The 57125-nt window shown below is 38.5% G+C and carries 58 protein-coding genes (1 of these 58 running past the window's edge); 35 read left to right on the top strand and 23 right to left on the bottom strand.

Translation table 11 applies throughout. The features are described 5' to 3' along the window. Window positions 1-158: the end of a multidrug efflux transcriptional repressor AdeL gene (gene adeL / locus R5R67_RS07865; RefSeq protein WP_002040670.1), read on the top strand. It extends 874 nt beyond the left edge of the window; 158 of the gene's 1032 nt are visible here — the last part of the coding sequence; its start codon lies off the left edge, out of view; its stop codon occupies window positions 156-158. Window positions 159-233: 75 nt separating this feature from the next. Here the strand turns inward: adeL and abeS are convergent, their stop codons facing one another. The 4 genes from abeS to R5R67_RS07845 form a co-directional block, all read right to left on the bottom strand. Beyond that, a complete protein-coding gene (gene abeS, locus R5R67_RS07860) occupies window positions 234-563 on the bottom strand; it encodes a multidrug efflux SMR transporter AbeS (protein WP_000121131.1) in 330 nt (109 codons plus the stop codon). A gap of 236 nt (window positions 564-799) precedes the next feature. Then, window positions 800-1063 carry a YfhL family 4Fe-4S dicluster ferredoxin gene (locus R5R67_RS07855; protein ID WP_001196304.1) on the bottom strand — a complete coding sequence of 88 codons (264 nt, stop codon included), beginning with the start codon at window positions 1061-1063 and terminating at the stop codon, window positions 800-802. A gap of 2 nt (window positions 1064-1065) precedes the next feature. Then, entirely contained in the window at window positions 1066-2436 is a 1371-nt protein-coding gene (gene yegQ, locus R5R67_RS07850) for a tRNA 5-hydroxyuridine modification protein YegQ (protein ID WP_318754800.1), read from the bottom strand. A 56-nt stretch (window positions 2437-2492) separates the two neighbouring features. Further along, window positions 2493-3953, bottom strand: a complete 1461-nt coding sequence (locus tag R5R67_RS07845; RefSeq protein ID WP_000280062.1) for a PLP-dependent aminotransferase family protein — start codon at window positions 3951-3953, stop codon at window positions 2493-2495. Window positions 3954-4187: 234 nt separating this feature from the next. Between R5R67_RS07845 and R5R67_RS07840 the strand changes: the two genes are divergently transcribed. Beyond that, the gene (locus R5R67_RS07840; RefSeq protein ID WP_000117585.1) at window positions 4188-5057 is read left to right on the top strand and encodes a PhzF family phenazine biosynthesis protein; all 870 of its coding nucleotides are present in this window, start codon (window positions 4188-4190) and stop codon (window positions 5055-5057) included. 54 nt (window positions 5058-5111) lie between these two features. On the opposite strand, the gene R5R67_RS07835 is transcribed toward R5R67_RS07840, so the two are convergent. Then, entirely contained in the window at window positions 5112-5891 is a 780-nt protein-coding gene (locus R5R67_RS07835) for a ferredoxin--NADP reductase (protein ID WP_000718711.1), read from the bottom strand. 104 nt (window positions 5892-5995) lie between these two features. Here R5R67_RS07835 and tsaA point away from each other — a divergent pair, with 104 nt between their 5' ends. Then, window positions 5996-6724 (top strand): tRNA (N6-threonylcarbamoyladenosine(37)-N6)-methyltransferase TrmO, encoded by a 729-nt coding sequence (tsaA, locus tag R5R67_RS07830; protein WP_072688709.1) that lies wholly within the window; start codon window positions 5996-5998, stop codon window positions 6722-6724. A gap of 9 nt (window positions 6725-6733) precedes the next feature. Here tsaA and R5R67_RS07825 read toward each other — a convergent pair whose 3' ends face one another. Beyond that, complete coding sequence (locus tag R5R67_RS07825; RefSeq protein ID WP_001052948.1) at window positions 6734-8002, bottom strand: MgtC/SapB family protein; 1269 nt, start codon at window positions 8000-8002, stop codon at window positions 6734-6736. 287 nt (window positions 8003-8289) lie between these two features. Here R5R67_RS07825 and R5R67_RS07820 point away from each other — a divergent pair, with 287 nt between their 5' ends. The 4 genes from R5R67_RS07820 (at window position 8290) to R5R67_RS07805 (ending at window position 12613) form a co-directional block, all read left to right on the top strand. Continuing rightward, on the top strand, window positions 8290-10047 hold the full coding sequence (locus R5R67_RS07820; RefSeq protein ID WP_001020927.1) for a GspE/PulE family protein: 1758 nt from the start codon (window positions 8290-8292) through the stop codon (window positions 10045-10047). 81 nt (window positions 10048-10128) lie between these two features. Then, window positions 10129-10488 (top strand): NirD/YgiW/YdeI family stress tolerance protein, encoded by a 360-nt coding sequence (locus R5R67_RS07815; protein WP_000783090.1) that lies wholly within the window; start codon window positions 10129-10131, stop codon window positions 10486-10488. 107 nt (window positions 10489-10595) lie between these two features. Next, window positions 10596-11258 carry a response regulator transcription factor gene (locus tag R5R67_RS07810; protein ID WP_001221456.1) on the top strand — a complete coding sequence of 221 codons (663 nt, stop codon included), beginning with the start codon at window positions 10596-10598 and terminating at the stop codon, window positions 11256-11258. Beyond that, window positions 11255-12613, top strand: a complete 1359-nt coding sequence (locus R5R67_RS07805) for a sensor histidine kinase (protein ID WP_001257361.1) — start codon at window positions 11255-11257, stop codon at window positions 12611-12613. Before R5R67_RS07810 ends, R5R67_RS07805 begins: the two co-directional genes overlap by 4 nt. A 65-nt stretch (window positions 12614-12678) precedes the next feature. Here R5R67_RS07805 and hemP read toward each other — a convergent pair whose 3' ends face one another. After that, on the bottom strand, window positions 12679-12849 hold the full coding sequence (gene hemP / locus R5R67_RS07800) for a hemin uptake protein HemP (RefSeq protein ID WP_000993416.1): 171 nt from the start codon (window positions 12847-12849) through the stop codon (window positions 12679-12681). A 136-nt stretch (window positions 12850-12985) separates the two neighbouring features. On the opposite strand from hemP, the gene R5R67_RS07795 reads away from it, so the two are divergent. Continuing rightward, entirely contained in the window at window positions 12986-13885 is a 900-nt protein-coding gene (locus tag R5R67_RS07795) for an NUDIX domain-containing protein (protein ID WP_001125734.1), read from the top strand. Between the two features lie 21 nt (window positions 13886-13906). Here R5R67_RS07795 and R5R67_RS07790 read toward each other — a convergent pair whose 3' ends face one another. Beyond that, a complete protein-coding gene (locus R5R67_RS07790) occupies window positions 13907-14458 on the bottom strand; it encodes a tetratricopeptide repeat protein (RefSeq protein WP_000913441.1) in 552 nt (183 codons plus the stop codon). A 20-nt stretch (window positions 14459-14478) separates the two neighbouring features. Continuing rightward, entirely contained in the window at window positions 14479-16875 is a 2397-nt protein-coding gene (gene mrcB, locus R5R67_RS07785) for a penicillin-binding protein 1B (RefSeq protein WP_000667412.1), read from the bottom strand. 185 nt (window positions 16876-17060) lie between these two features. Here mrcB and R5R67_RS07780 point away from each other — a divergent pair, with 185 nt between their 5' ends. Both R5R67_RS07780 and R5R67_RS07775 read left to right on the top strand, forming a co-directional pair. After that, window positions 17061-17969, top strand: a complete 909-nt coding sequence (locus R5R67_RS07780) for an NAD(+) kinase (protein WP_001167242.1) — start codon at window positions 17061-17063, stop codon at window positions 17967-17969. Continuing rightward, complete coding sequence (locus tag R5R67_RS07775) at window positions 17966-18238, top strand: YeaC family protein (protein WP_001019667.1); 273 nt, start codon at window positions 17966-17968, stop codon at window positions 18236-18238. The genes R5R67_RS07780 and R5R67_RS07775 overlap by 4 nt, the downstream gene beginning before the upstream one ends. Window positions 18239-18439: 201 nt before the next feature. Here R5R67_RS07775 and R5R67_RS07770 read toward each other — a convergent pair whose 3' ends face one another. Then, window positions 18440-19453 carry a glycosyl transferase family protein gene (locus R5R67_RS07770; RefSeq protein ID WP_001093425.1) on the bottom strand — a complete coding sequence of 338 codons (1014 nt, stop codon included), beginning with the start codon at window positions 19451-19453 and terminating at the stop codon, window positions 18440-18442. 499 nt (window positions 19454-19952) lie between these two features. Here R5R67_RS07770 and R5R67_RS07765 point away from each other — a divergent pair, with 499 nt between their 5' ends. Both R5R67_RS07765 and R5R67_RS07760 read left to right on the top strand, forming a co-directional pair. After that, complete coding sequence (locus tag R5R67_RS07765; protein WP_001085436.1) at window positions 19953-21311, top strand: dicarboxylate/amino acid:cation symporter; 1359 nt, start codon at window positions 19953-19955, stop codon at window positions 21309-21311. A gap of 164 nt (window positions 21312-21475) precedes the next feature. Beyond that, window positions 21476-22621: an acyl-CoA dehydrogenase family protein gene (locus R5R67_RS07760; protein WP_318754799.1), complete on the top strand. Its 1146-nt coding sequence runs from the start codon at window positions 21476-21478 to the stop codon at window positions 22619-22621. A gap of 42 nt (window positions 22622-22663) precedes the next feature. On the opposite strand, the gene R5R67_RS07755 is transcribed toward R5R67_RS07760, so the two are convergent. Then, window positions 22664-23608 carry an alpha/beta hydrolase gene (locus tag R5R67_RS07755; protein WP_157832716.1) on the bottom strand — a complete coding sequence of 315 codons (945 nt, stop codon included), beginning with the start codon at window positions 23606-23608 and terminating at the stop codon, window positions 22664-22666. Between the two features lie 185 nt (window positions 23609-23793). Here R5R67_RS07755 and pheA point away from each other — a divergent pair, with 185 nt between their 5' ends. The 4 genes from pheA (at window position 23794) to R5R67_RS07735 (ending at window position 29400) form a co-directional block, all read left to right on the top strand. Next, complete coding sequence (gene pheA / locus R5R67_RS07750) at window positions 23794-24903, top strand: prephenate dehydratase (RefSeq protein ID WP_000606364.1); 1110 nt, start codon at window positions 23794-23796, stop codon at window positions 24901-24903. 108 nt (window positions 24904-25011) lie between these two features. Continuing rightward, window positions 25012-27258: a bifunctional prephenate dehydrogenase/3-phosphoshikimate 1-carboxyvinyltransferase gene (locus tag R5R67_RS07745; RefSeq protein WP_000082055.1), complete on the top strand. Its 2247-nt coding sequence runs from the start codon at window positions 25012-25014 to the stop codon at window positions 27256-27258. Window positions 27259-27385: 127 nt separating this feature from the next. Further along, window positions 27386-27769, top strand: a complete 384-nt coding sequence (locus R5R67_RS07740) for a hypothetical protein (protein WP_000735997.1) — start codon at window positions 27386-27388, stop codon at window positions 27767-27769. A gap of 170 nt (window positions 27770-27939) precedes the next feature. Further along, window positions 27940-29400, top strand: coding sequence for an aminoacyl-histidine dipeptidase (locus R5R67_RS07735; RefSeq protein ID WP_000195392.1), 1461 nt, complete (start codon window positions 27940-27942; stop codon window positions 29398-29400). Window positions 29401-29493: 93 nt separating this feature from the next. Here R5R67_RS07735 and R5R67_RS07730 read toward each other — a convergent pair whose 3' ends face one another. Both R5R67_RS07730 and R5R67_RS07725 read right to left on the bottom strand, forming a co-directional pair. Next, window positions 29494-30450, bottom strand: a complete 957-nt coding sequence (locus R5R67_RS07730) for a ribonuclease Z (RefSeq protein ID WP_000902242.1) — start codon at window positions 30448-30450, stop codon at window positions 29494-29496. A 197-nt stretch (window positions 30451-30647) separates the two neighbouring features. Further along, complete coding sequence (locus tag R5R67_RS07725) at window positions 30648-31280, bottom strand: alpha/beta hydrolase (protein ID WP_000003113.1); 633 nt, start codon at window positions 31278-31280, stop codon at window positions 30648-30650. Window positions 31281-31406: 126 nt separating this feature from the next. Between R5R67_RS07725 and yaaA the strand changes: the two genes are divergently transcribed. After that, complete coding sequence (gene yaaA / locus R5R67_RS07720; RefSeq protein ID WP_000880410.1) at window positions 31407-32180, top strand: peroxide stress protein YaaA; 774 nt, start codon at window positions 31407-31409, stop codon at window positions 32178-32180. A 19-nt stretch (window positions 32181-32199) separates the two neighbouring features. After that, window positions 32200-32823, top strand: a complete 624-nt coding sequence (locus R5R67_RS07715; protein WP_000908222.1) for a hypothetical protein — start codon at window positions 32200-32202, stop codon at window positions 32821-32823. 136 nt (window positions 32824-32959) lie between these two features. On the opposite strand, the gene R5R67_RS07710 is transcribed toward R5R67_RS07715, so the two are convergent. The 5 genes from R5R67_RS07710 to R5R67_RS07690 form a co-directional block, all read right to left on the bottom strand. Continuing rightward, window positions 32960-33745, bottom strand: coding sequence for a thiazole synthase (locus tag R5R67_RS07710; RefSeq protein ID WP_001154366.1), 786 nt, complete (start codon window positions 33743-33745; stop codon window positions 32960-32962). Window positions 33746-33758: 13 nt separating this feature from the next. Beyond that, window positions 33759-33956 carry a sulfur carrier protein ThiS gene (thiS, locus tag R5R67_RS07705; protein WP_001167819.1) on the bottom strand — a complete coding sequence of 66 codons (198 nt, stop codon included), beginning with the start codon at window positions 33954-33956 and terminating at the stop codon, window positions 33759-33761. A gap of 13 nt (window positions 33957-33969) precedes the next feature. After that, complete coding sequence (locus R5R67_RS07700; RefSeq protein WP_000264716.1) at window positions 33970-34335, bottom strand: DUF423 domain-containing protein; 366 nt, start codon at window positions 34333-34335, stop codon at window positions 33970-33972. A gap of 110 nt (window positions 34336-34445) precedes the next feature. Then, window positions 34446-35312, bottom strand: a complete 867-nt coding sequence (gene rpoH / locus R5R67_RS07695) for an RNA polymerase sigma factor RpoH (protein WP_001285359.1) — start codon at window positions 35310-35312, stop codon at window positions 34446-34448. A gap of 133 nt (window positions 35313-35445) precedes the next feature. Beyond that, the gene (locus R5R67_RS07690) at window positions 35446-35691 is read right to left on the bottom strand and encodes a sulfurtransferase TusA family protein (RefSeq protein ID WP_000108398.1); all 246 of its coding nucleotides are present in this window, start codon (window positions 35689-35691) and stop codon (window positions 35446-35448) included. Window positions 35692-36065: 374 nt separating this feature from the next. Between R5R67_RS07690 and R5R67_RS07680 the strand changes: the two genes are divergently transcribed. Together R5R67_RS07680 and rhlB are read left to right on the top strand one after the other, a co-directional pair. After that, window positions 36066-36278: a cold-shock protein gene (locus R5R67_RS07680; protein ID WP_000126912.1), complete on the top strand. Its 213-nt coding sequence runs from the start codon at window positions 36066-36068 to the stop codon at window positions 36276-36278. Window positions 36279-36381: 103 nt separating this feature from the next. Beyond that, window positions 36382-37533 (top strand): ATP-dependent RNA helicase RhlB, encoded by a 1152-nt coding sequence (gene rhlB, locus R5R67_RS07675; RefSeq protein WP_000200418.1) that lies wholly within the window; start codon window positions 36382-36384, stop codon window positions 37531-37533. 38 nt (window positions 37534-37571) lie between these two features. Here rhlB and R5R67_RS07670 read toward each other — a convergent pair whose 3' ends face one another. Further along, window positions 37572-37952: a hypothetical protein gene (locus tag R5R67_RS07670; RefSeq protein WP_000720482.1), complete on the bottom strand. Its 381-nt coding sequence runs from the start codon at window positions 37950-37952 to the stop codon at window positions 37572-37574. 203 nt (window positions 37953-38155) lie between these two features. On the opposite strand from R5R67_RS07670, the gene R5R67_RS07665 reads away from it, so the two are divergent. The 12 genes from R5R67_RS07665 to R5R67_RS07610 all read left to right on the top strand — a co-directional run bounded on the left by R5R67_RS07665 (window position 38156) and on the right by R5R67_RS07610 (window position 50517). Beyond that, complete coding sequence (locus tag R5R67_RS07665; RefSeq protein ID WP_000132180.1) at window positions 38156-38731, top strand: nitroreductase; 576 nt, start codon at window positions 38156-38158, stop codon at window positions 38729-38731. Between the two features lie 34 nt (window positions 38732-38765). Beyond that, the gene (locus R5R67_RS07660; protein WP_000807316.1) at window positions 38766-39839 is read left to right on the top strand and encodes an NAD(P)H-dependent glycerol-3-phosphate dehydrogenase; all 1074 of its coding nucleotides are present in this window, start codon (window positions 38766-38768) and stop codon (window positions 39837-39839) included. A 56-nt stretch (window positions 39840-39895) separates the two neighbouring features. Then, window positions 39896-40351, top strand: coding sequence for a SixA phosphatase family protein (locus R5R67_RS07655; protein WP_001177599.1), 456 nt, complete (start codon window positions 39896-39898; stop codon window positions 40349-40351). 22 nt (window positions 40352-40373) lie between these two features. Next, a complete protein-coding gene (gene gspL, locus R5R67_RS07650; RefSeq protein ID WP_001985386.1) occupies window positions 40374-41513 on the top strand; it encodes a type II secretion system protein GspL in 1140 nt (379 codons plus the stop codon). Next, window positions 41513-41992 (top strand): type II secretion system protein GspM, encoded by a 480-nt coding sequence (gene gspM, locus R5R67_RS07645; RefSeq protein ID WP_000782997.1) that lies wholly within the window; start codon window positions 41513-41515, stop codon window positions 41990-41992. Before gspL ends, gspM begins: the two co-directional genes overlap by 1 nt. Window positions 41993-42081: 89 nt before the next feature. Beyond that, window positions 42082-43086, top strand: a complete 1005-nt coding sequence (locus R5R67_RS07640; RefSeq protein WP_000966986.1) for a quinone-dependent dihydroorotate dehydrogenase — start codon at window positions 42082-42084, stop codon at window positions 43084-43086. Window positions 43087-43092: 6 nt separating this feature from the next. After that, a complete protein-coding gene (locus R5R67_RS07635) occupies window positions 43093-43680 on the top strand; it encodes a CvpA family protein (protein ID WP_001091966.1) in 588 nt (195 codons plus the stop codon). A gap of 25 nt (window positions 43681-43705) precedes the next feature. After that, window positions 43706-45247 carry an amidophosphoribosyltransferase gene (gene purF / locus R5R67_RS07630; RefSeq protein WP_000334670.1) on the top strand — a complete coding sequence of 514 codons (1542 nt, stop codon included), beginning with the start codon at window positions 43706-43708 and terminating at the stop codon, window positions 45245-45247. Between the two features lie 78 nt (window positions 45248-45325). Then, entirely contained in the window at window positions 45326-47215 is a 1890-nt protein-coding gene (locus tag R5R67_RS07625; protein WP_000665946.1) for a M48 family metalloprotease, read from the top strand. Window positions 47216-47315: 100 nt separating this feature from the next. After that, window positions 47316-47966 carry a hypothetical protein gene (locus R5R67_RS07620; protein WP_002040668.1) on the top strand — a complete coding sequence of 217 codons (651 nt, stop codon included), beginning with the start codon at window positions 47316-47318 and terminating at the stop codon, window positions 47964-47966. Window positions 47967-47977: 11 nt separating this feature from the next. Further along, complete coding sequence (locus R5R67_RS07615) at window positions 47978-48943, top strand: 2-hydroxyacid dehydrogenase (protein WP_000758315.1); 966 nt, start codon at window positions 47978-47980, stop codon at window positions 48941-48943. A gap of 146 nt (window positions 48944-49089) precedes the next feature. Next, on the top strand, window positions 49090-50517 hold the full coding sequence (locus R5R67_RS07610) for a M48 family metalloprotease (RefSeq protein WP_085943482.1): 1428 nt from the start codon (window positions 49090-49092) through the stop codon (window positions 50515-50517). A gap of 90 nt (window positions 50518-50607) precedes the next feature. Here R5R67_RS07610 and R5R67_RS07605 read toward each other — a convergent pair whose 3' ends face one another. Both R5R67_RS07605 and rpsU read right to left on the bottom strand, forming a co-directional pair. Next, on the bottom strand, window positions 50608-51054 hold the full coding sequence (locus tag R5R67_RS07605) for a GatB/YqeY domain-containing protein (protein WP_000209410.1): 447 nt from the start codon (window positions 51052-51054) through the stop codon (window positions 50608-50610). Between the two features lie 26 nt (window positions 51055-51080). Continuing rightward, window positions 51081-51296 carry a 30S ribosomal protein S21 gene (rpsU, locus tag R5R67_RS07600; protein WP_001136722.1) on the bottom strand — a complete coding sequence of 72 codons (216 nt, stop codon included), beginning with the start codon at window positions 51294-51296 and terminating at the stop codon, window positions 51081-51083. Between the two features lie 145 nt (window positions 51297-51441). On the opposite strand from rpsU, the gene tsaD reads away from it, so the two are divergent. Next, window positions 51442-52452, top strand: coding sequence for a tRNA (adenosine(37)-N6)-threonylcarbamoyltransferase complex transferase subunit TsaD (tsaD, locus tag R5R67_RS07595; protein ID WP_000636263.1), 1011 nt, complete (start codon window positions 51442-51444; stop codon window positions 52450-52452). 2 nt (window positions 52453-52454) lie between these two features. On the opposite strand, the gene R5R67_RS07590 is transcribed toward tsaD, so the two are convergent. Continuing rightward, window positions 52455-53558 (bottom strand): DUF6670 family protein, encoded by a 1104-nt coding sequence (locus tag R5R67_RS07590; protein ID WP_000744440.1) that lies wholly within the window; start codon window positions 53556-53558, stop codon window positions 52455-52457. Between the two features lie 103 nt (window positions 53559-53661). Further along, a complete protein-coding gene (locus tag R5R67_RS07585; RefSeq protein WP_000190819.1) occupies window positions 53662-54543 on the bottom strand; it encodes an ATP-binding protein in 882 nt (293 codons plus the stop codon). Window positions 54544-54721: 178 nt separating this feature from the next. On the opposite strand from R5R67_RS07585, the gene R5R67_RS07580 reads away from it, so the two are divergent. Together R5R67_RS07580 and R5R67_RS07575 are read left to right on the top strand one after the other, a co-directional pair. Continuing rightward, the gene (locus R5R67_RS07580) at window positions 54722-56230 is read left to right on the top strand and encodes a DUF3336 domain-containing protein (protein WP_000461855.1); all 1509 of its coding nucleotides are present in this window, start codon (window positions 54722-54724) and stop codon (window positions 56228-56230) included. Continuing rightward, a complete protein-coding gene (locus R5R67_RS07575; RefSeq protein WP_000912076.1) occupies window positions 56217-57020 on the top strand; it encodes a protein kinase domain-containing protein in 804 nt (267 codons plus the stop codon). The genes R5R67_RS07580 and R5R67_RS07575 overlap by 14 nt, the downstream gene beginning before the upstream one ends. Window positions 57021-57125: the final 105 nt, after the last annotated feature.

Genomic DNA, 57125 nt, shown 5'->3' with positions numbered 1-57125 from the left:
CTGAACTTTTTGCAGGCTGTCCATTACTTGGCGGTACAGCTTTACCTTTCGACCAGAAATGTGAATTTGCCTGTGATAAAGAAACCGGTCATGAATATACAATTCGTACTTTGGTCGAGCAGCATAATATTGCTGAAGCAAGAGTATTAAAAACTTAAACTTATTGTTTATTGTAGTTTAAAGATGAAAGCACCCTAGACCAAAAAGGTACTAGGAGTACTTTTTATTATATTTTATAGATGGGTGTTTTTAGAAAACACATTAATAATCACAATGCCTGCGATCATTAAAGCTAAACCAATGCAGGCAGCCAAGTCTAAATGCTGTTTGTAAAATATCCAGCCAATTGCAGAAATTAAAATAATACCTGCGCCCGACCAAATGGCATAGGCAATCCCGATCGGAATTGTTTTGAGCGTAAGAGATAATAAATAAAAAGCAACTGCATAACCCACAACCGTAATAATAGACGGAATTGGAACAGTAAAACCTTGAGATGCTTTTAATGCTGAAGTTGCAATAACTTCACAAGCAATCGCAATTGCTAAATAAAGATAAGACATGGGGAGCTGCGCCAGAATGAGTTTTAATCAATCTACATGAAATGTTGAAATGGATTGGCAGTTTTAACGATTGTTTAATTTTTTTGGTACAAAATTACCAGTAAATCAAACTGAACTGATAAATTGATTTTATCACTAGCAAAGTGTTCTCAGCTATTTATTCGTTTAATTTAATCATTGATCTGTATAGTCATTTAAGAGGATCCGCAATCTTAGCTTGATCCTCGATAGACTTTTTAAGAGATAGATTCGTCGAGTATATTTAAATCCTTAAATTTCTCTAGCAGTTGCTCTTTATTTTCAATATGTGCAGGGTCTTGTTTAATGCAATCGATTGGGCAAACCGCCTTACATGTTGGTGCATCATAAAAACCTACGCACTCCGTACAACGAAGCGGATCGATTTCATAAACTTTACTCCCTTCAAAAATAGCTGTATTGGGGCATTCTGGTAAGCACATATCACAATTGATGCAGTCACTCGTAATTAAAAGTGCCATATTTAACTCGCTGAATAAGCCAATGTAGATGCAGTAATACTTTCTTTTGCATGCGGCAAATTGCGTATGAGTAGGGCATAACTGATATCAACATCTTGTGAGAGCGGAATTTCAACAAAATGTCCCGAACCTTTAGCATCTGTAATTGTGTTGCCTTTTAAATCGCGCATTTCGGTTAAGTTAAAGGTGATATTGCCTTGAGGCGTCATCAGCTCAAGTGAGTCGCCCACCACAAAACGGTTTTTAACTTCAATCCGAATATAATTACCGTGACGTTCTACAACCTCTCCACAAAATTGTTGGTAGTCGAAATGTGATGATCCATCAGCATAGTTTTGATATTCGCTATGTACATGCCGTCTTAAAAAGCCTTCGGTATAACCGCGATTTGCCAACCCTTCGAGTTGGGTCATTAAGCTTGGGTCAAAAGGTTTACTTGCTAAAGCATCATCAATGGCTTTTCGATAAATTTGAGCAGTACGGGCACAGTAAAAATAGGATTTAGTACGGCCTTCAATTTTGAGTGAGGCGATGCCCATTTTTGTTAAACGATCTACATGTTGTACCGCACGTAAATCTTTGGAGTTCGTAAAATAGGTGCCGTGTTCATCTTCTTCGGCAGCAAACATTTCTTCATCATTACGTTGTACGAGTAAAGTTTGAACCGAGGTTGTTTCTGATTGTCCTGATGAGCAGCAAGACTTTTCTGGTGTATTTAGCTGAGTGACTGGAATTACATCGCCGTTTAAATCTTCTTGGGCTTCATGCAGTTTATAGTCCCAACGACAAGCATTGGTACAAGCACCTTGGTTGGCATCACGCTTGTTCATATATCCAGAAAGTAAACAGCGGCCTGAGTAGGCCATGCATAGAGCGCCATGTACAAAAACTTCGAGTTCAATATCTGGCACATGTTGCTGGATTTCTTCTATTTCTTCTAAAGATAATTCACGAGATAAAATCACACGGCTTAGGCCGTAGTCTTTCCAAAATTTAACAGTGGCCCAGTTAATAGCGTTGGCTTGAACCGATAGATGAATTTGCATTTCTGGAAAATGCTCACGTACCATCATAATTAAGCCGGGATCAGACATAATCAAAGCATCTGGCTGCATAGCCACAATCGGCTCAAGATCACGAATAAAGTTTTTTAATTTGCTGTTATGTGGCTGGATATTCACTACAACATAAAACTTTTTACCCAAAGCGTGGGCTTCATCAATTCCGATTTTTAAATTTTCATGGTCAAAAGCATTATTTCGTACACGTAAGCTATAACGTGGTTGTCCTGCATATACGGCATCTGCACCATAGGCAAATGCATAGCGCATGTTTTTAAGTGAACCTGCGGGAGAGAGAAGTTCGGTTTTCATAAAATAAAAGGCATAAAAAATATATGGTTTTATTTTATTAACTCTATATTTTTGATTCAACCTACTGAATTAGTAGGGATTTGATCTATAGCTTTTTGTACAGGTAGCATATTTTTTGCTAACTCTCCTAAACGCATCAAAGCATTTAACATTTTAGGATTTAACTCAAAACAAGCTGCAATACGTAAACAATGACTAAAACGTTTATCAGCCGAGCACAAAATTCCCGGCATACATAAGATTTTTTCATCCATGGCCTGATGAAACAGTTCTAGGGTATCAATTGATTCGGGTAGCTCTAACCATAAAATAAATCCCGCTTGTGGACGACTGACTCGAGTACCGACTGGAAAATAACGACAAATATAAGATTTGATGGTGTCAATTTGTTGTTGATAGCGTTTTTTGAGCTGACGTAAATGTAGATCATATCCGCCATTTTCTAAAAAAAGTCCCAACGTTTCTGTGAGTAAAGCTGGCTCGGCAACAGTGGTTGTAAATTTAAGCTGCTGCACAATATTGCGGAAGCGTCCAGCTTCTAGCCAACCAATTCGATAGTCGGGTGCCACAGTTTTGGTGTAGCTGCCACAGACCAAAACCCATCCATTTTGGTCAAATGCCTTAATGTTGGGCAAAAGAGGCTCGGTGAGTTGTAATTCGGCATACATCGCATCTTCAATAACAGGAATTTGGAATTGATTAGCGAGCTCTGCTAAGCGACGCCGGTTGTTTTCAGGCATGCTAAAACCAAGAGGATTATGTCCCGTTGGAATAGTTAATATGGCTTGTACGCTTTGAGATTTTAAGAGTTCTTCAAGTGCGTCTAGACACATCCCTGTATGCGGCGAAGTCGGCACTTCTACAATTTTTCGTCCTAAATTCTGAAGAAGTGGATATAAGTTATGAAAAGTAGGGATCTCAAGCGCTATGCTGTCACCTGCTTGGGTGGTTGCCATAATCGCGAGACTTAAAGCCTCCATAGTGCCATGAGTCAGCACAATGTCATCTGCGGATAGAAACATACCAAGCTGTAAACTACGTCTAGCAATTTGAGTACGTAAACGTATAGAGCCGGGCGGTAAAGTATAGCTTTTAAAAATATCCGGCTGTGTTCGTAAAACCTGAGCAGTTAAACGTTTTAAGCGTTCAATCGGGTAGAAATTTTCACCAGATGGGCAAGCTAGGGCCAAATTGATATAGTCGGGGTCCATCTGCTTTTTAACAATTTGCGCGAGAAAACAGCTAATTCCTGAAAGGGGCACTTTTTCTTCACTGATATAACGCTCCTCAAGATCTGGCAAGTTTGAAGGTGCATGACAAACATAGTAGCCAGACTGTGGGCGAACTGAAATTAAACCTTGGTCTTCAAGCTTCCGATAAGCTTCTTTTACGGTGTTAATACTAACTTGATAATGTTGGGCACAGTCTCGAATTGATGGCAACCGAGAACCCACAGGTTGCCTGCCATTCTGAATTTGAAGAGTAAGGTCATCACTCACTTTTTTATATTTGTACATATCAACTTATTAAAAAGCAAAAGCAATGGATACACTTTATAGTGATCTCATATTTATCTCAAACATTGTGATTAATTTAGATTAATGCTTTTAGCGGAGATTTAGTTTTAAAAACTGTGTCTATTATTTTTCATATTAACTGATACTGTGACCATTAAAAATAAAACAGTAAGATCAAAAAATGGTGAGGATTTAAAGCCATATTTTAAATTACAAAATCAGTAGGAGAGGTCTATGTCTGTTGTTGCATTTAAACAAGTTGATGTTTTTACTTCACAAGCATTTAAAGGTAATCCTGTTGCAATCATTATGGACGCCAGTACTTTAACGTCTGAGCAGATGCAAGCCGTTGCGAACTGGACCAATCTTTCTGAAACCACATTTGTATTGCCAGCCACTGATTCACAAGCTGACTATCAGGTTCGAATCTTTACTCCACAAAGTGAGTTGCCGTTTGCAGGGCACCCTACCATTGGTACAGCCTATGCTTTGCTTGAGGCAGGCCTAGTTAAAGCGAAAGAAGGTCAGCTGGTACAGCAGTGCGCTGCTGGTTTGGTGACGCTGACCGTGAATGACTCAAATCATATTTCCTTTGAGTTACCTAAACCTAAAATTACACCATTAGATGCACTGCAAACTGAGAAGTTGGCCGAGATTTTAAAATGTAAAATCAATACTCAGTGGAATGCCGCATTGGTGGATGTCGGAGCCCGCTGGGTTGTATTGCAAGCTGTTAATGCTAAGGCTGTTTTGGCAAGTCAGCCTGATCTAAATGCTTTAAAGCAATTTAGTTTAGAGATGAAAGTAACAGGCTCTACAATTTATGGATTTTATGAAGAAAGTAATGAGCAAAAGCGCATAGAAGTTCGTTCATTTGCTCCGGCATATGGAGTTAACGAAGATCCTGTTTGTGGTAGCGGTAATGGTAGCGTGGCATCTTTCATTCGTTACCATGGTATTTTGCCTGCGCAAAATGATGTGGTGCTTTCTTCTCAGGGGCAAGCTTTAGGGCGTGAAGGACAGCTTCAACTTGAATTACATCAAGATAAAATTTTAGTGGGTGGAGCTGCTGTTACTTGTATCGACGGTACGATTAAGTTGTAAAAACAGAAATAAAAAACCGAGGACTTTGCCTCGGTTTTTTAATTAGAAAAAATCTTATTTTTCTACGAACGCACGTTCAATGACATAGTCGCCCATTTCACCCATACGAGGTGATTCAACTAAACCGTGTTGGTCAAGTAACGCAGCCACATCTTTTAAGAATGCAGGGCTACCACAAAGCATTGCGCGGTCAGTTTCACGGTTGAAACGTGGTAAACCAATTTTTTCAAATAAAGCACCAGTTTCAATTGCGGTTGTTACACGGCCTTGAGTATGGAAAGGTTCACGAGTAACGGTAGGGTAGTAAACAAGTTTGTCTTTAATACCTAATTCTTCAAAGAACTCATTGTTTGGTAATTCGTTCAAGATTAGGTCTTGATAAGCTAATTCAGAAATATAACGCGTACCGTGAACTACGATTACTTTTTCAAAGCGTTCGTAAGTTTCTGGGTCACGAATAATTGACAAGAATGGAGCAAGACCAGTACCAGAAGATAATAGATACAAGTTTTTACCAGGTAAAAGGTCATCATGAACCAATGTACCTGTTGGTTTTTTAGAAACTAAAATTTCGTCGCCAACTTGTACTTTTTGCAAAATCGAAGTTAAAGGACCGTCTTGTACTTTAATCGAGAAGAATTCTAACTCTTCTTCGTAGTTCGCACTTGCAATCGAATATGCACGCATTAACGGTTTGCCATTCACTTCAAGTCCGATCATCACGAACTGACCATTTTTAAAACGTAAGCTAGCGTCGCGTGTAGTTTTAAAACTGAAAAGGGTGTCATTCCAGTGGTGCACATGAGTAATGCGTTCAACGTTAAAAGCAGCCATTAAAGGTCTCGATCACGATTAAAAGAAAACAGGTTGCTATTCTAATCTAATTTCATTCCCGATAAACTGAATATATTTAATTGTGTTTATAAGAAAAAGTGATGATGAATTCTGTCACCCTCCCAATAGTCGGGCACATGTGCTCACCTTTTCGAGAAAAATTTGGTATTCCACGTCAGCCTAATTTGGTCAATATCGAGTCTTATATCGAAATGGTAGAACCTTATAATGACTTATTAGCTTTTGAGGGAATCGAACAATTTAGTCATCTTTGGCTCATCTGGCAGTTTCATGACAATAAAAATCAGGAGACTGCAACTAAGTTTCGGCCTCAAGTTCGCCCACCACGTCTAGGGGGCAATGAAAAAATAGGTGTGTTTGCAACACGTAGTATGTATCGTCCAGCACCTATAGGCTTATCTGTAGTACGTTTAAACAAGGTTGAAAAAGTCGGTAAATCATTAAGAGTTTATGTTACTGGCAGTGATTTATTAAATGGCACGCCAATTTTAGATATTAAGCCTTATATTCAATATTCAGATGCAATTGTTGATGCTCAAAGTGGTTATGCGCAGGCTGAACCAGAACGAAAATCGGTCTTATGGTCTGAAAATGCATTGTCTACCCAGCAGTCTCTTTTTAAAAATAAAGAAATTAATGCACAATATCTTGTTGAATTAGAACAAGTATTGTCATTAGACCCTAGACCTGCCTATCAAGAAGATCCTGAACGAGTCTATAAAATGAAATTTTCGAATTTTGATATTCATTTTAAAGTTAATGGCAATGTCATTACAGTTGTTGATATGGTGAAAGACACATCGCTCGTGTAATAAAGCTATTTAGAACCAATGTATGTTCATCCAGAGCAAGCTAATAAATATTGTCATATGCAAAATTTGGGCAGGTATGAAAGCAAGGGCATAATGCAGTCCACCAGAAATGGCAGAGTTAATGCTCTTGGCAATTGCATGAACAGCAAAGCCACCCATGAACGCGATTAATAACGACGTCTGAGAGTTATTTGGTTCACCTTGTACAATCACTGCTGCAATAGCGGCATGTATTTCGAACAAAGAGGCAAGTAGTGTCCCCGCGATTAAGCCTGCATTACCTAAATATAGGCTTAGACCATAAACCCCTGCCTGAATGAGCGTAAGTGTCCCTGCAATAATAATCGCTTCTTTTAAGCTGAACATTCTGGTATCGAGTTCAGATGAAGTCGTACTTGGTTCTGCCTTACGTAATAAGATGAAAGCCCATACCGCTAAAAAAGCCAATGCAATGAGTGTTGGAAATATAATGAGTTTGAACCATGCCAAACTTATACCGATGACAATAATTAAGGTTTGTACCAATGTGGAAACGCATGACATTAATGCTGCACCTGCATTTGTTTTTGCATTCGCGCGACCAGAGCGTACTTCTAAGCCTAGACTCGCGATGGTGGCAGTACTTGAAACAAAACCCGAGGCTAAAGAAGAAAGTAATAAGGCATTTTTAGAGGATAAAAGCCGTTTTGCAATATGTGCGAGGGCTTGTACAAATAAAATCAACGTCAGTAACTTTAAAATCACATGAGGGTTTAGAACGGGTCCCCAAAAAGGTTTATTGGGAACTAAAGGTAAAGCAATTAGAAGTAGAGCAAGTAAAAAAATCCCGTCGCGCAACTCTGATTCGGTAATCCATTGACTGGCAATGCCGTGCATTGATTGTTTTGCCAATAAGATAATCGTCATGATCACGGCGAGTCCTGCAGCTAACGAAATATTCCAGATACAAAGTGCCCCAATGAAGTAAGTCATAATAAAGGCAAGTTCTGTGGTGACACCGGGGTCATTTGGCTGATTTTTAAGAGATACGATACTGATCGCACCTATAAGTAGAGCGCCTACAATCCCGATTGCGGTACCAAATAAAAAACAAATTGCTCCGAGTAGAGAACTAATTGCAAAAGATCGAAAACCTGCGAAAGTTTTATATTCGTGTTTTAACTTACTTCGTTCGCGCTCCAGACCTACCAATAAGCCGCAGCCTAATGCAGCCGCAATGGTGGTAATAAACTCTTCAAAAGATACGGTTTGTAATGACATTGTCATTGGAAGATTCATAATACTTCCTCTTTGGTTTATTGTTATATGTAGATGTCAGTCATTTAAAAATCATGTATTCCATTTTAGTTTATGCTTTTTCTTGTATTGAGCCTAGTCTCTTTTTTAATCAAACTATCACAATAAGCATCTTTATAAATATGATCTATGACACAAAAAAATACTAAGTTGAGAATTGGATTAATTATTTGAAGTTCAAAGATATTTAAAAGCTAAACTTGGGTTTTTTAGGCGGGCTAAATCTAAAACTTCTCTGATATATTATAAAAATATATTGGGGAAAACACATGAATATACATGTAGAAATAGACACACATTGGTGTCTAGAACAACTATTACAAGAAGGCCGTATCACTGAACGAGATAAGTTACTTGTACAAACCACAAATAGGCAAAAAGATCAGTTGAAATGGCATCCATTACAGTGGATTGCGCATTTTAATCTAAAAGACCAACATCATGTACAAGCACATTTAAGTTTAAACCGTCTGTGCCAATGGTTTGCAGAGCGGGCGCAATTACCTTTATTTGTGATTGATCCTTTAAAGGCAGATGTGAGTGCTTTAACTCAAGTCATGTCGCAAGAGTTTGCGATCCGTAATCATATTTTAGCTGTAGAAGTCCATGCGGACCGGATTGTGATAGGAACAGACCAGCCTTTTCAAACAGACTGGCTAAATAATTTAGAGAAGAGTTTAGCACCCAAAAAAATTGAACGGGTATTTCTCAACCCCGAGCAATTACAACGTTATTTACGAGAATATTATCAAGTCAGCCGAGCAGTAAACTCAGCTCAAAAAGATGCGGCTCATGACCGTGATAACAAAGGTGTAGAGGCGCTTTTACAACTTGGTGATAGCCAAAACCCTGATGCCAATGATCAGCATATTGTGAAATTGGTCGACTGGATTTTGCAATTTGCATTTGAACAGAGCGCTAGTGACATTCACATGGAACCACGTAAAGACAATGGCAAAGTTCGGTTCCGTATCGATGGTGTTTTACATACCATTTATAACATGCCTTCAAATACTCTGACCGCTGTGATTTCTCGGATTAAAATTTTAGGGCGGCTAAATGTAGCAGAAAAGCGTAAACCGCAAGATGGTCGATTAAAAACACGTACACCGAAAGGACAAGAAACCGAACTACGTCTATCTACCTTACCAACAGCGTTTGGTGAAAAACTGGTTATGCGTATTTTTGATCCAGATGTGTTAGTACGTTCTTTTCAGCAATTGGGTTTCGACCAGTCTTTATTACAGCAATGGCAGCGTATTACGCAAAATAGTCACGGCATTATTTTGGTTACGGGGCCAACAGGTTCTGGTAAAACCACAACGCTATATTCTTCTTTAAAGCAGCTCGCAACCGAGCAGGTCAATGTTTGTACCATTGAAGATCCGGTTGAAATGCTAGAGCCTAGTTTTAACCAAATGCAGGTCAATCATGCAATTGAACTGGGCTTTGCAGATGGTGTGCGTGCGCTTATGCGACAAGACCCAGACATTATTATGATTGGGGAAATTCGTGACCAAGATACTGCGAATATGGCCATTCAGGCTGCACTCACGGGCCATTTAGTATTATCAACTTTACACACCAATGATGCGCCGTCTAGTTTGACCCGTTTACATGATTTAGGTGTACAACCATTTTTAACAGCCGCGACTATTTTAGGTGTATTAGCGCAGCGCTTAGTGCGTAAGCTTTGCCCGCACTGCAAACAACAAACTCATATTAATGAGGAGGAATGGCAGCACCTAACATTTGACTACATTATGGAAATGCCAGAAAAAGTTTATCGGGCAGTAGGTTGTGAAGAGTGCCGGCATACGGGTTATAAAGGTCGAATCGGCATTTATGAGTTTATGCCAGTTAGTCTTGAGCTTAAGCATCTTATTAGCAGTCATGCGACATTAAATGAATTAAGAAGCCAAACTAAAAAAGAAAGTGTAGAGCCTTTAAGAATTGCAGGAGCTCGCAAAGTTATTGAAGGTTTGACCACCTTGGAAGAGGTGCTGCGGGTTGTTCCATTAAATTAAATTTTTCTTAAGATTCACCTCATCTACCGATGGTGTAATTGTTTTATTCCAAGGGTAAACCAAATAACAGAGGGTAATTTTATGAAAATGCTTAAAGTAATTTTGATGACTGCGGGTATGGCAACTGCGGGTGTGGTTGTAGCAAATACACCTGTGAATCAGGCAGCTATTGCTCCAGCGACAGTTACTACAGTGAAACAAGCTTTAGCATCAAAAGATAATACACCTGTAAAATTACATGGTCAGGTCGTAAAATCTTTAGGCGATGAAAAATATCAATTCCGCGATAAGAGCGGTAGCATTACAATTGATGTAGATGATGAGCTTTGGCAAGGACGTCCTGTTTCAGCCAATACAAATGTGACTTTAATTGGTGAAGTAGACATAGATTATAAGCCTTTAAAACGTGTAGAAATTGATGTAGATCAGGTCCAGTTCTAATAAATTAATTTCTACATTTATTCCTTTTAGCCGCATTTAAATCATGCGGCTTTGCTTTTTTTATAAAGACTTGGCAACATCCAATCAGGATATAACAGGAAAAACAGATGAGAATTTTGCTTGCAGAAGATGATCGCTCTCAAGCTGAAAGTATTCAATCATGGTTAGAATTAGACGGTTATCAAGTAGACTGGGTAGAACGTGGTGATTATGCCCTTACAGCAATTGAGCAGCATGATTATGACTGTATTTTGCTTGATCGGGGCTTGCCCCAACTGACTGGTGAAAAAGTTTTAACAACCATCCGCCACAAACAAAAAAACGTTCCCGTGATTTTTATTACCGCACGCGACAGTATTCATGACCGCGTAGAAGGGCTTGATTTAGGTGCAAATGATTATTTGGTTAAACCATTTAGCCTAGAAGAATTATCGGCTCGCATCCGCGCTCAATTACGTAAACAAACTCTGAGTCAGCAATCGATTTTAACGTGGGGTGATTTGCAACTTGATACACAAGCGAAAGTTGTATTATCTGCTGGTAAGACTATCGATTTAACAGCAAAAGAATTTCAAATATTACGTAAACTTATGGTTCATCCTGAGCATATTATTACCCGTGATCAATTAGAAGAAGCACTTTATGCATGGGGCGAGGAAATCGAGAGTAACGCAATCGAAGTTTTTATTTATCAGCTTCGAAAGAAAATCGGAAGCAGCAGTATTAAAACCATACGGGGGCTCGGCTACCGTATGGGAGACTTAAAATGAGATCAAATCGTTCATCCTTGCAGTCACAACTGGTTAAAACCACCATGTGGAGCAGTATTGTGGTGGGGCTACTGGCATTAAGTTTACTCACCATATTTTCGATTTATCACAACATGTCAGTACAAGATGAAATCATGGATGAAATTTCAGATACCTTACTGGTTTCTGACCTTTCTAAACACTCGATGAAGCAGTTTGATGAGCTGAGTGATGAGTTTGATATTCAATATGAGTTATTAGATACAGGTCAGGTGCTTACCCATTCTCATACCTATCAGCATGAACTTTTTGAAAAAGGTAATTTATCAGAAGGTTTTTCATATTTTTGGTTTGATGGCCAATTATGGCGTAGTCTGGCTGCACAACAAGAAGATTCTCAACTACAAGTTGAAGTTTTTCAGCCTATCAGTACACGCATTGAAGAAGTATTAAAAGCACTTGCTGGATATAGTGGCCTTATGGTGCTGTTCTGGTTACTACAGTGGGTTATTGTAAGTTGGCGTACCGAACAACAATTGGCTGCGCTGAATTTACTCTCTAAACGTATTGCTCAAAAAACTGCCTCAAACTTAGAGCCAATTCAAGAACCAGATGTTATTACAGAAATTCAGCCTGTGATTGATGCTTTAAATCAGCTACTTGCAAGGCTACAAAGGGCACTGGTTGCTGAACAGCGTTTTACTGCAGATGCTTCACATGAATTACGTTCACCTTTATCAGCCATACAAATGCGTCTTCAGGTGTTGCAACGGAAATATCAGCATATTCCAGAGCTTGATCATGATTTTGAGCGTATTCAAGAAGACGTTTCAAGAAGTACAAAAATACTGGAAAATTTATTGTTACTCGCTCGCTTGGAACCTAATGAAACAGAGCAATTAGAACTCTCTAAGAGTGTCGTTGATTTAAATCATGTATTAGCCAGAGTGATAGATACAGTAAATATTGATGCACAAGCCAAACAAATGGTAATTGAGACAAATATTCTGTCAAATGAAACCAAAACATTTGCAAATGAAGAGCTCATGTTTATTGCTTTTAGAAATTTATTTGATAACGCTATTCGTTATAGTCCGGCTTTGGGTGCTATTCATGTTGAGCTAAGCCAGTACCAGCTAAAGCTGAAGATTTCTATAGAAGATACGGGGAATGGTGTGGATGATGAGGTCTTAAGGCGTTTAGGACAGCGTTTTTTTCGTGTATTAGGGACAAAGCAACAAGGCTCAGGGTTAGGGTTATCAATTACTAAAAAAATTATTCAACTCCATGGTGGGGAATTACATTTTATGCATGCAAGCCAAGGTGGCTTAAAAGTTGAAGTAATACTGCCTTTTAACCGTGAAATACAAAAATAGCATGGTTGCCCATGCTATCCATTTTTTGTTTTCCCACGAATATTATTGAAACGCGAGGATCGTTCTTATTTAGTTAAAATGAGACGGTTATTGCGAGTAAGGCGTAAACGATATTCCTCGCCAGCATGCATAATTCGAATTTCACGACCTAAGGCGAATAGGTTGTTAGAATGCAGCATTGGTAAGGTATGAGCTGAATCTGTATTGCGTGTAAATAAGCTAAAAGGTGCGTTCATTTGTTGTGCTCCGTGGTATATTCTTGAACGATTTAAATGATAATCATTATCGAATAGATCTGTCAATGAGATTTTAAAGATTTTATAAATTGATAAAATTTGCTTACACTTGTGAAAAATTTTAGTGAGTAGAAAAATGCCCAAACCGATTGTCGATGTCGCAATAGCTATCTTAATTCATCGTGGAAAAATATTAGTGGGATGGCGTGGTGAACAGCAGCATCAAGGTGGAAAGCATGAGTTTCCTGGTGGAAAGGTAGAGCAGGGTGAAACGCCTGAAGAAGCCTGCCGTCGTGAAATTTATGAAGAAGTCGGTATTGGTTTAAAAGATTGGCATCAATTTGATTATATTCACCATGAATATGATGACATTATTGTCAACCTTCATTTGTTCCATAGTTATGTACCTGATGAGTTATTAATTCTTATCCATCAGCCTTGGACATGGTACACACGTGAACAGCTACTTCACCTAAACTTCCCGAAAGCTAATAAAGACATTATTAAAAGATTATATTGGCCTCATTTTATTAAAATTAGCCATACACTTACATCTGTAGAGAATAGTGATGCTTTATTATATTGGCGTATAGAAGATGAATTTGGCCCGCGAGAAGTAGAACAATTAACGGCCTTAGATGAAGGGCAACGATCAAATTTAATTATAAATGTAGATATTTGGCAGCAATTGAGCTCCGAATTAAAAAAACAGATCAAGACTGTTCATTTAAAACAATCTCAGCTCATGAGTTTACATAAAGGTGACTTAGAGGTAGGAATACGTTTTATTGCTGCTTGTCACGATGCAGTTTCTTTACAACATGCTCAGCAAATTGGTTGTGATGCCGTTTTTGTTAGTCCTGTAAAAGTGACGGCTACTCATCCGGACGTTAGTGCATTAGGATGGGATCGTTTTGCTGATTTAATCGAGAAGTGCCAAATTCCCGTATTTGCTTTGGGAGGCATGAGTCCTGATGATTTAGCCACAGCACAACAACATGGTGCATATGGCTTGGCGGGTATTCGTAATTTTTAATAAGAAATAAAGCATTAAAAGCTAGAAAGCTTTCAATGCTTGTTGTGCTTCTTGAACAGTTTTTGGGTTATTGCGCTGTTGTCCAGCTTTTAAAATGACCAACCAAAGTTGTTTTTTCATGGCTTGACTCTGCGCAAAGCTTAAACCACGTCTTGCAAGAGACTCAGCGTTAGAATATTGCTGTTTATGATTTGCAGTTAATGCCAGAAATAAATAAGTCTCGGCTGCCTGTGGCGCTAAACGCTGTGCTTGAAGAGCGTAGCGCTCAGCCTCGGACCATTGTTGGTTTTTGTAAGCCTGCTCGGTTTTTTGCATTACAGTTTTAAAAGCGGGTAACTGGCTTCCATCATCATTAAAGCGTTGCGGCTTTTTCTGCTGAGGAACAATCACTTGTAAACTTTTACGTTGAATTTCCGGATGATCATAAGGTGTAATTTTTACACCAGATGAGGACTCGGACTTCTTCTTTTCAGAAACAGGAGGTGTTTTCTCTTTTGGAGCTGAATGATCTGGTAAAGTTGTACAGCCGACCATAAGTACAGCACCAATATAAAAAACACCTTTCTTTAACATATCCTGTTTCCTGTTAACGCTTAGTTGTTATAACTACCACTTGAAATGATTCGTGTGTTATTCGACAGATCTTGTTCCATCTGGTTTTCACTTTCACGAATATAACTGTCGGTATTATCATCCTGAGGCTCAGGAATTGTGTTATCACTTTGTGGCGTATATGTTGGATCAACTTGATAATACGGTGCTCCACATGGCGTAGCACGATGTGGGACTGTATGTGCTAGCATTGGAATATACATGGCACCATCACAAGCTTGTGCCGATAAGTCACCCGATGCACGGTCAATCCATTGCCACTGTACAGAGTCTGGTTGACGTAAGTTTACTGGTGTCTGGCGTAATTGTTTCATCACATTAATCCATACTGGTAATGCACCAGATGAACCTGTTAAACCAGTTACTTTATTGTCATCTAAACCTAACCATACTACTGCAACATGATTACCTGAATAGCCGGCAAACCATGAGTCACGTGTATCGTTAGTCGTACCTGATTTACCCGCTAATTTTAAAGCTGGAGATAAGCTGTTATACGCTGCACGTCCTGTACCTGATGACATGACCTGTTGTAAACCATAGTTCATGATATAACCGACAGATGGATCAATGGTTTGTTGTACGTTTAGACCATAACGATCAAGTAAACGTCCATTTGCATCTACAACAGAACGAATTGCACGAGTCGGATATTTGAAACCGCCTGTAGCAAAGTTTTCATAAATACCAAGTACTTCCATTGGTGACATATTAACTGCACCCAGGAAAATAGAAGGGTAGGCCGGGATTGTCGATTCAACACCAAATTTTCTTAAGTTATTGGTAAATGTAGATAACCCGAACTCTTGACCTAAGCGCACAGCAGAAAGGTTATAAGAATTTGCTAAGGCTTCACTTAAACTCACAATTCCATGTCCACCGCCGCTATAATTCTTCGGTGTCCAACTTTTACCGCCGTCTACTGGAACGCTAATTGGAGCGTCTTCAATCTGGCTTGCCCAGTTATAACGTCCAGATTCAATTGCGCTCAAATAAATGACAGGTTTCAATAAAGAACCGACTTGGCGTTTTGCATCTAAGGCACGGTTAAAGCCGGTAAAGTCTTGCGTTGACCCGACAGCTGCAATTAATTCGCCATTTTCAGGATGGGCAATCAGTACAGCCCCTTGCAGGTTTTTCAAGCGAGCAGGGTTGCTATTAGCTAAGCGCTCTACAGAAGCTTTAAAAGCATTTTGAACTTGTGTTTGAGCAATTGGGTCCAAGGTCGTAAAAATACGTAATCCTTGATTGGTTAAATCACTTTCCTGATATTCGGTACGTAATTGACGACGCACAATATCTAAAAAGTCAGGGAATTTTGCTGGACCTAGGCTTGGCTTGCTTAGAACATTTAAAGGGCGCGCAATTTCAGTTTCATACTCTGCTTGAGTTAAATACCCCATGACACGCATGTTATTTAATACTGTATCGCGACGATTTTTTGCCCCTTCAGGGTTTTTCCAAGGGTTATATAAAGATGGACCTTGAACCAAACCGACTAAATAAGCTTGTTGTGCAACATTAAGCTCACGTAGTGGTAAACCGAAATAAAACTGAGAGGCCAATCCATAACCATTGATTGAATAGTTACCGTTTTGACCTAAATTCACTTCATTTAAATATGCTTCTAAAATTTCATCTTTGCTGTAATGCAACTCAATAAGTAAAGCCATTAATGCTTCATTAACTTTACGTTTAAGTGTGCGTTCAGGGGTTAGATAGAAGTTTTTGACTAACTGTTGGGTGAGGGTCGAACCACCTTGACGACGTCCTCCAGTTACATTACTTACCAAAGCACGTGCTGTACCACGAATCGAAATACCGTGGTGATGATAAAAGTTACGGTCTTCTGTAGAAATTAAAGCTTCAATAAGTGGTTTAGGAACACTATTAAGCTTAATCAAAACGCGGTCTTCATTATGTTGAGGATAAATGCCCCCAATTAATAAAGGTTCTAAACGGGCAACCCCCGTTGAGGAAGGTTTTGTACTGCGAACTTCTACAACTTGGTCGTTTGCAAAACTCAGTTCTAAAACCTGTTCAGGTTCTACGCTGTCGCCATAGTCGAAACCACGTGTATGGACATACATGTTGCTGCCTTGAGCAACATAGGTTCCAGACTTGTCATAATTACTTGAAGTTTTGTAACCTAGTAATTTTAATTCTTGGGTGAAATTTGCTTGAGTAATTGGCGCATTATTATAAATTTCCAAAGGTCGAGCAAACACCTTGGCCGGAATGTCCCAGCGCTGTCCTTCAAATTTTTCACGTATAATATTATCTAAACGAATCAGATAGATACTAAGAGCAATAAAAGCACCAATCACCAAAATGGAAAAAATTAGCGCGAAGAAACCGATACCACGTTCAAACTTCATATAAATGAGATAAAACCCTAAACAATGCGTTAATGATGCGATAGCTTGTCATCAATTTGCAATGATAAAACTGTGAATAAATGGAAAACTTAGATTGAATTTTACAGTATCTTGTTGTTATGTTTTTTTAAATTAATCTGGTTAATGTTATGATAGCGTAGAATCGCAGCGGAGCTTACTCATTCGTGCAAATTTCACATAAGTCCTTCAGAAACGTCGGGTTAATTGGTCGACCAGATAAATCATCAGTTGTAGAAACACTATGTTTAATTCATGACCATTTGCTAAGTTTAGGCCTAAACCCCATTTTTGATCAGGAAACTGCCGAATTAGTGCCCTATGATCATGCGCAAGTCGTTAGTCGTCACTTATTAGGTGAAGTCGCTGATCTGGTGATTGTTGTAGGTGGTGATGGTTCATTGCTTCATGCAGCCAGAGCTTTAGTGCGCTACAATACGCCTGTAATCGGGATTAACCGTGGACGTTTAGGTTTTTTAACCGATATTAAGCCTTCGGAAGCTATTTTTAAGCTTGATCAGGTTTTACAAGGTCATTTCCAGCTTGATCGCCGTTTCTTGCTTGAAATGGAAGTACGTACCAATGGTGAAGTCATTTATGATGCAATTGCTTTAAATGATGTCGTACTACACTCTGGTAAGTCGGTACATATGATCGATTTTGAACTCAATATCGATGGGCAATATGTTTATCGCCAGCATAGTGATGGTTTAATTGTTTCGACACCAACCGGTTCAACCGCTTATGCTTTATCAGGTGGTGGTCCAATTTTACATCCAAGTATGGATGCTATTGCATTAGTTCCTATGCATCCCCATACATTATCTTCACGCCCGATCGTAGTTGGTGGGCAAAGTGAAATTAAAATCGTCATTCGCGAAAATCGGGTATTACCGATGGTGAGTGCAGATGGACAACATAGTGTCTCTCTCAATGTCGGTGATAGTTTGCACATCCGCAAACACCCATTTAAATTAAGTTTATTACACCCACCTGGTTATGATTTCTATATGGCTTGTCGTACCAAATTGGGTTGGAACCAAGATTTTGAATCTTTTCAAAGAGATGAATCATGAATATTGAACAAATGCTATCTGTTTTAAACCCTGAGATTGTAGAGCGTTTAAAAACAGCAGTAGAAATTGGTAAATGGCCAAATGGTGTTGCTTTAACGAAAGAACAGCGTGAAACATGTATGCAAGCTGTTATTGCTTGGGAGTTAAAGAACTTACCAGAAGAACAGCGTAGTGGTTATATTGACCGTGGTACAAAAGAAGAGGGTGAGGTTTGTGAAGATGATCATCACAAGCATGAGCCTGAATTTAAACCGATTCGTTTTGTTTAACACTTAATAAGATAGAAAAATTATTTTTGGTTATTCCATACAGCCTTATATAGCATGTTTTTCATAAGTTATAGCATATAGGCTTTTATTACTTTTGAAGGATCAAAAGTAACCAAAAATCCTCTGTATCACTGACGATACTTCCTGTATCGCAGTGATACGGTCGACATCCATGTCGACCTTCACGATAGCATTTGTTAACTACAAATTAAGATTGCTTAAATTTCGTGTTTCCCATAATACTTTTGCTTTTTGCATCGCTTCCTCGAAATTAGAAACCACACCCATGGTATATAACGCAATACCCATGGTTTCTGTTACGGCCATTTCCCCATATTCATGATGCTGTTGACCAAGCCAGACAGCTTTAAAGGTTGCTAAGTCTAACTCTTCTTCAATTGGGCTACGTTCAGGCGTAAGCTTTGGCAACTCATGCTCATAGAGTTCACCATTTTTAATACCGCAAATCAGCGTTTTCGCGTCTGGGTTTCGCTCGAATTCGCCGCCTTCGCCCTTAATAACTGCGCTATTTTGATAGCCTAAGCGAAGTGCACTATGCTGATGGGAAGTTCTGTAAGCAGGATGGAATATGGCTTGTAAGGTGGCTTTAGCGTTAAAAGGATTAATTAAACGCGCTAAAGTATGAATAGGTGAACGCAATCCCATGACATTTCTTAGAGATATTAATTCGCTTAAAACCGGTGAAATCACATCTAGCGGTAAGTAAGCGAAATTTTGTTCTGCCAATTGGGTGCGAACTTCTTGTTCAGAATGGCAAATTTTATAATCTAAATATTCCAAAACTTGTTCGGTATAAACTCGGTTAATGGTATGTCCGGAAGCACCATGCATTACGATTTTATAACCGTGATGAGCAAGGGTAAGAGCCGCTAATAAAAACCAAGGATAATGTTTACGTTTACCAGCATAAGATGACCAATCTAAGTCAACTTCTAAAGGTGCAAAATGAAGCTGGTCTTTGGTGGCTTGTACAAAACCTGCAAGTTCATCAATCGATTCTTCTTTAACACGTAGCAGCATTAAAAAAGCACCCAACTGAACGTCAAGAACTTCGCCTTTTAAAACCATAGTAAAAGCCTGATAGGCTTCTTCATAACTCAGTGAGCGAGATCCGGTTTTCCCCTTACCTAAAATACGGACATATTGAGCAAAGGGATGTTCAGCATCTTTATAGATATTACGTTTAGTATTCATGGCAATTCAAAACAGTAAAAATAAGGGGAGTAGGCAGCTCAAAATGAAATGTCTACAAGGACTTATCAATATGACATAAAAAACTGATGAAAAAATATCAAAAGTGTTTCTCATACTAAAGTCTTAAGGCTGCATGAGTATTTTTTGTGCGTATTAGCCAAAATTTTAATCGAATCGTTATTTAATTCGAGTAAACTTCATGTGCTTTTTTGAGCACTCATATCATAATTTTCTGTGATTCTCCTATATCTTCAGCTTTTTATTGAAAAAGTAAGAGGTTATTTCTAGCTACTCAAAGTAGTTAGAAACTTCAGGTATTCTCCTGTTTTAGAAAACAGTTTTTTGTTTTCATTGAGGTAGTAGGAAGGTTTTTTGTTATTAAAAAACCGTTTCCCTTTTGCGGTGTTCATGTGAAAGGTTAGGGCTGTGTATTCGTAAAGAATAGACGTTTCATTTTGATATTTCCAACGGACTTGGAAATATAGATTGAAGTAAAGTTATGGCTAAAAAACCGATTTATAAATCACTTTATTTTCAAGTGATTATTGCGATTATTGCGGGTGTTTTGGTAGGGCATTTCTCACCAAGTACAACGCAAATTGTTAATGGTGTTGAACAACATATTCCAGGTTTAGGTGAGCAACTCAAGCCATTAGGTGATGCTTTTATTCGTTTGATTAAAATGATCATCGCACCTGTTATTTTCTGTACAGTAGTAAGTGGTATTGCTGGTATGGAAAGCATGAAGTCAGTTGGTAAAACTGGCGGTGTTGCGTTGTTATACTTCGAGATCGTTTCAACAATCGCGCTTCTGATTGGCCTTGTGGTGATTAACATTGCAAAGCCGGGCGTAGGAATGAATGTTGATCCTGCAACTCTGGACACTTCAGGTATCCAAAAATACGTTACTTCTGGTGAGTCACAATCTACCATTGATTTCTTGATGCATATCATCCCAGATACGGTGGTTGGTGCATTTGCAAATGGTGAAATCTTACAGGTCCTTCTTTTTGCAATACTATTTGGTTTTGCGCTTCATAAGTTAGGTGATGCAGGACGCCCAGTTTTAAAGTTAATTGATCAAATTGCACACGTGTTCTTTAACATTGTGAACATGATTATGAAGCTTGCGCCAATTGGTGCATTTGGGGCAATGGCGTTTACTATCGGTAAATATGGTGTAGGTTCACTGGTACAGTTAGGCCAGCTTATTATCTGCTTCTATATTACGTGTTTACTCTTTATTTTCTTAATTTTGGGTACAATCAGCCGCATTAGTGGATTCAGTATTCTGAAAATGATTCGCCTGATTCGTGAAGAACTATTAATTGTACTTGGTACATCTTCTTCTGAATCTGTTTTGCCTCGCATGTTACGTAAACTCGAAATTGCAGGTTGTGAAAAGTCGGTTGTTGGTTTAGTTATTCCAACAGGTTATTCATTTAACCTTGATGGTACATCAATCTATTTGACTATGGCTGCAATCTTTATTGCTCAGGCAACGAATACACAGCTTGATATTCAACATCAAATTACTTTGTTGTTGGTACTTCTAATCTCATCTAAAGGTGCAGCGGGTGTAACAGGCTCTGGCTTTATTGTTATGGCAGCAACTTTATCTGCAGTAGGACATATTCCGGTAGCTGGTTTGGCATTGATTTTAGGTATTGACCGCTTCATGTCAGAAGCACGTGCTTTAACCAATCTTGTTGGTAACTCTTTGGCAACGATTGTAGTTGCAAAATGGGTGGGTGCTTTAGATAAAGATAAGCTCAATGATGCTTTAAACAACCCAGATGAAGTTGACAGAAAAATGTTGGCTCCAAAAAATCCCCAGGTTGCAGAAGGTTTAGATTAATTCGGATCTACCTATATAAAAAAAGGAAGCTTTGGCTTCCTTTTTTATTGGCTGACTGAAAAGTACAGTTTAAATGAGCAGCTAAGCCATGACAGTTGTGTAAAAAATGATTAGCATGCACAGCAATGAGATTCGATAAAACAATAAAGCCGAAGGAAAATATTATGTTGGCATATGATGCAGATTTAGAATTATTCCGTGATAATTTTAAACGTTTTATGAATGAGCATATTGCTCCACATTATGACCAATGGGAACGTGAAGGAATTATGCCGCGTTCAGTTTGGTCTCAACTGGGCGAAAATGGCTTTTTATGTGTGGATGTCCCAGAAGAATATGGTGGTTATGGCGTCCCAACGTATTATTCATTAATGTTAGTTGAAGAATCGGCTCGTGCTGGATTTTGCGCATTATCAACTGCTATTTCTTGTCACTCTGAGATTGCGGCGCCTTATATTTTACATATTGGGACCGAAGAACAAAAACAATACTGGTTACCGAAAATGGTAACAGGTGAAGTAGTCGGAGCAATTGGTATGACAGAACCGGGTGCCGGTTCAGACTTACAGTCAATGCGTACCAGTGCCATTTTGCAAGATGATCATTATTTGCTAAATGGTTCTAAAACGTTTATTTCAAATGGACAACATGCTGACCTTGTAGTGCTTGCAGTAAAAACCGATCCGCAAGCGCGTGCGAAAGGTGTATCGTTATTATTGGTGGATACTCACCTAGAAGGTTTCAAAAAAGGAACTAACCTCGACAAAATCGGATTGCATTCTCAAGACACATCTGAGCTATTTTTTGACAATGTTAAGGTTCCTAAAAATCAGTTACTCGGACAAGCTGGACAAGGTTTTGCTTATTTAATGCAAGAATTACCGCGCGAACGTACGGCTATCGCATCGACAGCGGTTGGCGCTATTCGTGGTGCAATTGATTTGGCAACCGCTTATGTAAAAGAACGTCATGCATTTGGTCAACCTATTTCACAGTTCCAAAATACTCGTTTTGTTTTAGCACAAGCAAAAATTGATGAGCTTGCGACAACAGCTTTCTATGAGCGAAATGTTGCTTTATATCAAGAAGGTAAACTTGATGTTGAGACGGCTGCCGCACTGAAAAGTTTTAGTACAGATATGCAAATGAAGGTTGCGGATAACCTATTACAACTGTTTGGTGGTTATGGTTATATGACTGAATATCCAATTTCACGCTTCTTTGTAGATGCCCGTATCCAACGTATTGACGGCGGTACAAATGAAATTATGAAAGAAATCGTAGCACGTGGATTAATCGGTAAAGCTTAATAATAGCTTCAAAAAAAGCCTACCTTTGAGTAGGCTTTTTTATTATTTAGCTGTTTTCTGCGATGGTTCATCGAATAAAGATTTACAGCTTTCTAGATTTTGGCATGAAGCAAACATAAGCGCTTTAGGTAAGCTCGCATACAAATTGGTGATATGCTGTTCAGCAGGATTATTGAAATGCCAATAAGTAAATTGGTCTGAACGTTTATTTTCTAAGACTTTAAAGAAATCGTCTTTATTAATTCTTTGATGAAACTGGGTATGTGGCCCACCTTGTTCATGTGTACCGACTGTCGTCATCAGCATTGGGAACACGGTTTGCTTTTGACTTTGCCATTGTTCTAATTCTCGAAATAACAGGCCTTGATCAAACCAGAGAGAAGGGCTTGCAGCAAAGTAACGTTGGAAGGCAGTAGGTTTTTGAAAAAAATGATAAAGCACAAACAACCCTCCAAAAGAATGCCCATAGAGACTTTGCTGTTGGCTATTAATTGGAAACTGTTTAGCGATTTCAGGCTTAAGCTCATTATTTAAAAAAGCAATAAACTGGTCAGCACCACCATATTTATATTTACCTTGTGCTTGAAACTCGGCAGAAGGTTTTGGGGTGTAATCATAAGCGCGTTTTTGCACATCAAAGGTTTTTTGCTGAGAATAGCCCACAGCTACAATAATGAGCGGATCTAAACCTAATTTTGCAGAGCCTGATCCAATCGACTGGGCAATATTCATTGCGCTTGGAAATGTTGCATTACCATCTAATATATAAAGTACCGGATAACCATGTTGGGGTGGGGCAACAGGTGGTTTATAAATTTGAATAAGGTATTCATGTCCAGTATTTTTAGATTTGATTTGGAACTGGGCCTGATTGTTGTGAAAATCGATTTTTGATTGATTTTTTACAGGGGCTTGAGCCAAAACGGAACTACTTATTAAAGAGCCTAGAAAGAAATTACAAGATAAAAAGAAAAAAGATTTAAGCATAATAAAGTTAAGAAAATGTTATAAGTCAAATAATAAATGAAAATCATTATCAAATAAAGTGATCTTATACAAAGGTTCGAGCCGGATTAATGAAAAAAGCCCATACACCCATATTGCCTAACAAATCAAAGCCGACTATTGTTATACTCTCGTTTAAAAGATGATTTTGCTGAGGCTGCCTTCCAATGATCAACGATGATCAAAACAAAACGACTTCTCTTAGTTTAGAACAAATTCGCGAAGATATTGATAGCGTAGATCAACAGATTCAAGAGTTATTAAATCGCCGCGCAAGCCTTGCTGAAGCTGTTGCGAAAGCTAAATTTGCTTCTGAAGAGAATCCTTTGTTTTATCGTCCTGAACGTGAAGCACAAGTTTTACGTAAAGTTATGGAGCGCAATCAAGGGCCTTTATCTGACGTAACTATGGCCCGTTTGTTCCGTGAAATTATGTCTGCTTGCCTTGCTTTAGAAGCTCCGCAAAGTATTGCATTTTTAGGCCCAGAAGGTACTTTTACTCAATCTGCCGTACTTAAACATTTTGGTAAAGATGCGGTTGTTCGTCCGCTACCAACTATTGATGAAGTATTCCGTGAAGTAGAAGCGGGTAGTGCGCATTATGGTGTAGTTCCGGTTGAAAACTCATCTGAAGGTATCGTAAATCATACTTTAGATTGTTTTAAAACTTCGAATTTAAATGTGATTGGTGAAGTTGAATTGCGTATTCATCATCAATTCCTTGTTTCTGAAAATACACGTAAAGACAGTATTAAGCAGATTTATGCGCATCAGCAAACTTTGGCTCAATGTCGTCAGTGGTTAGACGCACATTATCCGGGTGTTGAGCGTGTTGCCTTAAACTCAAATGCAGAAGCTGCACGCCGTATTCGCAATGAATGGCATTCAGCAGCGATTGCGTCCGATATTGCAGCAGGTATGTATAACCTTGAAATCTTGCATAGTAATATTGAAGATAATCCGGAAAATACTACTCGTTTCTTAGTGATTGGCCGTGAAAAAATTCCACAAAGTGGCAATGACAAAACTTCATTATTAATTTCAGCGCATGACCGTGCAGGTGCTTTATTAGAAATTTTAGCGCCGTTTGCAAAACATAATATTAGCTTAACGAGCATTGAGACCCGTCCAGCATTACCTGAAAAATGGGCATATGTATTCTTTATTGACTTAGAAGGTCATATCGATCAGGAAAATGTGGCTGCGGCAATTAATGAGATTCGTCCAATGGTAAAAGAACTTCGTATTTTAGGTTCTTATCCTGCTGCTGTTCTTTAATCACTCATGTTGGAATAATGACATGTATCAAGATGGACATGTCATTATGCTTAAAAAACAAATTGCTCAAAGCTTTAAATAACGTTGAGCAAAAGCAAAGTTGAAGTTATGTCACAACCCCTATTTAAAAAAGTTGCATTTATTGGTTTAGGACTCATTGGGTCGAGTTTGGCTCGCGTTATTGTTGCAGAAAAGTTGGCCACAACTATTGTGGCATCTACACGTTCGCAGAAAACTTTAGAAGATGCAAAATCACTTGGCTTAATACAAGAAGGGTTTTCCGATCCTGTAGAAGCTGTGAAAGGGGCGGATTTAGTTGTTTTAGCCTTGCCAGTGCGTGCCACTCAAAAAGTGCTTGAGCAAATTAAACCTTATTTGTCAGAAACCACAATTGTAACTGACGTGGGAAGTACAAAAGGTAATGTCGTAGATGCAGCAAAAGCTGTATTTGGTGAAGATTTACCAGCAGGGTTTGTTCCTGGGCATCCGATTGCGGGAAGTGAACACACGGGTGTCCACGCAGGTAAGGTCGATCTCTTTGCAAATCACAAAGTGATTTTGACGCCATTACCAACCAGTGCAGAATGGGCAGTTGAGAAACTGATTCAACTTTGGTCAGCTGCTAAAGCCGAAGTGATATGTATGGATGTTGCCAAACATGATGAAGTTTTGGCGCATACCAGTCATTTACCGCACTTAATGGCATTTAATCTGGTCGAGCAACTTGCAAATCGTGAAGATAACCTTGATATTTTCCGTTATGCAGCTGGTGGTTTCCGTGACTTTTCACGAATTGCTGCCAGCGATCCTCAAATGTGGCATGACATTTTCTTTGCCAATAAAACAGCTATATTAAATGCTGTAGATGGCTTCGAGAAACAACTTACCGTACTTAGAAAATTGATTGAAAACGAAGATTCTCATGCATTAATGGGTTTACTCGGCCATGCTCAGGCAGCACGTCAGCATTTCAATCATATGTTAGCCAAAAAACCTTTAATGGAGAAAAATAAGGTGACACAGCAATTCAGTATCTTACCGGGAAATAAGGCTTTTAAAGGTAAATTTACCGTACCGGGTGACAAATCTGTGTCACATCGCTCCATTATGTTTGGTGCTATTGCAGAAGGCACGACTCATGTCACTGGCTTCCTTGAAGGTGAAGATGCTTTAGCAACTTTACAAGCTTTCCGTGATATGGGTGTAAGCATTGAAGGCCCTAAAAATGGTGAAGTGACCATTCATGGCGTGGGTATGCATGGCTTAAAAGCACCAGCAAGTGCATTGTATATGGGTAACTCTGGAACAAGCATGCGTTTGCTTTCAGGTATGCTTTCTGCACAAAAGTTTGATTCTGTTATGACAGGTGATGCTTCGCTCTCTAAACGTCCAATGGAGCGTATTGCTAAGCCATTACGTTTAATGGGTGCGCAAATGCAAACGACAGGTGAGAAAGGTACACCACCTGTAAGCATTACTGGTGGTCAGCAATTAAAAGGTATTCAATATGATTTACCTATGGCATCTGCTCAGGTGAAGTCGGGTATTTTACTAGCTGGTTTATGGGCTGAAGGTGAAACTTCGGTAACTGAACCGGAACCAACACGTGATCATACAGAGCGTATGCTTCGTGCATTTGGCTATGATGTTAAAACTGAAGGCAATAAAATTTCCCTTGTGGGCGGCGGTAAGTTAGTGGGTACTAATATTCAAGTACCATCTGATATTTCATCTGCTGCTTTCTTCATGGTAGGTGCTGCAATCACTGAAGGCGCAGACGTTGTTCTGGAAGCTGTAGGTATTAATCCAACACGTACTGGCGTAATTGAAATTTTAAAACAGATGGGTGCTGACCTGACTGTTGAAAATGAGCGTATCGCTGGTGGAGAGCCTATTGCTGATATTCATATTAAAGGTTCACGTACCCTTAAAGGTATTCATATGCCTGAAGATCAAGTGCCTTTAGCAATTGATGAATTCCCAGCCTTATTTATTGCAGCGGCTTGTGCTGAAGGCCAAACAGTATTAACAGGTGCAGCAGAGCTTCGCGTGAAGGAATCTGACCGTATTCAAGTTATGGCAGATGGTTTAAAAATCATGGGCATTGATTGTACACCTACTGAAGATGGCATCATTATCGAAGGTAAAGGCAAATCTGGTGATTGGTCACCAATCTTTGCTGGTGGTGAAATTGAATCACACCATGACCACCGTATTGCCATGAGTTTTAGTATGGCAGGCCTTCGTACTTCTGGTCCGATTACAATTCACGGTACTGAAACTGTTGCTACAAGTTTCCCAACTTTTACTGAGTTGGCGAATCGTGCAGGCTTAACAATCGAAGTTAGCCAATAACTTTTGACCTAACACATTTTATAATTGCTAACACAATAGCAACGGCAGCAGCGAGCTAAAGGCTTGGCTGCTGTTTGTTTATTGCTTATGCTAAGTGCAGATAATGATAAAAGTGTTAGGACAAAGGATGAAAAAATTACAATTTATTGCCAGTTGCCCACAACATGGGGTGCTTGATCATCCACCAAATGAATGCCATATCACTCAAGAATATGTAGCGGCTTTACTGTTTAAACAATTGGGGAATTATGGTTTTGATGCACAGCATATTGTGCATGAACATGAAAAGGTGGAAGTAAGTATTGATAATCACCTTTTACCATTGTCTATTACTTGCCAGCAAACCGACCATGATGGGCATTTAATGTGTGAAATCTCTGCCAATCCTGATGAAGAACAAGACTGGTTTGAGAAAATCGAAACACAAAGTATTATTCGTCAGCTTGCACAGGCTGTTGAAAATAGCTTGAAAGCCGATCATAGCTTTTCAGCATTTGAGTGGAAAAGCTAAACATATTATTGTTAAGGCTTATTTGTGAAGTACGACTTCTTAGAAAAGTCGTACAATTTCTTTAAATTAAATATAAAAATACAAAATCTTTCCCGAAATCGCTACCTATCTTTAATGCTTTGTGTATATTGAAATTATTAAGATATTTACATAATTAGAGTGTAGTTTTCATGACACAAGTTGATATTGCAGCATTATCTCCTCAAGTCGTTTGGCAGCATTTTCAAACACTTTGTACTATTCCTCGTCCGTCAAAGCATGAACAGCAACTTCGTGAGTTTTTACAAAACTGGGCCGAAAGTCGGAATTTAGAAACTTATGTAGATCAAGTAGGAAATTTGATTATCCGAAAGGATGCAACTGCCGGTAAAGAACATGTGTCTGGAGTTATTCTTCAGGGCCATTTAGATATGGTTACACAAGCCAATACTGGTACGGTACATGACTTCTTTAAAGACCCGATTCGTCCAGTTCTTGAGGATGGCTGGCTAATTGCCAAAGACACTACTTTAGGTGCTGATAATGGCATTGGGGTGGCTTTGGCATTAGCTGTTTTAGATTCAAATGATATTGCTCATGGCCCAATAGAAGTTCTTTTAACAGTCGATGAAGAAGCAGGGATGAGTGGTGCGCGGCTTTTAGAGACAGGTGTGCTAAAAGGAAAATGGCTATTTAATATTGATACAGAAGAATGGGGTGAGTTGTATTTAGGGTGTGCTGGTAGTATTGATGTTGAGGTAGAGCAGCCGCTTAGTTATGAACCAATCCCTGAAAATTTGAATGTTGTGAATATTCAGGTGGCTGGTCTTAAAGGTGGTCACTCTGGCGTAGATATCCATTTAGGACGTGGCAATGCCAACGTTATTTTGGCTCGCTTTTTAAATCAATATTTAGCCTCTCTAGGTGGGCATCTTGTTGAGTTTACAGGTGGTACGGCCCGTAATGCTTTACCGCGAGAAGCTGTGGCAACTATTGCAATTTCGCCTAATCAGTTATCAAGCCTAGAAAAGTTACTTGCTGAATATCAAACGGTATGGAAAGAACAGCTAAAGGGTATTGATGACAACTTGCAATTAAGTATTCAATCCACTGGTGTTGAAGTGACCGAAGTGATTACTCAACAACAGCAAAATGAATGGTTGCAAGCTTTAGCAACAGGTCCTTATGGCGTTGCAAGTATGAGTCAGGTTCTACCAGATGTAGTTGAAACCTCAAATAACATTGGGGTGGTGAGACTAAATCGAGAAGGTGGAAAAGCTGTCTTAATGGTTCGTTCAATGGTGAACCAAGAAGCTCAAGATTTTGCCGAAAAAATTCAGGCCCATTTTAGCCAATTTAATATCGGCTCTACACTTACGCCGTTAGTGTCGGGTTGGACACCAAATCCAGATTCGGCTGCTCTAAAGTGCTTACAGCAGGCCTATCAAAATGCATTTAATATTGAGCCAAATCTAAAAGTAATTCATGCAGGCTTAGAATGTGGGATTATTGCCGAGCATTACCCACATTTACAGATGGTTTCTTTTGGACCGGATATTCAAGGTGCGCATGCACCGGGCGAACGAGTTAAAGTTGATACCGTAGAGAAATGCTGGAAGTTATTGGTGACAGCTTTGGCATCTGTAGAGTAGTTTTTTAAGAAATAAGAAGCTCAGTTATGAGCTTCTTAAACTTTTATATGGAAATGATATGTAGCTAATTCGATCTCACAACAAATATAATTTTTACTCGATTTTTAAAAGTTGTCCTGTTTCATTTAAAGTAAATTCATCAAAATCATTCGCTAAATAAAAATGACCTTTATAAAACTGGCGAACTTCTTCGATAATAGCTTGCTGCCCAGTCTTATCCTGATGTCTAGGGCTAAAGTGTGTCAGAATTAAATTGTCTAGAGATTGCTGCTCAGCAAATTCAGCCACCATTTTTGCTGAGCTGTGCATTGGTCCTTTACCTACTTTATCTAAGACTGTTTGCAAATAAGTTGCTTCATGAATAAGTAATTGAGCATCCTTACAAGCATCGGCTAATAATTCTGGCCGATCATTATCACCACCTATAATTGCATGAATCTGCTGATTTTGAATTTTGATAAAGTCTTGAGATTTTAAAATTCGCCCTTCAAACTCTACATCGTAGCCTCGTTTTAAATGCCCCCAAATATCGCCTTTAGGTATGCCAAGCTGAGTTAAAGCTTGAATATCTATCTTCTTCTGGGTGGATTTTATATAAATACTAAATGCAAAACTCGGAACACGATGACTTAGTGGATGTGCTTGAATAAAGAGCTCATCAGTGAGCTGCTGTGGCCGAGTTGCTTCATTAACATCAATAAATTTTATTGAATAAGGCAAATGTAAGTCTGTAAGTTGAGCAGTGATTTCAAACCATTGTTGAATTTCTTTGGGTGCAATCACGATTAATGGTTTGCTGCGTGCATTCATGCCTGCACTTGCCAGTAAACCAACTAGACCATAACAATGATCGCCGTGAACGTGTGTAATACAAATGGCAATTAAGTTTTGTAGTGAGAGTCTAGCTTGCTGAATACGATGCTGTGTACCCTCACCAGTATCAACTAAAATCCAGTCCTTATTTTTACTGTTACGAACAGCTAATCCTGAAACATTGCGTGAAAGCGTGGGTACACCTGATGATGTGCCTAAAAAGGTAAAATGAAGCATATTCTTGGAATTTTTTAGTCAAATGCGTAATTTTTATATTATAGACACTTATTAAAATTTTATAAAAATTATGGTGCATGGTAGTGACCGAGTAAAAAAATATTTTGCGCGTTTTGGTTTAAGTTGGAATAATTTTCAATCAGGACATGGCTTGAAAATGATGGGCATACTCTCAAGTTATGCCCATCAAATGCACTTTATTTCATGATAATAAAACGTGTAATGATTTGGCGAAGCTGTTTTAAATAACCTGTAAAGAAGTGGTTAGCGCCCGGCAAAATCGTAATTGGATGCTTTTGTGGTTTTGCCCACTCAATTGCATCTGAAAGTAAGGTGATGTCATCTTGCTCACCATGAATGAGTAGAATATCACCTTGAATTTCAGGTGTTTTATAGTGACGTAACCCCACAACAGTAGCTGTTGGTAAACCACATAAAATTAACTGTACTGGCTGTAATTCAGGGCTAAGCTGCGCATGACATTTTGCCAAAACATGTGAGCCAAAGCTAAAGCCACCTGCATAAAATGGCAAACCTGCATGAAGCTCACGAACATGCTCAATCACAGCTAAAATATCTTCAGTTTCTCCATGACCTTCATCATGAACACCTTCACTGCCGCCTAAACCACGGAAACTAGGACGGTAAACAATACAGCCATATTCATTAAAGATTTGGGTTAAAAGAGCAGGGACTTTATGTTGAGGGGTTCCACCTTGTAATGGGTGAGGGTGACAAACAACTGCAAAGCCTTTGATTTCACCTTCAGGGCGGTCAACGAAAAGTTCAATTTTACCTACTGGACCCTGGATGAAAATTTGCTCAGACATAGAAGAACCGCTAAATAACAATACGTAAGTGCTATTTTACCGATAGTCGTCATTGAAAACACGAGTTAGCATTAAAAAATATCTACTGTTATAGTTGGCATTAATAATAATTTTTTCAGGTTGTCTATGCTTGCTTTAATTTCTCCTGCAAAAACTTTAGATTATGAAACAGCGTTACCTACAGATGAGTTTACTCAGCCGCGCTTGTTAGAAAACTCAGCACAATTAATTGATGTTTGTCGCAAACTTTCTGCTTCGGAAATTGCGAGTCTAATGAGTGTCAGTGAAAAAATTGCCACACTTAATGCTGATCGTTTTAGAGACTGGAAGCCAGAATTTGATTTTTCAAATGCTCGTCAGGCAATTTATGCATTTAAAGGGGATGTTTATACTGGTTTAGATGCTTATCACTTAAAAGATAAAGATATTGATTTTGCTCAGCAGCATTTGCGTATGCTCTCTGGTTTATATGGTTTATTGCGTCCTTTAGATTTAATGATGCCTTATCGTTTAGAGATGGGCACTAAATTAAAAAATACGCGCGGTCATAATTTGTATGAATTTTGGGATGATATTATCACCAATCAGATTAATGAAGATCTAGCGGCAATTAAATCTGAATTGCTGGTAAATCTGGCTTCAGATGAATATTACAAGTCTGTTAATGAAAAGAAAATTAAGGCTGAAATTGTGAAGCCTATTTTCCTTGACCAGAAAAATGGCAAATATAAAGTCATTAGTTTCTATGCGAAAAAAGCACGTGGTTTAATGGCTCGTTTTATTATTGAAAACCAATTAAATAAAGCTGAAGACATCAAAGCGTTTAATACCGAGGGTTACTACTTTGATGCTGATAACTCATCGGCAAAAGAGTTGGTGTTTAAGCGTGATGAACAATAATCCTAAGCGTGGTTAATAGATGCTGATACAGCTTTACTTATTAAAACTGGAACTTTTTTGGTTTGAGCTGCATCAGCATTATCATTTTTCTGAACCGCAGAAAATTTTAAATGAACTTATTGCTGCTTATAGTGAAAAGCAGCGAGCCTACCACACCGTACAACATTTATATGAATGTTTGAGTTTAATTGAGACGATTCAGTCCGAATTAAATGATCCGTATGCTGTTGCATTGGCTCTCTGGTTCCATGATGTAGTCTACGAACCTCAAGCGCTAGATAATGAACTTAAAAGTGCCGAGTTATTTGAGCAATTAATGGCTCAAGATTTACAGCTCGATACAATGCAGAAAATAAAGCGTTGGATTCTTGCGACTCAAAAGCATGCACCAACCGGTGAAACAGATTTGCAATTTTTGTTAGATATCGATTTAGCTATTTTGGCAGCAACACCTGAACGTTTTATCCAGTATGAACAGCAAATTCAGCAAGAATATGCTTGGGTTGATCCAGAAGTATATGCGATTAAGCGAAAAGAAGTTTTAAAGCATTTTTATCAGTCTGAGCCGCTTTATCAAACTGCATATTTCCAAAAGAATTTTGAGTTAAACGCCAAGCAAAATTTAAAGAAAATATTGGAATAGCCTAAGCTAAATATAAAATTTAGATCTGTTGATTGAATAAAGTGATATAGATTTTTAATCTTTTTTGAAAAGTGAAAATGGTTACATGAGAGGAGAGAGGAACCACTGAAAAAAACAGTGATTCCTTAGAAATAAATTATTTAAAGAAATAACCTGTTTCTGGTGAACTTGCATTTGCCATGCGTTTGCGTGGCATACGCCCAGCTAAAAATGCTTCACGTCCTGCTTCAACAGCTTTCTTCATTGCAGAAGCCATCAAAATAGGATTTTGAGCAGCTGCAATCGCGGTGTTCATCAATACGCCATCACAACCAAGCTCCATCGCAATCGCAGCGTCACTTGCTGTACCAACACCTGCATCTACTAAAACCGGTACTTTGGCATTTTCTTTAATAATTGAAATGGTATGCGGGTTTAAAATACCTAGGCCTGAACCAATCAAACTACCTAAAGGCATAATTGCAACACAGCCCATACTTTCAAGTTCTTGAGCAATGATTGGGTCGTCAGAGGTATAGACCATAATCTCAAAACCGTCATCAATCAAAGTGCGAGCGGCTTTTAAAGTCTCGGTTACATTTGGATATAAAGTTTTTTCATCACCCAACACTTCAAGTTTTACTAGGTTGTGACCATCAAGTAGCTCGCGCGCTAGCATACACGTGCGTACTGCGCTGTCAGCGTCAAAACAACCTGCAGTATTTGGCAAGATTGTATATTTTTCTGGTGGAATGACAGAAAGTAAATTCGGTTGATCTGGATTTTGTCCAATATTCACACGGCGGATTGCGACAGTTACGATTTCTGCACCACTAGCCTGAATGGCTAAATCCGTTTCATTTAAGTCTTTATATTTCCCTGTTCCTACCAATAAACGAGATTGAAAAGAACGTGAACCAATAATGAGAGGGGTGTCTTGCATGGATAACTCCGACTTAGCCGCCGCCAACAGCGTGAATAATTTCGATACGGTCATGTTGAGCAATAGAAATTTGCTCTAATTTGCTTTTAGGCACGATTTGCTGATTGTGTTCAACAGCAAAACGTTTCCCTTCAAGTGCCAGTTCCTGAATGAGTTGCAACAGGTTTTGGCTAGGCGTGTCCGTTAATTCGCCATTTAAATAAATTTGCATGATCACATTCCGATTATTTTGCGTATTTGAAAGCATTCCAAGCCAAGATTAGCCATCCAGCAATCATTAAAGCTCCACCTATTGGCGTAATTGCGCCTAATATCCGCGGTAAACCCACTGCCATGATATAAAGCGAACCACAAAAGAACAGAATGCCAATCTGAATAAGCAAGAAAGATAACTTGATTGGGAAATGAGGAAGAACCTTGCTTAAAATACCAAGCGCTAACAATCCAAGCGCATGATAAAAAAAGTAGTCGGTTGCAGTCTGCCACCAAGCAAGTTGTTCAGGGCTCGCGTGAGCTTTAAGACCATGTGCTCCAAAAGCACCCAACATGACTGCGAAAGCAAGATTAAGGGCTGAAATGGCAATCCACATAACAAAAAACGCAACTGAATAATGAAAGGCAACGTTACCATAGAATAGGTTGGCTAAACATAGCCAGATAAAACAAAAGGGCTTATCGCCCTTTTATTTTTTCATTTTCTTTAGCTTGCAGACATTGCGACTTTAATTTTTTCCATCGCATTCTTTTCAAGCTGACGAATACGTTCGGCAGAAACATTATATTCGGCAGCAAGCTCATGGAGGGTAGATTTATCGTCATCTAACCAACGGCGCTGCAAAATATTACGTGAACGGTCATCTAGCTGGTTCATTGCGTCATGCAAAGCAGATGTACTTTGTTCTTCCCAATCCTCATTTTCTACTAAACGAGCAGGGTCATAACGATTATCTTCAAGATATAACACTGGCGCAGTGTGCGGGGTGTCATCATCGTCATCGCCTTGAGCTTCAAAAGCAGCATCATATGCTGTTAAACGACCTTCCATTTCCAAAACTTGTTCTGGAGTAACATTTAAGTCGTTTGCAATAGATTGTGCTTCTTCTAATGTGAGCTTTTTACTCGATTTTTTTAAGCTGCGTAAATTGAAGAAAAGTTTACGCTGAGCTTTGGTTGTTGCAATTTTTACAATACGCCAGTTACGAATAACATATTCGTGAATTTCTGCCTTAATCCAGTGGACGGCAAAAGATACAAGACGTACGCCCATATTTGGGTCAAAACGTTTTACGGCTTTCATTAAGCCTAAGTTACCTTCTTGAATAAGGTCACCTTGAGGTAGGCCATAACCTGCATAGCTGCGCGCAATGTGAACGACGAAGCGTAAATGCGACATTACCAGCATTTTTGCGGCATCAAGATCTTGGTCATAATAATAACGCTCAGCAAGCTCTTTTTCTTGCTCAGCCGTTAAAATAGGAATCTGATTGACAGTACTGATATATGCACCAAGGTTTACACCGGGCGCAGACAATGACAGGGGCATCAATTGATTGCTGCTGTCACTCATGAGTTCTCCTTATAGGATAGGATGGATTAACCAATAAGTTCATCTTAATTTGAATCGGCTTCATAATTAAGGAAAATTGGGTATAGAAATGTAAAATTTTATGCAGTTTCTAATCTTTTAGTTTAGCAAAGAATTATTGAGTTTCAATTAAATAGTGAAATTCTCTTTCTGAAATCTGCATGGTTTGACACGTAAAATGATGTAATTGGCAATAACGTGTTACATCAATTTCACTATGCGGGTCAGATGATTTTAATAAGAATAGTTGTTTTCCCGATAATTTTTTAAGTTCACGTTTCAACATTAATAATGGCATTGGACAAGGTTGACCAAGGGCATTAATTTCAATAGGCGTCGTAGCGGAAGAAGTAGTGCTCATTCATCATCAAAACAACTAAAAAAATTATTTTAACAAATTTTTGTAAACACTACATAACTTTATATAAAGAACAACTAATCAATACTGATAAAAATTATTGTAATAAGCTGTTTAAAAAAACAGCTAAAAATAGGGGAAATAAATGAAAAAAATTCTATTAATTGTCATAAACCCGTGTTAAGCTCGAACCGTTTTAGGAATTACCACACAGTTAAATTGTTTTAATAACCCTATAACAAATGGATGTAACCGGAAATTGTTGATAGTTTTACAGAATGATTACAAGCTTTAAGATTATAAAAATTTTAAAACCTTGTTTGCTCTGCTGTTTGCAACACCGGAAGGTCCTTTTTTCATCATCTGAGGATTGACTTATGACAGCTCGTGAACAAGGCGTAGTAAAGTGGTTTAATGACACTAAAGGCTTTGGTTTTATTCAACGTAACGGCGGCGACGATGTATTCGTTCACTTCCGTGCAATCGTAGGTGACGGTCACCGTTCTCTACGTGACGGTCAACGTGTAGAATTTAGCGTTGTACAAGGTCAAAAAGGTTTTCAAGCTGAAAACGTTCAGCCTTTAGACTAATTCATCTTTTTGATGAATCATGGACGCTCCAATTTTTGAATTGGGGCGTTTTTGTTTATAATGATCTTCTCATTCGAGAGATTGTTTGTTAGAGCGCGTATTTATGACATCTGGTTTTGAAACCTTGAATTTACATCCGCAACTTAAAAAGGCGATTGATGCTTTAGGGTTTACTCAAATGACCCCAATTCAGCAAAAGGTTTTAAAATATACATTAGCCGGGCATGATGCAATTGGGCGAGCACAGACAGGAACAGGTAAGACTGCTGCCTTTCTGATTAGTGTAATTAATGATTTGCTCAATAATCCGGTTCAGGAGCAACGCTTCCGTGGTGAGCCTCGTGCTTTAATCTTAGCACCTACTCGTGAGTTGGCATTGCAGATTGAAAGTGATGCAAAATCTCTCACAAAATTTTCTAATTTACACCTAGTGACCCTATTAGGTGGCGTTGATTTCGATAAGCAGAAGAAGCAACTTGATGCTAATTTTGTCGATATCATGGTTGCCACACCAGGGCGTTTAATTGATTTTGTAGAACAAAAAGAAGTTTGGCTCGATCAAATTGAATTTTTAGTGATTGATGAAGCTGACCGTTTATTGGATATGGGCTTTATTCCTTCCGTAAAACGTATTGTGCGTTATTCACCACGTAAGGAACAACGACAAACCTTAATGTTCTCTGCAACATTTAGTTATGATGTCTTGAACTTGGCAAGACAATGGTTATTTGAACCAGTAACTGTTGAAATTGAACCTGAACAAAAGACCAATAATGATGTCGAACAACGTGTTTACGTTGTGGCTAAACAGGATAAATATCGTCTTTTACAAGATATTTTACGTGAAGAGCCAATTGATAAAGTCATGATCTTTGCCAATCGCCGTGATCAGGTACGTCGTCTTTACGACCATTTGAAAAAAGATGGATACAAAGTGGGGATGCTATCTGGTGAAATTGCTCAAGATAAACGTTTAAAAATGTTGGAGCAGTTTAAGCAAGGCAAACATAACATCATGATCGCAACCGATGTTGCTGGTCGTGGTATTCATGTAGACGGTGTATCACATGTAGTGAATTTTACATTACCTGAGCAGTCTGATGATTATGTCCATCGTATTGGTCGTACAGGTCGTGCAGGGGCACAAGGGGTAAGTATTAGTTTCTTATCTGAAGATGATGCTTTCTATTTACCTGAAATTGAAAAAGCAATTGGTAAGAAATTGCCTCTAACCCGACTAGATGGTTATTGCTAATAAAAAATCCCAATCATTTGATTGGGATTTTTTTTTGATTAATTTATTTTACAATAGAAGGTAAGCGTTGTTTGATAGTCATCATCTTTTGCTAAAGATGCATTTTTACCAGTTAAAGTACCAATGACACCCGCAGCAGCTTCTACCATTTGACCAGTCTTTTCACTTACCACATCTTTTAAGACCCCATGGTAAGACGTTTTTTCATCAACAATAACTGGCGTTGTGCTCTTAGAGCATGTTTTTTGTGCAGCAGTAACCGCATTATTCTTTGCAATTAAATTGGTTTTGCCAATTCCAGTCACTTCAAACTGATTATTTTCTTTTTGAATCGCTAAAGTGTTTTTAGGCGTGGTTGCACAAGCACCTAGTAATAAAACAACACCGCTCATTGCGCTCGCTAAAATTATTTTTTTCATAATGCACCTAAGTTAATCACCAAAAGATAGGGTTATTTGAACATAAGTTTTCTAATTGATTTTGAAGACGTTGTATGAGTTTTGATGTTTTGTATTAAAAAATGTCAAACTATGAATTCACTAAGTTTATAAGCTAGATTCAATGGTGGATTAACGGTAGATTATGCTAATCTATTTCGAATTTTTGAGTTAGATTAATATTAATGACGGATTCAGCAATACAAATAATTCACCAAAATATTCATCAGCGTCAGTCTATTGGCCAATTAGTTGAGCCAGCCCCAAATACAGACCAGTTAGAGTTGGCTTTTCAGGCAGCTTTAACAGCTCCAGATCATCATAGACTTAAGCCAACACGTTTTGTAATTGTGTCAGGTGACCAACGTGCTGCTTTTGGTGAAGTTCTGGCAAAAGCATTGGTCGATTTGGGTGAGTCTGATCCTGCACAGCTTGAACGTGTGAAGCAACATCCTTTTCGAGCTCCTTTACTTATTTTAGCTCTTACGCAGTTACAAGATCATCCGAAAGTTCCACACTTCGAACAAATTTTGAGTACAGGCGCAGCAGTACAAAATCTTTTGTTATCTTTACAAGCTCAAGGGTTCTCGACCATGTGGCGTAGTGGTGCCGTTGTCGAATCAAACTGGTTAAAACAGCATTTAGGTCTGCAACCGCATGATTTGATTTCAGGTATTATTTATGTCGGCACAGCAGCTAAAGCAATTGCACCGCGTGCAGATATTGATAGTAAAGAATTCGTAAAAGTTTGGCAGGCTTAAACGTCTGTAAAAGTAAGAAATAGGATAATAAAGCATGGCTGAATTTAAGTTTACAGATTTGGTGGAACCTGTTGCGGTCGATAAAAAAACGGCATTACGTATTACCGTTTTAGGGGGCGGTAGCTTTGGTACAGCTATGGCAAATTTAGCTGCTCGTAATGGCTGCGATACCATGATCTGGATTCGTGATGCCGAAACAGCAGAAGAAATTAATAAAACCCATATTAATAAACGTTATTTACCAGACTTCACTTTAGAATCTTCATTACGTGCAGTTTCTGATCTTGAGCAAGCGGTATGTGATCGAGATATTATTTTAGTTGCAATTCCAAGCCACTCATTCCGTGATGTTTTAAAACAAATAGCGCCTTATATTACTGCACAAGCTGTGGTGTCTTTAACCAAAGGTGTTGAAGCTAAAACATTTAGCTTCATGAGTGATATTATTCGTGAAGAATTACCAGAAGTGCCGTATGGCGTATTGTCAGGACCAAATCTCGCTAAAGAAATTATGGCAGGTATGCCTTCTGGTACTGTAATTGCAAGTGATTCTGAACTCGTCCGTTATGCCGTACAACATGCACTTCATAGTGCGTTATTCCGCGTTTTTGGTAGCGATGATGTGCATGGAGTTGAGTTAGGCGGTGCGCTTAAGAATATTTATGCCGTTGCTATGGGAATTGGAGCAGCATATAAAATTGGTGAAAATACCAAGAGTATGATTTTAACGCGTGCTTTGGCTGAAATGAGCCGTTTCGCGGTAAAACAAGGTGCAAACCCACTTACGTTCTTAGGTTTATCTGGAGTAGGTGATTTATTTGCGACTTGTAATAGTCCATTAAGCCGTAATTATCAAATTGGTTATGCGCTAGGTTCTGGTAAAACGCTTGAACAAGCGAGTAAAGAATTAGGTCAAACTGCAGAAGGTATTAACACGATTGTTCAGGTGCGTGGCAAGGCACAAGAACTAGACGTATATATGCCAATTACCAATGCTTTATATGAGGTCATTTTTGAAGGCGCTCCACCATTAAATATTGCACTTTCTCTTATGAAAAATGGACACCGTAGTGATGTTGAGTTTGTTTTACCTCATCATGAAGTCTGACGAATAAATGTCATAAATTGTGGTTATAATGCAGGAATTGTTTACAAGGAAATTTTATGCAACTGACATTAGTTCGTCATGGGGAAGCTGCTCCGCCAGTAAATGGTAATGATATTAAACGTCCCCTTACTGCGCGTGGATATGCACAGGCTGAGCAAACGGCAACCTTTTTAAAGGATATTGTAAAACCAGATATTTTTGTTGTTAGTCCTTTGCTGCGTGCTCAGGAAACGTTGGCGCATATCCAGACCTATTTTAAAGATGTGCCAGTGTTGTTATGCGACAAAATTAAGCCTGACGATGATGCAAAAGAAGCGATTGAATGGCTATCTCAAATTCCTTATGATTCGATTGTGGTTGTTTGCCATATGAATGTGGTAGGGCATATTGCAGAGTTACTTACTCATGAAAATTTCAATCCATTTGCACTTGCTGAAGCTAGAATTTATGATCAAGCTGTTATTGCAAATGGTTTATCAACACAAAAAAATAGTTTTATACCCACAATATAATTAAAAAGGTTATTTAGCCCACATGCTGTACATATGGATGCCTGAAACCAATGGAGTTTGGCATTGGTCTAACGGAGAAAACTGGTTGCAGGCTGCAAGTCTCGATCAATTAATACAAGACTTGCAAATACATCAAGGAAAAGAAGCTACGGTCTTTTTTCCGAGTCGTCATGCTCAAATGCTTCAGCAAACGATGGCAAAGTCCCATTACAAACAGCTTGGCGCTGATGGGGTTAAATATCTACTTGAAGAGTTTGTGACTTTACCGATTGATCACATGAAAGTGGTTCACCATTTTCATGCGGATCAGTTAACTGTTTTGGGTGTTGCTCAGGGGATGGTAGAGACATGGCAACATTCTTTAGCTTTGTTACCAACCAAACTTGTGGCTTTGTTGCCAGATTTTCTAGTTTTACCTGAACCACAAGCTCAGCAAGTTATTCTGTGTAATATTGATCATCAGCTTTTGGTGCGTGAGAATAAGTGGTTAGGTAATTCCATTGATGACTTGGGGCTTTTTTTAGAGTTCCAGTCAGCCGAGACACATTATCAATATAGCGGTTTAACAGCAGAGCAACTAGAGAGCTTAGAAGCTGCCTCAAGCGCAGAGCAACGTTCTGAGTTTGTTTATCAATTTCAGCCCTTAGATAAAACTAAGCAGCATCCTTTTAATGTTTTGCCAAAATCAAAAGGGCAAGAGCGTACTTTTTCTAATTATTGGAAAGCTTGTGCCGCCGTTGTTCTAGCAATTATTGTCGTGCAGTTTAGCTATGATTTATTGCGTTGGGTAAAATTGAAAAAGGTGGCAGATCAGACTGCTGAACAGGCAATTGAGCAATATAAATATTGGTTTGGTCCATCTAGTCGTGTGACTGAACAAAATATTAAAGGACAATTCGAAAGTCATTTAAGAATGAGCCAGCAAGGTGATACCCAGGCACTTTCTCTGTTAAGCCGGGTTGGGCCTATTTTAATGCAAAGACAGATTTTAGCTCAGCAACTCAATTATGATGCTTCAATCTTAACAATGGCATTAAAAGCAAAATCAGCCGATGATTTGCAAGCTTTAACCCAACAACTTAATCAACAAGGTTTTAAAGCTGAGTTAGGTAATGTTCAAGCTGATGGTAGTGGTGCGATTGGGGTGGTGAAAATACAATAATGAAAATGTTAGCTCAGTTGCAAAACCGCTTTGATCAGTGGGTTGAACAAATTGTTCAATATTTAGATCGCTTAACTGTCCGTGAACGTATTATGGTGGTCTTTACTACTATTTTTGTTGTAGTAGTCATTGTTGGATATTTACTTTGGAAAATGCATTCCTTGGCAGAACAACAGCAAAAACGTTTAAATGATTTAAAAGATTTGATGGTGTGGATGCAGAGTAATGCAGTCACGATGAAGCCTGCCAATGAGCTTGAACTAGATAAGTCTGGAAAAATACAACGAGTAGCTCAGCAACAAGGTTTAACTGTGTCTTCCCAGCAAAATGGGGAACAGTTACAAATTGTTGTAACACATCAGAATTATGCAATTTTGGCTAACTTTTTAACACAACTTGCACAGATGGGCTTAAGTATTCAAAAGATGGAAATGGTTTCTAGTGAAGGTCAGATTAAATTAACAGCGACAGTTCAATAACATATCAAAATATGCTTGTGTCAAGCATGGTGTTTTGTGCTGCCTGTGCCTATAATATGCGTACCTAAAATCAGTAGACTGTGATTGGTATGTTATATTCACTTGCTCGCCCGATGTTGTTTAGTTTAGCACCAGAGCGTGCCCATGAATTAACATTATCCATGCTTGATAAAGCGCATAAGCTAGGCATGATGCGCCAGACCGTAGAAGCAAAGCCAACTACATGTATGGGAATCGAATTTCCTAATCCGGTAGGGTTGGCAGCCGGTCTAGATAAAAATGGTGCTCATATTGATGCATTAGCTGGGTTGGGTTTCGGTTTCATTGAAATTGGTACAATTACACCTCGCCCACAATCTGGTAACCCAAAACCACGTTTATTCCGTATTCCTGAAGCTAAAGCTATTATTAACCGCATGGGTTTTAATAATGATGGCGTTGATAAGCTAATCGAGAATGTTAAAGCATCAAAATTTAGAGGCATTTTAGGGATTAATATTGGTAAAAATGCTGATACACCTGTCGAAAAAGCCGTTGATGATTATTTGATTTGTCTTGAGAAAGTTTATAACTACGCTTCATACATTACGGTTAATATTTCGTCTCCAAATACTAAAAATTTGCGTAGTTTGCAAAGTGGTGATGCATTAACTGAATTATTGCAAACCTTAAAAGCACGTCAACTTGAGTTGGCAGAGCAATATAATCACTATGTACCTTTAGTTCTTAAAGTCGCTCCAGACTTAACAGCTGAAGATGTTGAATTTATTTCGGCACAATTATTAGATTTTAAAATTGATGGTCTTATTGTGACGAACACGACCTTATCGAGAGAAGGGGTAGAGAACCTGCCTTACGGTAATGAGTCAGGTGGTTTGTCGGGTGCACCTGTATTTGAAAAAAGTACGGAATGTTTACGTTTATTTGCTCAAACATTAAAAGGACAAATTCCTTTAATTGGTGTGGGCGGAATTTTGTCGGGTGAACAAGCTGCAGCGAAACAACAGGCTGGAGCAACGCTTGTACAAATTTATAGTGGTCTGATTTATACGGGACCAACGCTTGTGAAGCAATGTGTTGAAGCCATGACTTAATTGAACATGAACACCATTGATATCATCATTCTGATACTTTTGCTCATTGGGGGGCTAAACGGTTTGCGACAAGGATTTATAAAAGCCTTTGCGAACTTGGTAGGATGGATTTTTGCATTAATTATGGGTGCAAAATATGCTGTTCTTCTAGCTCCGTCAATGTCAGGTTTAAGTCAGGATCCGGTGGTTCAAAAGATCGCGGCTTTCGCTTTTATTGCACTTTTAATTATCGTTTTAACTTGGATCGTCACTGCATTTTTAAATGGCCTCTTGAAAAGTTTGAAGTTGGGGCCATTAAATCGTTTAGCAGGTGGTGCTTTTGGTTCGTTGAAAGGTTTATTGGTTGTTCTTATTACCATGCAGGGTGTTGGTCCTTGGGTAGAAAGTTCGCCTCATTGGAAACAATCCAAATTTATCCAGTTTTTATTGCCTTATGCACCTTTAGCGACAGAGCTTTCTAAAGATGCAGCAAGTGAGGCATTTCATCAGATAACATCTGGGGGCGGTGTAACGCGCACTTCTCCAAAACCAATGGACGAGTCGGAGGAAACAGAGCTTCGACCTGACCATTCAACAAAGAATCCTTTTTATTAATTCCTAGCTTGTCTGCGAGGTTGCTATGTGTGGAGTTGTTGGTATAGCCGGTAAATCGCCAGTGAACCAAATGTTGTTTGATGCATTAACGATGTTGCAACATCGTGGGCAAGATGCAGCTGGAATAGTAACCTGCCATGAAGGCCGTCTTTTCCTTCGTAAGGATAACGGTATGGTACGTGATGTTTTTCATACTCGTCATATGAGAGCATTACTTGGTAATTATGGTATTGGTCATGTGCGCTATCCAACTGCTGGTTCTTCGAGCAGTGCGGAAGCTCAACCATTTTATGTGAACTCACCTTACGGTATTACACTTGCACATAATGGTAACTTGACAAATGCAGAAGAAATTCATGATGACCTATTCAAAACAGATTTGCGTCACATGAATACGGACTCTGATTCGGAAGTTCTTTTAAACGTTTTTGCTCATGAGTTGCAAAAGATAGGAACTTTAAATCCTACACCGGAAGATATTTTCCATACCGTTTCGCGTGTACATGAGCGCTGCCAAGGTGCTTATGGTGTCGTGGCAATGATTACTGGTCACGGCTTAGTTGGTTTTCGTGATCCAAATGGTATCCGTCCGCTTATTTACGGTTCTCGTGTAACTGAGCAAGGCGAGATGGAATATATCATTGCATCTGAATCTGTAGCGATTACGGCGCTTGGCTTTAAAATTGAGCGTGATATTGCTCCAGGTGAAGCAATTTTCATTAATGCTGACGGCGAGTTATTTACAAAGCAATGTGCTGCAGATCCAAAATACCGTCCATGTATTTTTGAATATGTTTATTTTGCTCGTCCAGATGCAATTATTGATGGTATTTCGGTTTATAAAGCTCGCTTAAAAATGGGTGAGAAATTAGCGCATAAAATTTTGCGTGACTGGGGTGAAGACCATGATATTGACGTGGTTATCCCAATTCCAGATACAAGCCGTACCTCAGCTTTAGAGTTGGCAAATATTCTTGGCGTGAAGTTCCGTGAAGGTTTTATGAAAAACCGTTATATCGGTCGTACCTTCATTATGCCAGGTCAACAACAGCGTAAAAAATCTGTACGTCAGAAATTAAACCCTGTTGAGTTAGAGTTTAAAGGCAAGAACGTTCTATTAGTGGATGACTCAATTGTGCGTGGTACAACGTGTAATGAGATCATTCAAATGGCGCGTGACTCAGGTGCGAAAAAAGTATACTTTGCTTCAGCTGCACCGAAAGTGATGTATCCGAACGTATATGGTATCGATATGCCTGCTAAAACTGAGCTTATTGCTTCAGAACGCAGTGTAGAAGAAATTCAGGAAATTATTGGTGCTGATCGTTTAATTTTCCAAGATTTGGAAGATTTGAAGAACGCTGTACGTACAAGTAAAGTACCTACATTAACCGAATTTGATTGCTCTGTTTTTGATGGTATCTATGTAACTGGTGGAATTGATGCAGATTATCTGAATAATTTGGAGCAGAAACGTAATGATTCTGCGAAAAAGAAAAAAGATGGTTATATTGATGTCAATATTGATGCAGCATCAGTAGATTTGACTGGTATTAAAGAAGAATAGAAATAGCCGAAAAAAGCGGGTATTTCCCGCTTTTTTCTTTTATGATGAAACTTAACAATGTAATTGGGATTATTTACATTGAAAGAAGTAAGCCACTATTTAATCGAAAATAAAAATATGGCATGGTCCATCACTATGTGTTTGGTTGCTGTGCTTTTAACTATTTTTATTTTAAATCTAATTTTAGGTTTACTTGTTCATTTCTTTGATTATAGCGAGCCGATTTGGTGGCATGCTTTAAGTCCATATTTTATTGCTCTTTTGCTTTTTATTATGGTTTGGTCTGTGGTGACCGAACTTTATATTTTGCGTAAAGGTGGCCATTCACTTGCCAAGCAGTTGAAAGCTCGTCGTTTGGTAAAAGGTGAAAGTACACCAGAAGAACATGCCGCATTAAAAATTACAGAACATCTGGCACAAACATTTTCCCTGAACGTTCCAACACTTTATGTTTTACCTGATGAAGTAGGTGTTAATGCATTAACGGCAGGTTTTCACTCGAATGATATTGTAATTATTTTAACTTGGGGTGCCTTACAGAACCTTGATGAGCTAGAGCTATATGGCTTATTGGGTCATGAATTTAACCAGATTTTATCGGGTGAAGCAGTAGAAAATACTAAACTAAAAATTTTATATAGTGGTTTGACTACTTTTAGTCAGTGGGGGAGTAAGCTCGCCAAACAAGGGTTTAAGCGCTACAGTCCGGGTTATAAGCATAAGTTCGAGACTGTATTTGTAGCCGTAGGGGGGGTGATTTGGTTGGCGGGAAGTTTAGGTGTTTTAATCACTCGTTTTATTAAATATTTAACATTAAGCGGTCGTACATTTCGCAATGACCAAAAAACGATGCGGTTATTAAAAAATAGCACTAATACCCAAACTTTATTGCGTATTTACGTTCACCATTCTGGTTCGCAGATTCATAGTGCTTATTCTGAATCGATTGCACATATGTGTTTTGCGAATTCACTTAGCCCGCAAAGTTGGATGAATATTCACCCAAGTATTCGTGAACGTATTTATGAGCTTAACCCAACTTTATTACAAGATTTGCAATTAGAAAATTTAAAGAAACTTCGAAATCGTCCTTTATTTAGTTTGTTCCATGTACTAGAAGAATCTGAGACTGAAATTTATACGCCGTGGTCATCTCCACAACCTTTGCCTTTGTTGCGTCTTTCTCCAATCAGTTTTGCTTTGAATGATGCAATTAAGCCGTTAAGCAGTGATATCCGTCGTAATAAAAAGCGCCCTGAACTTATTCAACGTGCATTACAAACTGCGACTGGTTCGCGTGAGGTGATGGTTGCTATTTTAATGATTCGTCAATATCGAGAATTTATTCCACAAGATGCGCCAGTAAGCCATGCAATTGTTGATGCCTTACTTAATCTTGATGGGCGTATTCATATTCAGATATTTCATGATGCATGTAAAAATATTGGTCATATGCCTGCCAGCATTGCTCGTCAATTTTTGACTAAACTGGCCCTTATTATTCAAGAAGATGGGGAAATTGGATTACTTGATGCACTTCTACTGGAGCGTGTTAAGTACGAGTTAAACTTAATGCCACTTCATTTGCCGACAGCATTTGAAGAAGTAAAACCTCAAATTGTTCGTCTAATTGATGCATTGCTTCATGTGCAACAAATCAATAGTCCGAATCAGTTAGAGGTTCGCGAACGTATCTTACGTTCTTTGCTTAATCCTGATGAAATGCATATTTATGATGAAATTTCGGATGAACCTTTAGACTTGGCAGAAATTTTAAATGATATTGCTGGGCTATTGCTGCGTGACCGCTTAAGTATATTGGCAATTGCTGAAATGTGCTTATGGAGTGATCGCATTATTACTCAAGATGAACTTGATGTGCTTGAGTTGCTTTATTGGCGATTTGGTTTTGAGTCTGATGAAATTGTAGAGCAAATGCAGAAGAAAAATAGCGTTATGATTATTTAAGAAACATATGTGGTTTCCAAAGAGTATCATTAAAAGAAAACGCTGAAAAAAAGTCAGAAGCCCGTTAGAATGTGTGTAGATTAGAGGTACTGATTTAGACATGATTGGGCAGCAAAGAAATATACTGGCAACTTTAGGAATAGACATATGGATTCCTAGAACACAAGTGTGCCAAAAAAATAATGCCCATACTTTGTGGCGAGATCAGGTTGTTGAACCTCATGAGTCAATTACCGTACCTACCATAGATGTTCCTGCTTTTGAGCAAAAGAACACTCAGCCACAGGTGTTTGAAATTCCTAAAGTGGTGGAAGAGCCTCCAATATTAGTTGCAGAAGTTTCGCAGCCAGAGATACTTGTAGAAAAACCTAAAGTCATTGAGCAAGAGACAATTACTCCATTTGAGTTACAGGCTTATTGTCTTGAAAAATGTGTAATTTTTGTTGATGTAACGGCTTTGGAAACAGAAGAAAAACAACTTTGGGCAAATATACAAAAGGCGAAGGTGGGACAATATTCTGAATTAAGATGGCCTTTCCCTCTGGCAGCCTATCAAGATCAACGAGGGGTAGGTTCTTATATTCAAGGTTTCTTAGATGCTGTAGCAGCAGAGAAAAAGATTTTATGTTTGGGTAAATGTACCTATATTCAACATGCAAATATTATTCATTTAGCTAGTTTAAAAGAAATGTTAGATAAACCTCTTCTTAAGAAAAGATTGTGGCAACTTATGCAAGATAACAATGAGTAGTAGGGATTTACATGAAAAAGGTTGTGGTTTTTAGCCAAATTGATGAGGAAATTTTGTCACGGTTACAGCAGGATTACCATGTTGTCGTATTGAACCCTAAACTGGGTGATATTAATGAACAGATACGACAAGAAGTAGTAGATGCTGATGGCATGATTGGGGCTGGTCGTTTGCTCAATGAAAGTAATCTTTCTCCTGCCCAAAAATTAAAAATTATTTCTTCTGTGACTGTAGGTTATGACAATTATGATGTTGGTTATTTAAATCAGAAAAAAATCTGGTTAGCAAACACACCTCATGTTCTAACTGAAACGACAGCAGATCTTGCTTTTACTTTGTTATTAAGTGCAGCCAGAAAAGTTCCTTTTCTAGATCACTGGACTAAACAAGGTGAGTGGAAAAGAACAGTTGGGCCACAGCAGTTTGGTCTCGATGTTTTTGGAAAAACATTAGGTATTATTGGGCTTGGTAATATTGGTGCTGCAATTGCACGTCGTGGCTTTTATGGATTTAACATGAATATTGTTTACCATAATCGTCGCGAGAAACCTGAGTTAGCGGAACCTTTAAAAGCTCAATATCTGGGGTTGGAAGAATTATTACAACAATCTGATTTTGTAGTGACAGCTGTTGATTTAAATGCGGAATCTAAAGCTTTAATGGGTAAGGCTCAATTTGAGCTTATGCAAAAGCATGCCATATTTATTAATATTGCGCGTGGCTCAGTTGTCGATGAGCAAGCCCTAATTGAAGCATTGCAAAATGAAGTTATTTTTGCGGCTGGTTTAGATGTCTATGAGAAAGAACCTCTGCAAGAATCTGCACTTTTCAATTTGCCGAACGTTGTCACTTTGCCTCACGTAGGTTCTGCTACAGCTGAAACACGTAAGAAAATGGCAAATTTAGCTTATAAAAACTTGGTGGAAGCACTAGAGGATAAGACGCCTAGATATTTAGTGAATCCTAATTTTGTGTAAAGGATGAATAACACTTCATTGCAAATATAGTCTATTTTCAATGTTATAGTGAAAGCCTGTTGATATGATGCAAAATAACTGAAGCATGATATTGATGGGCTTTTTTGTTATTTTAATTTTTAATAAGAGAAAAACTTTTGAAATTTTTGCCAGTTATTTTAAGTTTGGCTTTGATAACAAATGCCTCTTACGCTAATCCTTTTGACCCCAAGCCAGCTTCTGGACAGGTTGAAATTCCAAATATTGGAAGTGGAATAGGGCTGCTCGACCAACAGAAAGAAAAATTTATTGGCGAAAAAGTTTTCCGTGAAGTTCATAAGCAAATGCCGGTTATACAGGATGTATGGCTAGAAGATCAGTTTTTTCAAGTTTTCTCTAATATTTTAAGTGAAACTCAGCTGGGGCAGCCTATCGCCTTGGTTGTAATTAAAGACCCTCAAATTAACGCATTTGCTGTTCCAGGTGGGTTATTTGCATTAAATACTGGCCTTATCTCATCGGCACGAAATATTGATGAAATTGCGGGGGTAATGGCCCATGAAATTGCTCACGTTTCGCAAAGGCACTTTAGTCGTTCGGAAGAAGCTTTTAAAGGACAAACCCTTTTAAGCTTGGCTGGTTTGTTGGCAGGGGTGGCTTTAGCTGCTCAGGCTGGTGGAGACGCTGGTGCCGCTGTTATGTTGGGTACTCAAGCAGCACTTCTTGATAAACAGCTCACTTATAGCCGTAATCAAGAGCGTGAAGCGGATCGAATTGGTATGCAATATATGTATGCCGCTGGTTATAACCCGCAAAGCATGGCGGATTATTTTGAAACGATGCATAGAGCGACGAGCCGTGTAAGTTTTTTACCAGATTTTTGGCTGACTCACCCTCTTACCTCTGAACGTATGAGTGAGGCTCGCTTGAGAGCAAACCAGATGCCTAAAGTTAAAAGTCGAATATATGATGTCGATTTTGAAATTTTAAAATGGTATACCATGGTGGTTGCTGGAGAAGCTACTGAAAATCAGTTGCAAAGTCTGGCATCGCAAAAAAATCTGGCAGGCTTATTGGCTTTGTCGGCTTTCTATCTTAAACAAGGTGATTATACTCAAGCCCAAGCAACGTTGGAGCAGGCGAAATCAAGCGGTAAGCCATTAGTTGCCTTAATTCAAACAGATATTTATTTAGGCCAGAATAAATTTGATCAGGCCTATAATTCAATTGCTTCCTTGCAAATGACAATGCCTGAAAATAAAGCTTTTAGCTACAAATTGGCTGAGGTTTTATTACGTCAAGGTAAATATGCTCAAGTGCAAACTTTGGTGCAGCGTTTTATTAATAAAAATGCCCGAGATATTCAAGGTTGGCAATTATTACAACAAGCCGCCAATTTAGATAAAAATTCACCATTAAGAGCTGTGAATGTATTGCGATATCGTGCTGAAGCACAGTACTGGTCTGGTAGTGAAGAGGATGCAATTAAATCGATGTTGCATGCACAACGTCTTGCAAAAGGTAATCAGGCCATGTCAGCCAGAATAGATAATCGATTAAAGCAAATGCAAGATGAGCGACGAATGAAAATCTAAGGTCTAAGATAACTTTGGAATTTTCACAGGCATAAATATACTTAAACTTATAAGAAAGTTTAATTTAAGGATATATAAGAAGAGAGGGGATTAAGCTAATTTAGCTTTAATTTTTGCTGAAACTTGAGCAGGATCGGCACGCCCGGCTATGATCGGACGTAGAGAATTCATCACCTTACCCATATCTTTCATGCTAGTTGCTTCTTGAGCAGCAATCGTTTGCTCAATGAGAGAATCAAGCTCTTCCTCAGTCATAGCTTCTGGTAGAAACTGAGATAAAACCTCAGCTTCGGCTTGTTCTTTACTAGCTAAATCATCACGACCAGCACCTTCGAAGGCTTTGATCGATTCTTTACGTTGTTTAATTTGCTTTTCAATGACCGCAAGAACCTGAGCGTCGTCAAGCTCTATGCGCTCATCGACTTCGATTTGCTTAATTGCTGCTTGTAGACTACGCAAAACCGTCACTGTTGCCATATCTTTGGCACGCATAGAAGTTTTTAATGCATCAGTAATTTGGTTTTTTAAAGTAGTCATAATGTTAGCAGTCAATCACAAATTAATTAGTAAAGGCGAGTAGTACGTACAGATTCGCGAGCCAATTTCTTTTGGTAGCGTTTAACTGCAGCAGCTTTTTTGCGCTTACGTTCTTGAGTTGGTTTTTCGTAGAATTCGCGTTTACGAACGTCAGCTAAAACACCAGCTTTTTCGCATGAACGTTTGAAACGACGGATAGCTACGTCAACTGGTTCGCCTTCTTTCAACTTAACTTGTGGCATGTAAAATCCTCTAGATTATGGATAAGATCAGGCACACCATTGCGCCAGATCACAAGTGAAGGTCAGTATTTTACTCATTTACAACTCATATCACAAGTCTATAATAGCGATTGCAATATTTTGACTCATATAAAAGGCAGTTTTGATGATTGTTTTAGGCTTGGAAACTTCTTGTGATGAAACAGGGTTGGCACTTTATGATAGCGAACTCGGCTTACGGGGACAGGTTCTTTATAGCCAGATAAAACTTCATGCCGAATATGGTGGTGTGGTTCCAGAGTTAGCTTCTCGTGACCATGTTCGTAAGCTTATTCCTTTAATGAATCAGCTGCTTGAACAAAGTGGTGTTAAGAAACAGGAAATTGATGCAGTCGCATATACACGTGGCCCGGGTTTAATGGGAGCGTTAATGACTGGAGCCTTGTTTGGAAGAACTTTAGCATTTTCACTTAATAAACCGGCAATTGGTGTTCACCACATGGAAGGCCATATGTTAGCTCCTTTGCTTTCAAGCCAACCGCCTGAGTTTCCATTTGTTGCATTGCTTGTTTCAGGTGGTCATACACAATTGATGGCAGCTCATGGTATTGGTCAATATGAGCTATTAGGGGAGTCAATTGATGATGCGGCGGGTGAAGCTTTCGACAAAGTCGCAAAAATGATGAATCTGCCGTATCCAGGTGGACCAAATATTGCTAAGTTGGCGTTATCTGGTGATCCTTTAGCATTTGAATTTCCACGCCCAATGCTTCATCAGGGCTTAGACTTTTCTTTTAGTGGTTTAAAGACGGCAGTTTCTGTTCAGTTGAAAAAATTGAACGGCGAAAATCGTGATGCTGATATTGCTGCCTCATTCCAAGAAGCAATTGTAGACACCTTAGTAAAAAAATCTGTAAAAGCTTTAAAGCAAACTGGGCTTAAACGTTTAGTAATTGCTGGTGGGGTAAGTGCAAATTTACGATTACGTGAACAGTTGGAAACTTCATTGGCGAAAATTAAAGCTCAGGTTTACTATGCAGAACCTGCTTTATGTACTGATAATGGTGCAATGATTGCATTTGCAGGTTATCAGCGTTTAAAAGCAGGTCAGCATGATGGTTTAGCTGTAACGACCACACCAAGATGGCCAATGACTGAACTTACTATTCCTGAGTAAGATTATTCATCTTCAAAGGCTTTAGGATTTTCGATATCAATATATTCGATGTATCCACGACCTTGAACTTCATTGCCAAAATAATGACCAGTAAATATATAGCTACTTGCATAACCTCGCCCATGACCATAGCGGAATGGGCAGTCAATTTCTGCCTGAATGTTTAAGATAATTTGCTTTGCATCATTTCGAGCGATCCAAGAAAAATATTTTGGAAGTCGCATTTTTTGTCCACTAGGTGAAACGAAGTCATCAACTTGATGCGAAATAATATCAAAGCTTACATCTGTGTAAATTTTAGCTGGCTGGTCCAGATGTCTAATATGCAGGGTGTATGCAGCTGTTTGTCCTGCAATATCGGCTTTGGTAAGAAGAAGTTGAGTGGCCTCGTTTAAATTGATAATTTGATAAGTAAAAAAATCAAGTGGCAGTTTATATGCATCAGGAATAAGTTTGTTTGTAATGGAATGAGGACCCACTGCTCGTGCATATTCGTAAGTACAAAGTCCTTGGGTTTCAATGTGTTTTGCTTGATAGTTTAAAAAACCTTTAAACTTTGCCAACAAACTAAAATGATCATAGATTGGTGTTTTTATAAACCATGAAACATGTGAAGTGATATCGATATCAAAGTCGAAATCAAACCCATCATAATGTCCATTAATATGGATGTGTGGAAATTTTCCTTGAATTGAAATTTCCTGACCTAGTTCTATTAAGGTTCCATCTTTATTAATTTTTGTATCTTCAGGAATGATATAGGCCTTCAGTAAAGCTTGTTCCAGAGCAGCTGTGCTTGAAAAGAAAGTAGCGGTTTTTCTCGGGTTTCCAGTGATAATGTCATCATGGTCAAAAGCAAGTGCACCTGGAGTACCGATTAAAATCATAATATTTAAGTAACGATGCGGCTCTGGTAAAAGTGGGAAAAAGATACCGTAGTGTGTCCAGCTATAATATTTTTCGTCAATTCGTGGAAGGATGATATGAGTTTGAGTAAAAGGAAGAGTTGAATATTTTTTTGCTTGGTCTAAAACGCCTTGTGCAAGTAATAAACTTTTAGCAAGCGCTTTACTTGTTGTAGAAATTTTTGGCAATTGTTTTTTCATATATAAACCTAAAGAAGGGCTATCTTTGTTTTAGGTTATGAAAAACAATTGCCAAAGCTAAGCGGTTTATAGGCCAAAGCTAAGGCTTTGCGGGACATTTTATTTAATTGTTAGACAAATCTTTTAAGGCGTTTAAACCAATCCAATGCTTAGAAAACTGATAAGCAGCTCGACCCGAGCGCTGACCCCGCATTTGGCACCAACGCAAGCTTTCAGCACGAACTTCATCATTAAAAGGCATGTTTGCTTTATCTAGATAATGCTCTACGATTTCTAAATATAAGTTTTGATCCATTGGATAAAAAGATAACCACAAACCAAAACGGTCAGACAAAGAGATCTTTTCTTCAATCGCTTCTTGCGGATGAAGCTCAGTATATTGAGGCACATCTACTTTGGTTACAGGGGTGTTTTCATGCATGAACTCAGGTAATAAGTGACGACGGTTACTGGTCGCATAAATAATAAAATTTGTTGAACCCGACTGTAAGGAACCATCTAATACGCTTTTTAAACTACGGTAATTTTCATCTTCAGCATTAAATGCTAGATCATCACAATAGACGATGTATTTTTCAGGTCGGTTTTGAATAATTTTTTGAATTTTCGGTAAGTCTGCTAAATCATCACGTTCAATTTCAATCAAACGTAATCCTTGAGGTGCATACTCCGTGAGTAAAGCACGAACAATAGAGGATTTACCCGTACCACGTGAACCCGTTAAAAGTACATCATTTGCTGGTAAGCCATTTAAAAACTGCAAAGTATTTTGAATGATCTTTTCTTTTTGTCTTTCGATGCCTTTTAAGTCATCAAGATAAATATTTTTAGGTGTATAAATAGCTTTAAGCTGCTGGTTTTCCCATCTAAAAGCAGGGGCAGTAAAATCGGTCTCTTGTTTCGGTTCAGGTAAGACCTGCTGTAACTGATTTAATACAAGTGATAAGGTTTGAACTAAATTGTCGGGTAAATCAATGGTAGCCATGGTTAATCAATCATGTTAAACAGTAATTTACTAGGATACTAACACCGAAATTTGCAAGCTGACAAAAAAGATACGACTCATGCAGTTTATCGGTTTTGCAATTGATTGAAATGTTCAGACCGCGCATAGTGTTGTCATGTCTATTCAGTAAAATCATCTGTGAAGATGAGGACGAAATATGTTTGAAAAAATACGAAGTGATATGAATCCGCATCAGGCTTACCGTATCAAAAAATTACAACGTCAGTTAGACATGGCTGAATCTTATGAAGAGTGGAAGTCTTTTGCATTAAAACTGGATGAAGAAACTGGGGCACAAGAGTGGAAGTTTGATAATAGTTCGCCTTACTTCGATGCCGAGCTCATTTCTTATCGTTACACTTTACTGAAAAGATATCGTCAGCAACATCGCACTTTAGATTTGATTTATCTTTTAAAAGAAGGGTTGACCTACGATATTGCAAATATTGGCCACCCTATGTTGTTTGCTGCCACACATGTAGGCACAAAAAAATTAATTGAAGATTATATTGAAGAAGTCAGTCAAAGCTTAGCTTACATTGCATCTAGTGAATGTATTACATTCCAAAGAAAAGAAAAAATCGAATTTTTTGAAAACTGTGAAAAAGCATATGGACAACCTGCTCTTATGTTTTCGGGGGGAGCAACCTTAGGTCTTTTCCATACTGGTGTATGTAAAGCTTTAATTGAACAAGATTTAATGCCTAAAGTCCTGTCTGGTTCAAGTGCGGGTGCCATTATGACGGGTATGTTGGGAATTTCTGCCAGTGAAGATATCCAAAACTTGCTAAATGGTGAGCAATTTTTTAGTGATGCTTTTCACTTTAGAAAACTTCGTGAACTTATAAAAGGGAATGGTGGGATTGCCGATGTTCACTATTTAAAAAAATTCTTAATTGAAAATTTAGGTGATCTTACTTTTGAAGAAGCATTCAAAAAATCAGGTTTGAATATTAATGTCGCTGTTGCGCCGTACGATGCAACTGAAAACCCTCGAATTATGAATGCGATTATGACTCCAAATGTTTTGGTTTGGAGTGCGGTATTGGCTTCTTGTGCTGTGCCAGTTTTATTTCCACCTGTGCGTTTAACCAGTAAGCGTTATGATGGTGAACATACCCCTTATATGGCAAATACTAAATGGGTAGACGGTAGTGTACGTAGCGATTTCCCACAAGAAAGAATGGCAAGACTTTATAATTTAAACTACACCATAGCTAGTCAAGTGAATCCACATGTTGTACCGTTTATGCAAGATGATGCGCGTCGTTTCCGTAAAGACGTTTTAAGTTGGCCTGAACGAATTTTAAGACGCCAAGGTAAAGTACTTTCAATGGGGCTGATGGACTTTACACGTCAAAGATTAGGCGCGATTTCACCCGTAAGAAGACTGCTCGATCATGGATATGGCGTAGTAGGGCAGCGCTATTATGGTGATGTTAATATTATTGCTAAATATAGCTTAAAACATTATGCCTATACGCTACAAAACCCACGCCCACATTTGTTTAAACGTTTACAGCGAGAAGGCGAGCGCGCGACTTGGCCTAAAATCTCTTCTATTGAAACGCACGCGCGTATTGGTAAAACGATTCAGCACTGTTTAGAAGTTTTACGTTTTGAAGAAAAGAAACAACAGCCAGAGTCTTATTATGCTGAAGCATGATTTTGCTTCTCATATAGAAAACCTAAAATGTGTGACAAAGCCTAGAAGTGATGCTTTAGGACGGCATCTATGGACATGTACTATAGATGCTGATTCCTACTGGTTAAAATTTCATTTGCCAAATGTACATGCTCAAAGTGAGCAAGATTTTTTGCATGAATTGCAATTTTATGAAGATATTACATATAAAAAAACGAATTGGCTTTTGCCATTTAAAATTATTGAGGGCAGAACTATTTCCCAACGACTACAATTTCAAGGAAAAGTATTAGTTTTACCGGATACAGATTATTGGTTTAATGATTTAGATCAAAAGCAAAATTTAAAAAATATAAATGAGAAAATCTATCTGGCACTTGTTAAATTAGCAGAGCTTCATGAGTTAGGATGGATTCATGGTGATATTAAAAAAGAACATTTTCGAAAGTTTAAGCAAGAGCTTTATTTAATTGACTTTGAAAAAACACGGCTTATTTCAAGCCCTGATCCAATAACTGATGCTACACCACGGTATATGGCGCCAGAGCTATTTCATGGTGCCAATAAAACCGTTCAAAGTGATTTATATGCATTGGGAATCGTATTGTATGAATGGTTAACGCAAACTCGTTTACAAGCAAATAGTTACCATGAGTGGGCGGTATTGCACTGTCAAAAATTAAATGTGGTATTACCAAGTTCGTTCCAAGTTTTCTTGCCACTACTTTCAGGCTTGTTACAAAAACAGCAGCAAAACCGGTTTTCAAATGTACATGAAGCGATAAATTGCTTAAAAATGCTCTCAACCTGATAAAAATCATTGATCTAGTAACTGTATACAAATTACTCGGTCAGTTTTTTTTGAAAAAAAAACACTTGTCACTGTTAGATCTTATCGCTAATATACACAGCCATC

Source organism: Acinetobacter sp. OYA S30 (assembly GCF_033599315.1).
Taxonomy (GTDB): domain Bacteria; phylum Pseudomonadota; class Gammaproteobacteria; order Pseudomonadales; family Moraxellaceae; genus Acinetobacter; species Acinetobacter baumannii.
This window is presented reverse-complemented; position numbering and strand designations above follow the sequence as displayed.

Excerpts from the sequence above, each read along its gene's own strand:
- abeS (WP_000121131.1), bottom strand. The coding sequence starts at position 563 with ATGTCTTATCTTTATTTAGCAATTGCGATTGCTTGTGAAGTTATTGCA.
- R5R67_RS07855 (WP_001196304.1), bottom strand. The coding sequence starts at position 1,063 with ATGGCACTTTTAATTACGAGTGACTGCATCAATTGTGATATGTGCTTA.
- yegQ (WP_318754800.1), bottom strand. The coding sequence starts at position 2,436 with ATGAAAACCGAACTTCTCTCTCCCGCAGGTTCACTTAAAAACATGCGC.
- R5R67_RS07845 (WP_000280062.1), bottom strand. The coding sequence starts at position 3,953 with ATGTACAAATATAAAAAAGTGAGTGATGACCTTACTCTTCAAATTCAG.
- R5R67_RS07840 (WP_000117585.1), top strand. The coding sequence starts at position 4,188 with ATGTCTGTTGTTGCATTTAAACAAGTTGATGTTTTTACTTCACAAGCA.
- R5R67_RS07835 (WP_000718711.1), bottom strand. The coding sequence starts at position 5,891 with ATGGCTGCTTTTAACGTTGAACGCATTACTCATGTGCACCACTGGAAT.
- tsaA (WP_072688709.1), top strand. The coding sequence starts at position 5,996 with ATGAATTCTGTCACCCTCCCAATAGTCGGGCACATGTGCTCACCTTTT.
- R5R67_RS07825 (WP_001052948.1), bottom strand. The coding sequence starts at position 8,002 with ATGAATCTTCCAATGACAATGTCATTACAAACCGTATCTTTTGAAGAG.
- R5R67_RS07820 (WP_001020927.1), top strand. The coding sequence starts at position 8,290 with ATGAATATACATGTAGAAATAGACACACATTGGTGTCTAGAACAACTA.
- R5R67_RS07815 (WP_000783090.1), top strand. The coding sequence starts at position 10,129 with ATGAAAATGCTTAAAGTAATTTTGATGACTGCGGGTATGGCAACTGCG.
- R5R67_RS07810 (WP_001221456.1), top strand. The coding sequence starts at position 10,596 with ATGAGAATTTTGCTTGCAGAAGATGATCGCTCTCAAGCTGAAAGTATT.
- R5R67_RS07805 (WP_001257361.1), top strand. The coding sequence starts at position 11,255 with ATGAGATCAAATCGTTCATCCTTGCAGTCACAACTGGTTAAAACCACC.
- hemP (WP_000993416.1), bottom strand. The coding sequence starts at position 12,849 with ATGAACGCACCTTTTAGCTTATTTACACGCAATACAGATTCAGCTCAT.
- R5R67_RS07795 (WP_001125734.1), top strand. The coding sequence starts at position 12,986 with ATGCCCAAACCGATTGTCGATGTCGCAATAGCTATCTTAATTCATCGT.
- R5R67_RS07790 (WP_000913441.1), bottom strand. The coding sequence starts at position 14,458 with ATGTTAAAGAAAGGTGTTTTTTATATTGGTGCTGTACTTATGGTCGGC.
- mrcB (WP_000667412.1), bottom strand. The coding sequence starts at position 16,875 with ATGAAGTTTGAACGTGGTATCGGTTTCTTCGCGCTAATTTTTTCCATT.
- R5R67_RS07775 (WP_001019667.1), top strand. The coding sequence starts at position 17,966 with ATGAATATTGAACAAATGCTATCTGTTTTAAACCCTGAGATTGTAGAG.
- R5R67_RS07770 (WP_001093425.1), bottom strand. The coding sequence starts at position 19,453 with ATGAATACTAAACGTAATATCTATAAAGATGCTGAACATCCCTTTGCT.
- R5R67_RS07765 (WP_001085436.1), top strand. The coding sequence starts at position 19,953 with ATGGCTAAAAAACCGATTTATAAATCACTTTATTTTCAAGTGATTATT.
- R5R67_RS07760 (WP_318754799.1), top strand. The coding sequence starts at position 21,476 with ATGTTGGCATATGATGCAGATTTAGAATTATTCCGTGATAATTTTAAA.
- R5R67_RS07755 (WP_157832716.1), bottom strand. The coding sequence starts at position 23,608 with ATGCTTAAATCTTTTTTCTTTTTATCTTGTAATTTCTTTCTAGGCTCT.
- pheA (WP_000606364.1), top strand. The coding sequence starts at position 23,794 with ATGATCAACGATGATCAAAACAAAACGACTTCTCTTAGTTTAGAACAA.
- R5R67_RS07745 (WP_000082055.1), top strand. The coding sequence starts at position 25,012 with ATGTCACAACCCCTATTTAAAAAAGTTGCATTTATTGGTTTAGGACTC.
- R5R67_RS07740 (WP_000735997.1), top strand. The coding sequence starts at position 27,386 with ATGAAAAAATTACAATTTATTGCCAGTTGCCCACAACATGGGGTGCTT.
- R5R67_RS07735 (WP_000195392.1), top strand. The coding sequence starts at position 27,940 with ATGACACAAGTTGATATTGCAGCATTATCTCCTCAAGTCGTTTGGCAG.
- R5R67_RS07730 (WP_000902242.1), bottom strand. The coding sequence starts at position 30,450 with ATGCTTCATTTTACCTTTTTAGGCACATCATCAGGTGTACCCACGCTT.
- R5R67_RS07725 (WP_000003113.1), bottom strand. The coding sequence starts at position 31,280 with ATGTCTGAGCAAATTTTCATCCAGGGTCCAGTAGGTAAAATTGAACTT.
- yaaA (WP_000880410.1), top strand. The coding sequence starts at position 31,407 with ATGCTTGCTTTAATTTCTCCTGCAAAAACTTTAGATTATGAAACAGCG.
- R5R67_RS07715 (WP_000908222.1), top strand. The coding sequence starts at position 32,200 with ATGCTGATACAGCTTTACTTATTAAAACTGGAACTTTTTTGGTTTGAG.
- R5R67_RS07710 (WP_001154366.1), bottom strand. The coding sequence starts at position 33,745 with ATGCAAGACACCCCTCTCATTATTGGTTCACGTTCTTTTCAATCTCGT.
- thiS (WP_001167819.1), bottom strand. The coding sequence starts at position 33,956 with ATGCAAATTTATTTAAATGGCGAATTAACGGACACGCCTAGCCAAAAC.
- R5R67_RS07700 (WP_000264716.1), bottom strand. The coding sequence starts at position 34,335 with ATGTGGATTGCCATTTCAGCCCTTAATCTTGCTTTCGCAGTCATGTTG.
- rpoH (WP_001285359.1), bottom strand. The coding sequence starts at position 35,312 with ATGAGTGACAGCAGCAATCAATTGATGCCCCTGTCATTGTCTGCGCCC.
- R5R67_RS07690 (WP_000108398.1), bottom strand. The coding sequence starts at position 35,691 with ATGAGCACTACTTCTTCCGCTACGACGCCTATTGAAATTAATGCCCTT.
- R5R67_RS07680 (WP_000126912.1), top strand. The coding sequence starts at position 36,066 with ATGACAGCTCGTGAACAAGGCGTAGTAAAGTGGTTTAATGACACTAAA.
- rhlB (WP_000200418.1), top strand. The coding sequence starts at position 36,382 with ATGACATCTGGTTTTGAAACCTTGAATTTACATCCGCAACTTAAAAAG.
- R5R67_RS07670 (WP_000720482.1), bottom strand. The coding sequence starts at position 37,952 with ATGAAAAAAATAATTTTAGCGAGCGCAATGAGCGGTGTTGTTTTATTA.
- R5R67_RS07665 (WP_000132180.1), top strand. The coding sequence starts at position 38,156 with ATGACGGATTCAGCAATACAAATAATTCACCAAAATATTCATCAGCGT.
- R5R67_RS07660 (WP_000807316.1), top strand. The coding sequence starts at position 38,766 with ATGGCTGAATTTAAGTTTACAGATTTGGTGGAACCTGTTGCGGTCGAT.
- R5R67_RS07655 (WP_001177599.1), top strand. The coding sequence starts at position 39,896 with ATGCAACTGACATTAGTTCGTCATGGGGAAGCTGCTCCGCCAGTAAAT.
- gspL (WP_001985386.1), top strand. The coding sequence starts at position 40,374 with ATGCTGTACATATGGATGCCTGAAACCAATGGAGTTTGGCATTGGTCT.
- gspM (WP_000782997.1), top strand. The coding sequence starts at position 41,513 with ATGAAAATGTTAGCTCAGTTGCAAAACCGCTTTGATCAGTGGGTTGAA.
- R5R67_RS07640 (WP_000966986.1), top strand. The coding sequence starts at position 42,082 with ATGTTATATTCACTTGCTCGCCCGATGTTGTTTAGTTTAGCACCAGAG.
- R5R67_RS07635 (WP_001091966.1), top strand. The coding sequence starts at position 43,093 with ATGAACACCATTGATATCATCATTCTGATACTTTTGCTCATTGGGGGG.
- purF (WP_000334670.1), top strand. The coding sequence starts at position 43,706 with ATGTGTGGAGTTGTTGGTATAGCCGGTAAATCGCCAGTGAACCAAATG.
- R5R67_RS07620 (WP_002040668.1), top strand. The coding sequence starts at position 47,316 with ATGATTGGGCAGCAAAGAAATATACTGGCAACTTTAGGAATAGACATA.
- R5R67_RS07615 (WP_000758315.1), top strand. The coding sequence starts at position 47,978 with ATGAAAAAGGTTGTGGTTTTTAGCCAAATTGATGAGGAAATTTTGTCA.
- R5R67_RS07605 (WP_000209410.1), bottom strand. The coding sequence starts at position 51,054 with ATGACTACTTTAAAAAACCAAATTACTGATGCATTAAAAACTTCTATG.
- rpsU (WP_001136722.1), bottom strand. The coding sequence starts at position 51,296 with ATGCCACAAGTTAAGTTGAAAGAAGGCGAACCAGTTGACGTAGCTATC.
- tsaD (WP_000636263.1), top strand. The coding sequence starts at position 51,442 with ATGATTGTTTTAGGCTTGGAAACTTCTTGTGATGAAACAGGGTTGGCA.
- R5R67_RS07590 (WP_000744440.1), bottom strand. The coding sequence starts at position 53,558 with ATGAAAAAACAATTGCCAAAAATTTCTACAACAAGTAAAGCGCTTGCT.
- R5R67_RS07585 (WP_000190819.1), bottom strand. The coding sequence starts at position 54,543 with ATGGCTACCATTGATTTACCCGACAATTTAGTTCAAACCTTATCACTT.
- R5R67_RS07580 (WP_000461855.1), top strand. The coding sequence starts at position 54,722 with ATGTTTGAAAAAATACGAAGTGATATGAATCCGCATCAGGCTTACCGT.
- R5R67_RS07575 (WP_000912076.1), top strand. The coding sequence starts at position 56,217 with ATGCTGAAGCATGATTTTGCTTCTCATATAGAAAACCTAAAATGTGTG.